Source organism: Corynebacterium sp. HMSC072A02 (genome assembly GCF_001810085.1).
Lineage (GTDB): Bacteria > Actinomycetota > Actinomycetes > Mycobacteriales > Mycobacteriaceae > Corynebacterium > Corynebacterium hesseae.
Genome location: NZ_KV799810.1, coordinates 32372 through 88913, shown reverse-complemented (window position 1 = coordinate 88913; position 56542 = coordinate 32372). Strand labels below are relative to the sequence as shown.

At 62.6% G+C, this 56542-nt stretch carries 50 protein-coding genes, 2 pseudogenes and 1 riboswitch (1 of these 53 only partly in view); of the genes and pseudogenes, 22 read left to right on the top strand and 30 right to left on the bottom strand.

Translation table 11 applies throughout. The features are described 5' to 3' along the window. A protein-coding gene (locus tag HMPREF2698_RS01230) for an ABC transporter permease (RefSeq protein WP_070561611.1) crosses the window boundary here: on the top strand, positions 1–775 show its 3' portion. Its footprint begins 521 nt before the window's first position; only the last 775 of its 1296 coding nucleotides appear in the window; its start codon lies beyond the left edge, outside the window; its stop codon occupies positions 773–775. A gap of 163 nt (positions 776–938) precedes the next feature. On the opposite strand, the gene HMPREF2698_RS01225 is transcribed toward HMPREF2698_RS01230, so the two are convergent. After that, a complete protein-coding gene (locus HMPREF2698_RS01225) occupies positions 939–1253 on the bottom strand; it encodes a DMT family transporter (RefSeq protein ID WP_070561609.1) in 315 nt (104 codons plus the stop codon). Between the two features lie 11 nt (positions 1254–1264). Then, positions 1265–1335: riboswitch (guanidine-III (ykkC-III) riboswitch) on the bottom strand. Between the two features lie 25 nt (positions 1336–1360). On the opposite strand from HMPREF2698_RS01225, the gene HMPREF2698_RS01220 reads away from it, so the two are divergent. Next, entirely contained in the window at positions 1361–2200 is an 840-nt protein-coding gene (locus HMPREF2698_RS01220; RefSeq protein ID WP_070561628.1) for an NAD(P)-dependent oxidoreductase, read from the top strand. Positions 2201–2209: 9 nt separating this feature from the next. On the opposite strand, the gene HMPREF2698_RS01215 is transcribed toward HMPREF2698_RS01220, so the two are convergent. After that, the gene (locus HMPREF2698_RS01215; RefSeq protein ID WP_070533937.1) at positions 2210–2833 is read right to left on the bottom strand and encodes a Fic/DOC family protein; all 624 of its coding nucleotides are present in this window, start codon (positions 2831–2833) and stop codon (positions 2210–2212) included. Between the two features lie 386 nt (positions 2834–3219). Here HMPREF2698_RS01215 and HMPREF2698_RS01210 point away from each other — a divergent pair, with 386 nt between their 5' ends. From HMPREF2698_RS01210 to HMPREF2698_RS01190, 5 genes are all read left to right on the top strand, one after another. Further along, positions 3220–3798, top strand: a complete 579-nt coding sequence (locus HMPREF2698_RS01210; protein WP_070561602.1) for an ABC transporter ATP-binding protein — start codon at positions 3220–3222, stop codon at positions 3796–3798. Next, positions 3798–4814 carry an ABC transporter permease gene (locus tag HMPREF2698_RS01205; protein ID WP_070561600.1) on the top strand — a complete coding sequence of 339 codons (1017 nt, stop codon included), beginning with the start codon at positions 3798–3800 and terminating at the stop codon, positions 4812–4814. Before HMPREF2698_RS01210 ends, HMPREF2698_RS01205 begins: the two co-directional genes overlap by 1 nt. Positions 4815–4898: 84 nt before the next feature. Next, positions 4899–6410, top strand: coding sequence for an ATP-binding cassette domain-containing protein (locus HMPREF2698_RS01200; RefSeq protein ID WP_070561598.1), 1512 nt, complete (start codon positions 4899–4901; stop codon positions 6408–6410). Positions 6411–6478: 68 nt separating this feature from the next. Further along, positions 6479–6736: a type II toxin-antitoxin system Phd/YefM family antitoxin gene (locus HMPREF2698_RS01195; RefSeq protein WP_070561596.1), complete on the top strand. Its 258-nt coding sequence runs from the start codon at positions 6479–6481 to the stop codon at positions 6734–6736. A 5-nt stretch (positions 6737–6741) separates the two neighbouring features. Beyond that, the gene (locus HMPREF2698_RS01190; RefSeq protein ID WP_070561594.1) at positions 6742–6996 is read left to right on the top strand and encodes a Txe/YoeB family addiction module toxin; all 255 of its coding nucleotides are present in this window, start codon (positions 6742–6744) and stop codon (positions 6994–6996) included. Between the two features lie 195 nt (positions 6997–7191). Here HMPREF2698_RS01190 and HMPREF2698_RS01185 read toward each other — a convergent pair whose 3' ends face one another. The 9 genes from HMPREF2698_RS01185 to HMPREF2698_RS01145 all read right to left on the bottom strand — a co-directional run bounded on the left by HMPREF2698_RS01185 (position 7192) and on the right by HMPREF2698_RS01145 (position 16393). Then, entirely contained in the window at positions 7192–8574 is a 1383-nt protein-coding gene (locus tag HMPREF2698_RS01185) for a protoporphyrinogen oxidase (protein ID WP_070561592.1), read from the bottom strand. After that, positions 8575–9615, bottom strand: a complete 1041-nt coding sequence (gene hemE, locus HMPREF2698_RS01180) for a uroporphyrinogen decarboxylase (protein ID WP_070561590.1) — start codon at positions 9613–9615, stop codon at positions 8575–8577. Between the two features lie 38 nt (positions 9616–9653). Then, entirely contained in the window at positions 9654–10151 is a 498-nt protein-coding gene (locus tag HMPREF2698_RS01175; RefSeq protein WP_070521085.1) for a tellurium resistance protein TerC, read from the bottom strand. After that, entirely contained in the window at positions 10148–10846 is a 699-nt protein-coding gene (locus HMPREF2698_RS01170) for a hypothetical protein (RefSeq protein ID WP_070561588.1), read from the bottom strand. The genes HMPREF2698_RS01175 and HMPREF2698_RS01170 overlap by 4 nt, the downstream gene beginning before the upstream one ends. 10 nt (positions 10847–10856) lie before the next feature. Further along, positions 10857–11834, bottom strand: coding sequence for a porphobilinogen synthase (gene hemB / locus HMPREF2698_RS01165; RefSeq protein WP_070521091.1), 978 nt, complete (start codon positions 11832–11834; stop codon positions 10857–10859). Between the two features lie 62 nt (positions 11835–11896). Beyond that, positions 11897–13603: a bifunctional uroporphyrinogen-III C-methyltransferase/uroporphyrinogen-III synthase gene (locus HMPREF2698_RS01160; protein WP_070561583.1), complete on the bottom strand. Its 1707-nt coding sequence runs from the start codon at positions 13601–13603 to the stop codon at positions 11897–11899. 178 nt (positions 13604–13781) lie between these two features. Beyond that, positions 13782–14672 (bottom strand): hydroxymethylbilane synthase, encoded by an 891-nt coding sequence (gene hemC / locus HMPREF2698_RS01155; RefSeq protein ID WP_070561581.1) that lies wholly within the window; start codon positions 14670–14672, stop codon positions 13782–13784. Next, positions 14673–16049 carry a glutamyl-tRNA reductase gene (locus HMPREF2698_RS01150; RefSeq protein WP_070521098.1) on the bottom strand — a complete coding sequence of 459 codons (1377 nt, stop codon included), beginning with the start codon at positions 16047–16049 and terminating at the stop codon, positions 14673–14675. 104 nt (positions 16050–16153) lie between these two features. Further along, entirely contained in the window at positions 16154–16393 is a 240-nt protein-coding gene (locus HMPREF2698_RS01145; protein ID WP_070533963.1) for a glutaredoxin family protein, read from the bottom strand. A gap of 66 nt (positions 16394–16459) precedes the next feature. Between HMPREF2698_RS01145 and HMPREF2698_RS01140 the strand changes: the two genes are divergently transcribed. Further along, the gene (locus HMPREF2698_RS01140) at positions 16460–17515 is read left to right on the top strand and encodes an HAD-IB family hydrolase (RefSeq protein WP_246819411.1); all 1056 of its coding nucleotides are present in this window, start codon (positions 16460–16462) and stop codon (positions 17513–17515) included. Here HMPREF2698_RS01140 and HMPREF2698_RS01135 read toward each other — a convergent pair. After that, positions 17512–18090, bottom strand: coding sequence for an LURP-one-related/scramblase family protein (locus HMPREF2698_RS01135; protein ID WP_070521105.1), 579 nt, complete (start codon positions 18088–18090; stop codon positions 17512–17514). The two genes, HMPREF2698_RS01140 and HMPREF2698_RS01135, sit on opposite strands and share 4 nt — an antisense overlap. Positions 18091–18325: 235 nt before the next feature. Between HMPREF2698_RS01135 and HMPREF2698_RS01130 the strand changes: the two genes are divergently transcribed. Continuing rightward, entirely contained in the window at positions 18326–19510 is a 1185-nt protein-coding gene (locus tag HMPREF2698_RS01130; RefSeq protein ID WP_246819410.1) for an HNH endonuclease signature motif containing protein, read from the top strand. A 138-nt stretch (positions 19511–19648) separates the two neighbouring features. On the opposite strand, the gene HMPREF2698_RS12810 is transcribed toward HMPREF2698_RS01130, so the two are convergent. From HMPREF2698_RS12810 to HMPREF2698_RS01110, 5 genes are all read right to left on the bottom strand, one after another. Then, complete coding sequence (locus tag HMPREF2698_RS12810; protein ID WP_003855542.1) at positions 19649–19750, bottom strand: 30S ribosomal protein bS22; 102 nt, start codon at positions 19748–19750, stop codon at positions 19649–19651. A gap of 244 nt (positions 19751–19994) precedes the next feature. Continuing rightward, positions 19995–20183, bottom strand: coding sequence for a helix-turn-helix domain-containing protein (locus HMPREF2698_RS01125; protein WP_010189818.1), 189 nt, complete (start codon positions 20181–20183; stop codon positions 19995–19997). 200 nt (positions 20184–20383) lie between these two features. Then, positions 20384–21175: a pyrroline-5-carboxylate reductase gene (gene proC / locus HMPREF2698_RS01120; RefSeq protein ID WP_070561575.1), complete on the bottom strand. Its 792-nt coding sequence runs from the start codon at positions 21173–21175 to the stop codon at positions 20384–20386. Between the two features lie 202 nt (positions 21176–21377). Then, on the bottom strand, positions 21378–22235 hold the full coding sequence (locus HMPREF2698_RS01115) for a hypothetical protein (protein WP_070561574.1): 858 nt from the start codon (positions 22233–22235) through the stop codon (positions 21378–21380). A gap of 9 nt (positions 22236–22244) precedes the next feature. After that, the gene (locus tag HMPREF2698_RS01110; RefSeq protein ID WP_083303757.1) at positions 22245–23174 is read right to left on the bottom strand and encodes a Ppx/GppA family phosphatase; all 930 of its coding nucleotides are present in this window, start codon (positions 23172–23174) and stop codon (positions 22245–22247) included. A 33-nt stretch (positions 23175–23207) separates the two neighbouring features. On the opposite strand from HMPREF2698_RS01110, the gene HMPREF2698_RS01105 reads away from it, so the two are divergent. Further along, positions 23208–24089 (top strand): DUF3109 family protein, encoded by an 882-nt coding sequence (locus tag HMPREF2698_RS01105; RefSeq protein WP_070561570.1) that lies wholly within the window; start codon positions 23208–23210, stop codon positions 24087–24089. Here the strand turns inward: HMPREF2698_RS01105 and HMPREF2698_RS01100 are convergent. The 4 genes from HMPREF2698_RS01100 to mshA all read right to left on the bottom strand — a co-directional run bounded on the left by HMPREF2698_RS01100 (position 24086) and on the right by mshA (position 28224). After that, positions 24086–24784, bottom strand: a complete 699-nt coding sequence (locus HMPREF2698_RS01100; protein WP_070521121.1) for a response regulator transcription factor — start codon at positions 24782–24784, stop codon at positions 24086–24088. The two genes, HMPREF2698_RS01105 and HMPREF2698_RS01100, sit on opposite strands and share 4 nt — an antisense overlap. Continuing rightward, the gene (locus HMPREF2698_RS01095) at positions 24781–26046 is read right to left on the bottom strand and encodes a sensor histidine kinase (RefSeq protein WP_070561568.1); all 1266 of its coding nucleotides are present in this window, start codon (positions 26044–26046) and stop codon (positions 24781–24783) included. Before HMPREF2698_RS01095 ends, HMPREF2698_RS01100 begins: the two co-directional genes overlap by 4 nt. 73 nt (positions 26047–26119) lie before the next feature. Next, positions 26120–26869: a phosphoglyceromutase gene (locus HMPREF2698_RS01090; protein ID WP_070521289.1), complete on the bottom strand. Its 750-nt coding sequence runs from the start codon at positions 26867–26869 to the stop codon at positions 26120–26122. Positions 26870–26958: 89 nt separating this feature from the next. Then, positions 26959–28224 carry a D-inositol-3-phosphate glycosyltransferase gene (gene mshA / locus HMPREF2698_RS01085; RefSeq protein WP_070533967.1) on the bottom strand — a complete coding sequence of 422 codons (1266 nt, stop codon included), beginning with the start codon at positions 28222–28224 and terminating at the stop codon, positions 26959–26961. A gap of 76 nt (positions 28225–28300) precedes the next feature. Here mshA and HMPREF2698_RS01080 point away from each other — a divergent pair, with 76 nt between their 5' ends. Then, positions 28301–30013: a long-chain-fatty-acid--CoA ligase gene (locus HMPREF2698_RS01080; RefSeq protein ID WP_070521131.1), complete on the top strand. Its 1713-nt coding sequence runs from the start codon at positions 28301–28303 to the stop codon at positions 30011–30013. Positions 30014–30192: 179 nt separating this feature from the next. Next, on the top strand, positions 30193–31932 hold the full coding sequence (locus HMPREF2698_RS01075) for a long-chain-fatty-acid--CoA ligase (protein WP_070561566.1): 1740 nt from the start codon (positions 30193–30195) through the stop codon (positions 31930–31932). Here the strand turns inward: HMPREF2698_RS01075 and HMPREF2698_RS01070 are convergent. Further along, positions 31929–32855: a hypothetical protein gene (locus HMPREF2698_RS01070; RefSeq protein WP_070561564.1), complete on the bottom strand. Its 927-nt coding sequence runs from the start codon at positions 32853–32855 to the stop codon at positions 31929–31931. The two genes, HMPREF2698_RS01075 and HMPREF2698_RS01070, sit on opposite strands and share 4 nt — an antisense overlap. A gap of 372 nt (positions 32856–33227) precedes the next feature. Between HMPREF2698_RS01070 and HMPREF2698_RS01065 the strand changes: the two genes are divergently transcribed. Together HMPREF2698_RS01065 and HMPREF2698_RS13365 are read left to right on the top strand one after the other, a co-directional pair. Beyond that, positions 33228–42179 (top strand): type I polyketide synthase, encoded by an 8952-nt coding sequence (locus HMPREF2698_RS01065; RefSeq protein ID WP_070561554.1) that lies wholly within the window; start codon positions 33228–33230, stop codon positions 42177–42179. 358 nt (positions 42180–42537) lie between these two features. Further along, a complete protein-coding gene (locus tag HMPREF2698_RS13365; RefSeq protein WP_070561553.1) occupies positions 42538–43815 on the top strand; it encodes a Fic family protein in 1278 nt (425 codons plus the stop codon). Between the two features lie 137 nt (positions 43816–43952). Here the strand turns inward: HMPREF2698_RS13365 and HMPREF2698_RS01055 are convergent, their stop codons facing one another. Continuing rightward, positions 43953–45113 (bottom strand): RtcB family protein, encoded by a 1161-nt coding sequence (locus HMPREF2698_RS01055; protein ID WP_070561552.1) that lies wholly within the window; start codon positions 45111–45113, stop codon positions 43953–43955. Between the two features lie 547 nt (positions 45114–45660). Between HMPREF2698_RS01055 and HMPREF2698_RS01050 the strand changes: the two are divergent. Both HMPREF2698_RS01050 and HMPREF2698_RS01045 read left to right on the top strand, forming a co-directional pair. Then, positions 45661–46263, top strand: a pseudogene (locus tag HMPREF2698_RS01050) (hypothetical protein); the annotation flags it as partial. A 164-nt stretch (positions 46264–46427) separates the two neighbouring features. Then, positions 46428–46631 carry a hypothetical protein gene (locus HMPREF2698_RS01045; protein ID WP_070521142.1) on the top strand — a complete coding sequence of 68 codons (204 nt, stop codon included), beginning with the start codon at positions 46428–46430 and terminating at the stop codon, positions 46629–46631. A 75-nt stretch (positions 46632–46706) separates the two neighbouring features. Here HMPREF2698_RS01045 and HMPREF2698_RS01040 read toward each other — a convergent pair whose 3' ends face one another. Further along, the gene (locus HMPREF2698_RS01040; protein ID WP_246819409.1) at positions 46707–47891 is read right to left on the bottom strand and encodes a YihY/virulence factor BrkB family protein; all 1185 of its coding nucleotides are present in this window, start codon (positions 47889–47891) and stop codon (positions 46707–46709) included. 84 nt (positions 47892–47975) lie between these two features. Here HMPREF2698_RS01040 and HMPREF2698_RS01035 point away from each other — a divergent pair, with 84 nt between their 5' ends. Then, positions 47976–48452 carry an S-ribosylhomocysteine lyase gene (locus HMPREF2698_RS01035; protein ID WP_070561549.1) on the top strand — a complete coding sequence of 159 codons (477 nt, stop codon included), beginning with the start codon at positions 47976–47978 and terminating at the stop codon, positions 48450–48452. A 15-nt stretch (positions 48453–48467) separates the two neighbouring features. Here the strand turns inward: HMPREF2698_RS01035 and HMPREF2698_RS01030 are convergent, their stop codons facing one another. Further along, a complete protein-coding gene (locus HMPREF2698_RS01030; protein ID WP_070561547.1) occupies positions 48468–49583 on the bottom strand; it encodes a UDP-N-acetylmuramate dehydrogenase in 1116 nt (371 codons plus the stop codon). Between the two features lie 24 nt (positions 49584–49607). Between HMPREF2698_RS01030 and HMPREF2698_RS01025 the strand changes: the two genes are divergently transcribed. From HMPREF2698_RS01025 to HMPREF2698_RS01015, 3 genes are read left to right on the top strand one after another with little or no spacing between them, the layout of a single operon-like run. Next, positions 49608–50099, top strand: coding sequence for a DUF2505 domain-containing protein (locus HMPREF2698_RS01025; protein ID WP_070521152.1), 492 nt, complete (start codon positions 49608–49610; stop codon positions 50097–50099). A gap of 27 nt (positions 50100–50126) precedes the next feature. Beyond that, on the top strand, positions 50127–50936 hold the full coding sequence (locus tag HMPREF2698_RS01020) for a class I SAM-dependent methyltransferase (RefSeq protein WP_070561545.1): 810 nt from the start codon (positions 50127–50129) through the stop codon (positions 50934–50936). A gap of 23 nt (positions 50937–50959) precedes the next feature. Next, entirely contained in the window at positions 50960–51760 is an 801-nt protein-coding gene (locus tag HMPREF2698_RS01015; RefSeq protein ID WP_070561543.1) for an LmeA family phospholipid-binding protein, read from the top strand. Positions 51761–51763: 3 nt separating this feature from the next. Here HMPREF2698_RS01015 and HMPREF2698_RS01010 read toward each other — a convergent pair whose 3' ends face one another. The 5 genes from HMPREF2698_RS01010 to HMPREF2698_RS12790 all read right to left on the bottom strand — a co-directional run bounded on the left by HMPREF2698_RS01010 (position 51764) and on the right by HMPREF2698_RS12790 (position 54639). After that, positions 51764–52225 carry a deoxyribose-phosphate aldolase gene (locus HMPREF2698_RS01010; RefSeq protein WP_070561540.1) on the bottom strand — a complete coding sequence of 154 codons (462 nt, stop codon included), beginning with the start codon at positions 52223–52225 and terminating at the stop codon, positions 51764–51766. Continuing rightward, on the bottom strand, positions 52225–52515 hold the full coding sequence (locus HMPREF2698_RS01005; protein WP_070561538.1) for a DUF2516 family protein: 291 nt from the start codon (positions 52513–52515) through the stop codon (positions 52225–52227). The genes HMPREF2698_RS01010 and HMPREF2698_RS01005 overlap by 1 nt, the downstream gene beginning before the upstream one ends. A gap of 3 nt (positions 52516–52518) precedes the next feature. Further along, the gene (locus tag HMPREF2698_RS01000) at positions 52519–52971 is read right to left on the bottom strand and encodes a CGLAU_01105 family protein (RefSeq protein ID WP_070561534.1); all 453 of its coding nucleotides are present in this window, start codon (positions 52969–52971) and stop codon (positions 52519–52521) included. 15 nt (positions 52972–52986) lie between these two features. Continuing rightward, positions 52987–54321, bottom strand: coding sequence for a DUF445 domain-containing protein (locus tag HMPREF2698_RS00995; protein ID WP_070561533.1), 1335 nt, complete (start codon positions 54319–54321; stop codon positions 52987–52989). A 159-nt stretch (positions 54322–54480) separates the two neighbouring features. Beyond that, complete coding sequence (locus HMPREF2698_RS12790) at positions 54481–54639, bottom strand: BRO family protein (protein ID WP_246816462.1); 159 nt, start codon at positions 54637–54639, stop codon at positions 54481–54483. Positions 54640–54954: 315 nt separating this feature from the next. Here HMPREF2698_RS12790 and HMPREF2698_RS00990 point away from each other — a divergent pair, with 315 nt between their 5' ends. Together HMPREF2698_RS00990 and HMPREF2698_RS13145 are read left to right on the top strand one after the other, a co-directional pair. After that, positions 54955–55872 carry an Abi family protein gene (locus HMPREF2698_RS00990; protein WP_070561531.1) on the top strand — a complete coding sequence of 306 codons (918 nt, stop codon included), beginning with the start codon at positions 54955–54957 and terminating at the stop codon, positions 55870–55872. A gap of 162 nt (positions 55873–56034) precedes the next feature. Continuing rightward, positions 56035–56542 (top strand): annotated as a pseudogene (locus HMPREF2698_RS13145) (transposase); the annotation flags it as partial.

The window sequence follows — 56542 nt, the reverse complement described above, 5'->3', positions numbered from 1 at the left end:
GCTGGATAAGGAAACCGCCACCAAGCTTTTCGGCGCTCCTGAAGACGCCATTGGCCAATACGTGAGCTTTGAAAGCCAGGAGGCCTCCCCGATCGAGCTCGCCGTCATCGGTGTTTTTGAGGAACCGCAAACCGGCCCCCTGGTGGGCGGTGGCCCCAGCCAAACCGCCTTCGTTCCTTACCCGCTGGAGGCCGAGCTTTCCGATTCCCCAGGTGCTGGCACCGCGTTCAGCGAAGTCACCGTTCGCGGCAACCCGGACTTGGACAAGGCCGCGGTGGCTAGCAACCTGCAGCGCGTCTTCGATAGCTACTACAAAGACAACCCCGACTACATGGTCAAGGTGTCTGACTTCAGCGATGACCTCGCGTCCTTGAACCAGATCTTCACCACGATGAGCCTGGTGCTCGCGGCCATCGGCGGCATCTCGCTGCTCGTCGGTGGCATCGGCGTGATGAACATTATGCTCATCACCGTCACGGAGCGCACCCGTGAGATTGGCATCCGCAAAGCGCTTGGCGCACGCCGCCGTGATATCCGCATCCAGTTCATCACGGAGGCCATCGTGGTCTGCCTCATCGGTGGTCTCATCGGCATCGCCATCGGCACCGCAGCCGGCATGGCGGGCGCGGCCGCCATCGGCTCACTCGTAGCGCCGCCGCTGTGGGCGGTCATCCTCTCGCTGCTCTTCTCACTGGCTATTGGCCTCTTCTTCGGCTACTACCCTGCCGGAAAGGCCGCGAAGCTGGACCCGATTGAGGCGCTGCGCTACGAATAGCAAAGCGTTCAGCCGAACCGGAACAAAAAGATAGCCCCAGCGATGCTGGGGCCAGAGCCTATTTGCCTTGCGGCTTGATATCCAGAAGCCTACTACGCAAGTACATAGGCATCCACTCACCGAACTATCGATTCTCCTTCGTCGTTTCAAACGACGACGCCTCCTAATGCACCACCTTCAGGCCCACGATCCCACCAATGATCATGGCCAGGAACAGCACCTTCCACACGGTTGCCGCCTCATGTCCGGCGGCGAAGGAATAGATGACGGTGACCACCGCGCCCACGCCGGCCCACACCGCGTAGGCGGTGCCCACGGGGATGGACTTCATGGCCCAGCCCAACCCGCCCATCGAAATGGCACAGGCAACAAGAAATACTACCGAAGGCCATAGGCGGCTAAAGCCCTCCGACTTATCCAGAGCCGCCGCCCACACGGCCTCGAAAGCACCAGAGAAAATCAACACGAACCACGACATGGCCAGCCCTTTCTGGCCGTCTTGTCGCGTCACCGGGTACGGCTCCCTCGTCCGGGGCTCGCATGAATCGCGGCGAGCCTGCCCACAATAATGGCACACTGGGCGGCATGAAGATTGCATTCCTAGGTACTGGCCGCATGGGCACCGAGCTCGCCCGACACCTCCTCAAGAACCATGAGCTCACCGTTTGGAACCGCACCGCCGAGCGCGCGCAGCCGCTGGTCGAGTCCGGCGCTACCCTCGCCGATTCCCCCACCGCCGCCGTAGAAGGCGCAGAGGTCATCATTACCTCGCTCTTTGGCCCCGATGACATCCGTGAGCAAGTCATTGACGCCAACCTCATCCCGGACGGCGTGACCTGGATCGATACCACGACCGTCTCCCCCGACGCCGCCCGCGAATTCGCCGCCGCGGTTGACTCTTATGTCCACGCGCCCGTCGTCGGCTCGCTGGGCCCAGCGCGCGAGGGCAAGCTCGGCATTTACGTGGGCACGCCTGACGACGACCGCCGCGAGCTCGCCATGACCATCGCCGAGCCGTGGGCCGATGAGAACAAGCTCATCGGCGTGGAGTCCGCCGCCACCGCGGCGATTGGCAAGCTCCTGGCCAACCTAGCACTTGCCGTTACCGCGGAGGGCGTGCTGGAAGCACTCCACCTCGGCGAGTCCGAGGGCCTCGATTCCGAGGTCATCCTCGAGATGCTCGACATCACCGGCCTGGCCTTCATGAAGAACATGAAGGGCCCGTTCATCACCGGCGAGCGCAACACCACTCCGGGTGACTTCACCGTGGATGCCCTGTGCAAGGACGCCAAGCTCATGGAGATGACCGCCAACAAGCCGCTGCCTGCAGTGGCCGCCGCCATCGAGCGCTTTGAGGAACAGCAGGCCATGGGCCACGGCGACCAGGACTTCTCCTCCATCTTCGTCTTCCGCAACAAGGGCTAGCCTCGAGAGCTAGGCACTGCGCTTTCCGACGAGCCCGCGCAGCACCTCCTCCAGCTGCGCGTTATCCCCCGTGTCCTGGCTGTGAAAGCGCGCGGCAATAAACTCCGCGCGTACGCGGCTATCACTCGCTAGCCGCTCCACATTAAGTTGGTATCCTGCCGCCGTAACCAGCGCATCAAAGAACACCGTCTGCGTACGGGTATTGCCTTCCCTAAAACTATGCACCACATTGAGCTCGCCCCACAGCTCCGCCAGCTTGGTCACAAACTCATCAATCTCTAGGCCACGCAGAAAATCATCCTTCGCCAGCCCCGCAAACAGCTTCTCTGCTGCCTTCGTCATTTCCGGCCCCGCCGGATAGTAGGCATGCCCAGCCTTAATCATGAACTGGTCTGTAGGGGCAGTCCGCTCTTCACCCGCCCAGTCATACACATCCTGAAAAAGATGTCGATGTATAGCCTTGAAGTGCGCGTAGTCAAAAGCACCTTCCACAGGTGCCGACTCCAACTCGGTTATCCGAAGAAATACAAGCTTTTCTTCCAAGATCCGTAGTTCTTCTGCGTCATCTAACCCCAAGCGATTCTTCAGAACCTTGGTCCCTGGAATGAAATAGCTCTCCCAGCCCCCGCTCATGTTTCTCCCCCGCGCTCTATTTCAGCGAAGCTCGCCGAACACGAGCGATAGCTTCGTCGGCAGATAATGTCCCTGCAGCCACCTCGCGGCCCAGCTGGCGCACGTACTCATCAGTCACATCGTGGCCTGCTAGACGCAACGCAGCATCACTCAACGCTAACGGATCACGGCCGCTACTACTGCTGCTTTCAATTTGAACAGGCTCCGACATTGCTATCCTCCCGAGTTTTCAACTACATTTTCTCTCATTTTAGCAGCTCATGACACCAACCCCAAGGGTGTTTCCCACCTCGAAAAGAACGTTCGGGGCGTGCATTTTGCTAAACTTCATAAATAAGTTTTAACTATTGTCTAGCCGCCCAATGTAAGGAGCTCGCCGCCCAGCAATGCTTTCCATCGACGCCGATTATGGACATTCCACGCCCCTTGGACACCTTGAGAAGGACTTCGCCCCAGGCCGCATCTATGGCCTCGCTGGGCCCAACGGTTCAGGTAAATCCACGTTGCTAGCCACGCTCGGCGGTGAGCTTGCGCCTCTCGAAGGCTCAGTGGAGTACGACGGCCATCCCGTCGGCACGAAGGAGCAGCCAAGCGCTGTGATCACGGTGGCCGAGCCGGTTTTCCTCCCCGACCTCACCGTGGGCGAGCACCTGGATTTGATAGGAAAGGCGACAGGGGTGGACGTCGCCAAGCTCTGCGAGCTCTGGGCGCTTGAGCCTCTCCTTCCACACCCTGCCTCGCGCCTGTCCTCGGGCCAGCGCCAGCGCGTCTTTCTGGCAGCACAGCTGTACCAGCCGGCGCGCGCAGTGCTTATCGACGAGCCCGAGCGCCACCTCGACGCCACCTGGACCGAGTTCCTCGCAAACGAATTGCGCTACCTAGCCGACGAGGAGAATCGCTGCATCGTCGTGGCCTCGCATTCCGACACGATCACCCAGGCCTGCGACGAGGTGGTGCAGCTGTGATGCGCACGCTATCCCGGCTAGGTGATGGCATTTGGTATCTCATCCTCGCCGGCATCGTCATCGGCTTCGGCTACACAGGCTGGCAAGAAGTCAGCGCCGTCGTGCCTATCATCCCGGCGCGCATCACGCTGACTGGTGTCGCTCCTATTGCCGGCATCGTGGGACTGCTCGCTCTCATCGTGTTCGCCGAGACTCTTTATCCCCTACGGGCGCTCTCCCGGGAACGTTGGGTGTACGTTGATCGCCCGCGCGGCAAACTCCGCGGTACCGACTGGATCACATTGGCGCAGCTGATCGGCTTCGGGGTATTGGGGCTCGGCATCTGCGTGTCCACCGGGCTATCCCCGTGGTTCGCGCTTGTGGCGCCAGCCCTGCGTTTTGTCGTGGGGTGGCGCTCGTTCACGCTGGCTTCGCTTCTCAGCGCTGGACGCACGCGCCTGGTCGGTGGATCTGGCCTTGGCCTGCTTGATTCGGAGGTCACCTCCGATGCCATTGCGAGCCAATCCGCCTGGATTCCTCGTCGCGCCCATGCGCCCTCCACGTTGACGGGTCTCTTCTTCCGTCGTCTGGGACGACGGTGGTACATCGGCGTCGGTGCGCTCGCAGCCCTCGGCTTGACGTTGGGGTTCGCCCCACAGCTCGGGGCGCTGGCTATCGTCGGATTCATGTCCGCGTGGAGCATCGTCGGCGCGGCGGTTGGGCGCGCTGCCTCCTTCGGCCGCGTCAGCGACGATGCATGGCCCGACTGGGGCCTTCCCCTTATCGCTTCAGTGGGCACGGCGCTCCTTGGTGCTGGTGTCCTCCTCTTGGTGTGGAAGCTCTCCGCCATCGCAGTGGTGCTCATCATCGCCGGTCTTAGCTGGGCGTCGTTTAAGCGTTCCCGCCCGGCACAGGTAGACAGCATGTCCATGCTGGACAGCGGCGGCTTCGGTGTCTCCTTCTCCCCCGAGGTGCTGCACTACATTGCCCGCGGCGCCCTCGGTCTTGGTGTGGCGGCCCTTGCGCTGGGGTATTAGCCGGGCTAGTCTTTCGGGCATGAAGATTTTTTCCTAATTCGACGTCACACTTTTTACGCGACTTACTCGAAGGTGGATTTCTTCATGCCTATTTCTTTTTCTCATCTCACCGTCACCTGGCCCGACGGCACCCCCTGTTTCACGGAGCTCACCGGCACGTTTTCCTCGCACTTCACGGGCTTGGTCGGTGCGAATGGTTCCGGAAAATCAACGCTAGCCAAGGTACTTGCAGGCCTCATTGCCCCGACTTCGGGAACGGTATCCGCGGGCTCAGTCCTCTATGTCGACCAGGATTTAGGCCTCCATACGTCTAGCACCATCGCCGATGTCTTTGGCGCGACCGAAGTCCTCAACGCCATTGCCCGCATTGAGGCTGGCGAATACTCGGAAGAGCTCGCCGCCACTGTTGGTGAGCAGTGGGACTTAGCAGAACGTATTGAAGCAGCTCTCGACGCTGCGGGTATCCCCTTCCCCTTAGAGCGCACTATCGGAACACTGTCGGGTGGTGAAGCGGTGACCGTGGCACTGACCGCCGCATTCTTCCGCAAGCCGGATTTCCTCATCCTCGACGAGCCCACCAACAACCTGGACTCCTCATCACGCCAGCGCCTGCTCGAGCTCATTCGCACCGCACCGATGCCGGTTCTCGTCGTCTCACACGACCGCGAGCTCCTCGCGCACGCGGATAGCATTGCGGAGCTCTACCACGGAACACTTCGCGAGTTCGAGGGAAACTACTCCTCCTACCGCGCAGCGATTGATGCCGAGCAGGATTCCGCGCAGGCCAAGGTCCGAGAGACCAAGGCCGAACACCGCAAACAAATCCGCGAGCGCGCCGCCATGCAGACCCGCATTGCGCGCGATGCCCGCCGCGGCAAGAACTTCGCCGCCTCGAAGCGCAAACCCGGCATGGCCATGGGCTTGGACAAGAACCGTTCTGAGCGCTCGGCCGCTGGGCGTTCTCAACAGGCCAACGATGCAGTGGCTGCCGCCCTGTCGGCTCATGACAAGGCACAGCGCGCGCTTCGCGACGACACCCATGTCCACATCGACCTCCCCGGCACTGAGCTGCCCGTGGGCACCCGCGTGCTGGTCAGCGATCTGCTCAGCATTACTGGCCCTGAGCGTGTTCGCCTCGCCGGGCCCAACGGCAGCGGCAAGACCACCTTCCTCAACCGCATCGCCCGCGGCGACGTCGAGTACGCGCTGCCCTGCGGATACATCCGCCAGCGCATCGTCTTGCCCGCAGAGAAATCGGTGCTCGACATCGTGCGGGAGGCCAACCCCAGCGCAGACCCGCAATTCCTGCGCGACCAGCTAGCCCAGATGCTCTTTATCAACGACAAGATCCACCAGCCCGTGGGCCAGCTTTCTGGTGGCGAGCGCTTCCGCGTCGAAATCGCCCGCGTCCTGCTCAGCGACCCGGCACCGCGCTTTCTGCTTCTCGACGAACCGACGAACAACCTCGATATCCCTACCACCGATTGGCTGGTTGAGGTGCTCACGAGCTACCGCGGGGCATTCATCCTGGTCAGCCACGATGAGCACGTGTGCGAACAGCTCAACCTGACGCGCACCGTTCACGTGGCCCCATAAACTGAAACCCCTCTAGCGCTCACCCTCTTTGCGTTGTACAGTTTCTTGTACAAGAAGGGAGATAGCTTATGAAAACCATGTCCTACTCGGAATCGCGAGCAAGATACGCCGAGGTCCTACAGTCGGTCGTTGATGACCGTGAGGAAGTCATCATCACTCGCAGTGGTCATGAGTCTGCAGTCATCGTTTCCTTAGATGACTACAACTCTCTTCGCGAAACCGCTTACCTTCTGCGTTCCCCTCGCAATGCCCAGCGCCTGCTTGACTCCATCGAGAGCCTCAACGCCGGGGAAGCAACGAAGCACGATCTCATTGAGGAAGACTAAGCTTCATGATTCTTTCGTGGACAGAGGAAGCATGGGAGGACTACCTCTGGTGGCAAGCTCACGACAAGAAGATCCTCAAGAGAGTCAATAGCCTCATTAAGGACATTGCACGAAATGGCAATGACGGGATAGGAAAACCCGAACCACTCAAGTTCGAGTTAGCCGGGTTCTGGTCTCGACGAATTACCGAAGAGCACCGACTGATCTATCGCATTAAGGGCGCGACCATCGAGATTGCTGGGTGCAGATACCACTACTAGCTAGCGTCAACTTCCCGTATCGCCTCTGCCTAAAAGGCATCTGGCAAAAGGCATCAGTCATAAGGCGTTTTCACGGCTAAAAACGCCTTTTATGCCCTTGACAAATGGCGTTTTTAGACCCAAAGATACCTTTTATCAGACGCCTTTTGCGGGGCGCCCTTTGTGAGGTGCCAAAAGGCAGGCGCCGACAGCGAGCTAGCTGACGAGTACCTGCGCGGCAGCGCGGGCGCCGGCGATGACGGCCGGCACGCCGACTCCATCGGCCCAGGCGCCGGCGGTGGCGATACCGGGGACGTCGGCAAGCGCGGCACGCACGGCGGCAACGGTAGCCAGGTGCTTTTCGTCATAGCGGGGGATGCCGCCGAACCAGCGCTGCGTGTAGATCTCCTCCACGCCGGCGGCGCGGCCGTCGAAGCCGGTGATCTTCTGCAGGTCATCAAGGGCATAGTCCACCAGGTCATCCTCCTCCGCGCGCACGAGGGCGTCATCGCCGAAGCGGCCGAAGGAGGCGCGCACGAGGAAGCCTTCGCGCTCGTTCAGGTGCGGCCACTTATTGGATGAGAGCGTGAAAGCCTTGGCGCGCACGCCGGGCTCGTCAGAGGCGACGAGAATGCCGGTGGCCTCCGGAAGGGAGTTGCCCTCCGGGTCCGTGGCGGAGGCGAAGTTGAAGCCGACGACTACAGAGGAGGCCAGCTGGACAGAAGACAACTCCTGGGCGGCCTCCGGAGCCACGGACTTGAGCAGGCGCGCGGTCGTCGGAGCCGGGGTGGCAAAGAGCACGCGGTCGAAGGGACCGATATCCCCCGGCGCGCCCTTGACCTCAAAGGCATCACCCTTGCGTGTAACACCCGAGACGAAGGTGTCCAGGTGGATCTGCGCGCCGGACTTCTCAGCCAGGGCCTCATAAAGCTCGGCGTAGCCGCCCTTGAAGGTGCCGAAGACGGAGCCTTCGGCCGGGCTGCGGCCGGACTCGATCTGTTTGATTGCCGCCGACAGGGTTACCGGTCCCTCTTTCGCCAGCGAGTCCAGCGTGGCCGCTAGGTGCGGAACCGTGGCGCGCAGGCCCAGATCATCGGCCGTACAGGAGTACACACCGCCGAGCAGCGCGGAGACCACGTGATCCACCACGTCATCGCCGTATTGCTGGCGCACGAGCTTGCCCACGGAGACGTCCCCGCCGACTTCCCATTCGAAGGGCTGCTCGTTGGTGATGCGCTCATTGGTGGCAGCGGAGAAGAAGTCCTGCGGCGCGGAAGGAATGCCCATGACCCCACCCTGCGGCAGGAAGTGCAGCTCGCCGCCTGTATACACGCGCGGGCGCAGCTGACTGTTGGGTTCCACGAAGGAATCCTCCAAGCCCAGCTCCGTGAAGAAATCCACGGCATCCTGGCGGCGGCGGATGAAGGCCTCCGCGCCCATGTCCGTGGGGCCGCCGTTGAAAGCCACGGTGTGCAGCTTGCCGCCGATGCGATCGGCCGCCTCGAAAACGTAGACCTCGTGGGAGCCCTCGGTGTTGTGCTTGAGTTCCCACGCGGCGGTGAGTCCCGCCAGTCCAGCACCAATGATCGCGATTTTCATTTAGCCCTCCTCGTGGATGATGGCGACGGCGCGGGTGATGGCGTCGGCGTCGGTAGTCGGCAGAACCCCGTGGCCGAGGTTCCAGATGTGTCCCTTCACGTCGCCGCGCTCCCTTGCACGGGCGACCTCTGCCTTGATGGTGCGCACGCCCTGTCGCACCGCGTCCTCGCCGGCAAAGAGCAAAGCTGGATCAAGGTTGCCCTGCAGAATGTCTGCATCGACGCGTGCCGCGGCGGCATCCATGCTCACGCGGTAATCCACGCCCATGACCTCCGAACCGGCCTCCGACATCGCGCCGAGCAACTCGCCGGTTCCCACGCCGAAGTGAATGCGCGGCACGCGGCCCTCCGCGGCCTTAAGGATCTGCGTTGAATAGGGCAGAACAAACTCGCGGTAGTCGCGCTCATTGAGGTAGCCCGCCCAGGAATCAAAGAGCTGCATCGCATCGATGCCCGCTTCCAGCTGAAGCTGGAGGAAAGAGATGATCGTCGGGGTCAGGCGCTCCATGAGCTGGTGCCAGGTATCTGGCTCGGAATGCATCAGGGCCTTGGTGCGCTCATGATTCTTCGAGGGGCCACCCTCAATGAGGTAGCTGGCCAAAGTGAAAGGCGCACCGACAAAACCGATGAGTGCCTGCTTGTCGGTGAGCTCGTTCAGAATGATCTCGATGCCCTGACGCACCTCGGGCACGTCGACGTCGAGGATAGGCAGGTTCGCCACATCCTCCTTGCTGCGCACGGGCGCATCCATGACTGGGCCGCGCCCAGGGACGATTTCCACGCCGACGCCCGCGGCCTTGAGCGGGACGACGATATCGCTGAACAGGATGGCGCCATCAACGTCGTGGCGGCGCACCGGCTGCAGGGTAATCTCCGCCAGCAGCTCCGGCATGAAGCAGGAATCCAGCATGCTGATTCCCTCACGGACCTTGCGGTACTCCGGCAAAGAACGCCCCGCCTGGCGCATGAACCAGACGGGCGGACGGGACGGGGTGCGGCCGGAAGCGGCCTCAATAAGCGGCGCGGCAGACAGACGAGACATACCGTCCATTATGAATCAAAAGTTGGAGTGGGCGCCAATCAGGAATTCTGCGCCCGACGGGCCTTAATGAACGCCGTCGAGTCTGGATGAAAGAGGAAGAAGATTCCCACCATGAGCGCCATCGGAATGAGCAACAAGAGCAGCCCGCCCACGCCGGCAATCAGCGCCGCTATGCTGACGAACATGGCATAGGCGGAAACCGCGGTAATGATGCGGCGCGCCCACACCGAACCGTTTGCTAACTGCGCGGAGCACGCCGCAATGATGACAGCGCTCACCACATGAGAAATGGCAGCAAAGCGCGTATTGAAACGGATATAGCCCACCTGCTCTGGGCTGAGTTCGGGGTTGGTCACCGAGCCATAGGAGCCAAAGAGTCCCACCATTCCGGCGGTCAACATCACAACGGCGGCAACCACAAAGACCCAATAGGAGATGCGCAGCTGGGAAGGCCAGGTGGAAAGATCCTGCTCGCCCTGCTTCTTAGGGCGGCGCGGACGGCGATTATAGTCCGCGGGGCCGGGGCGGTCATTCATCGCTTGCCGTCCTTGTCTCTTTCTTTCTCCTTGTCCTTGTTTTTCTTCTCGCGCTCCTCCAGGTTTTCCTGACGGCGCTGCTCTTCCATCTCCTTGCGCATCTGGCGCATCTGTTCCATCTCGCCGGTGTACTCAAGAACTTCTTCCTTGGAGGAGAAGATCAAGCCCATGACGGCGGCCACGCCGACGAGGATCTGCACGCCGCCATCGAGGACGAACAGCCAGTCCGGAACGCTCGCCCCAGCGGGGCTGCTCATGAAGACGATGAGCACGCGGAAGGCGAAGTAGAGGGAGAAGGCGAACCACAGGCGCCGGCCGGTGCCGGCCGCCGAGGAGTTCTTGTGGATCAAGCCCAGCATGATGCCCAGCAGGACGACGATGGCGAGCGATATCAGCGAGCTGAACGCCACCGAGCCATAGCCCACGAGTTGCACGAGGGCATCGCTGGCGTCCTGCCCAGACTTTTCCGCTGCGGACTCCGCGGTGGTGCGGGCCTGGGCAAAGAGCTCGTCCCGGTTCAGAAGGGTCAGCACGATGCTCAGGACTAGGTGCACCACCTCAAGCACCAAGGCAACGGCCCACACCTTGAGCATGAGGGAAACGGCTTCGGTGCGAGTGGCCTTCTCCTTATCCGGCTCCTTGTCCTGCTTCGCCGGCTTCTGCGCCGACGAAGCCGTGTTCGGGCTGAACGTCACGATTCTCCTTTTACTTGAGCAAGCGGGCGGCGTCCGTGGCGAAGTACGTCAGGATCTGGTCCGCGCCCGCGCGCTTGAACGCAGTCAAGGACTCCAGCATAACGGCCTCACCATCGATCCACCCGTTCTGGGCGGCTGCCTGAATCATCGCATACTCGCCGGACACCTGGTACACGGCTACCGGCACGGAGGAGCGCTCCACGGCACCGGCCAGCACATCGAGGTACGGCAGGCCAGGCTTAACCATGACGATGTCCGCGCCTTCCTCGATGTCCAGGTCCACCTCCAGCATGGACTCGCGGAAGTTGCGCGGATCCTGCTGGTAGGTGCGGCGGTCGCCCTCCAGGGAGGAGCCCACCGCATCGCGGAAGGGACCGAAGAAGGCGGAGGCGTACTTGGCGGAATAGGCCATGATGGCCACGTCCTCGTGGCCGGCCTCGTCGAGGGCCTCGCGGATGGCGGCAATCTGGCCGTCCATCATGCCGGAGGGGCTGACCATGTGCGCACCAGCGCGGGCCTGAGAGCGGGCCATGTCCTGGTAGAGCTCCACGGTTTCATCGTTGAGCACGCGGCCCTTGTCATCGATCACACCGCAGTGACCGTGCGAGGTGAACTCATCGAGGCAGGTATCCGCCATCACGATGAGGTCATCGCCGAACTCTTTGCGCAGCTCGGCAATCGCAACGTTGAGGATGCCCTGCGGGTCCCAAGCCACGGAGCCGGTTGCATCCTTGTCTTCCTCACGCGGCACACCGAAAAGGTCAACGCAGGTCACGCCGGCGTCAAGTGCCTCGTGGGCGGCGCGCTTGAGGGAATCCAAGCTGTGCTGCGCCACTCCCGGCATGGAGGGGATCTCGCGGGCTTCATCCAGACCATCGACGACGAACATCGGGAGGATGAGGTCGGAGGGGCGCAGCGACGTTTCCGCAACCAAGTCCCTAAAAGCCGGGTTCTGACGCAGGCGGCGGGGGCGGCGAGCAATGCTCATGAGTAAAAACTCTCCTTTGAGCTACGAGAAAATCAAAAGTACTTTCTCGACTCTAGTCGCCCCTAATCTGCCTTCCCAGCAGTGGTCGACGCCGACTTCTTGCGCGAGCGGCGCTTCTTGCGCGGAGCAGGCAGGTTGCCGGCGGCGCGGAGGGCGGCGACGTGGTCAGCGAGGGCGTCGACAAGCGTCGGCACATCCGCAACCTCCGGGACCACGTCCACGCGCAGCCCCACCTCCTCGGCCGCCGCCTTGGTGGAGGGGCCGATGCACGCGATGATGGTCCGGGCATGGGGCTTGCCGGCGATGCCGACGAGGTTGCGCACCGTCGACGGCGAGGTAAAGGCCACCGCATCGAAGCCACCGGACTTGATCATGTCGCGGATCTCCGCCGCCGGCGGGGCCGCGCGCACGGTACGGTAGGCCACCACGTCATCGACTTCCCAGCCCAAGTCCAACAGGCCGTTCACCAGAGTCTCGCCGGCGATATCAGCGCGCGGCAGCAACACACGTCCCACGGCGTCGATGTCCTCAACGTAGTTGGGGAAGACCTCCACGAGGCCCTCGGCATTCTGCTTCCTCGCCGGCGGCAGAAGCTCCGGGACCATGCCCTTGGCGCGAATCGCATCGGCAGTCTTCTGCCCCACCGCCGCCAGGTGCACACCGGCGAAGTCGCGGGCATCGAGGCCGAGTTCCGCAATCTTCTTCCACACCGCGCTCACCGCATTGACGGAGGTGAACACGACCCACTTGTAGCGGCCTTCGACGATGCCCTTGATGGCGCGGTCCATCTGCGCCGGGTTGCGCGGCGGTTCCACGGAGATAGTGGGCACCGACTGCGGAATGGCACCGTGACCAGCCAGGCGGGCGCTCATCGCCGCGGCCTGCTCCTTCGTGCGCGGCACGAGCACGCGCCAGCCATAGAGCGAACGGTTCTCCCACCAGGAGTACTTCGAGCGATCATCAAAACTGCGGCCCAGGGTGACCACGAGCTCGCCCGGCAGCTCAGCGTCGAGCTTGCCCAGCGTTCCCAGAGTGGTCTCGTGGGTGCGCTGCAGACGGGTGGTGCCGTGGACGGTGACGTAGGCTTCCGTCTCCGCGGGCATCCCGCGCTCCACCAGCTCGGCGGAAATGACCGGCAGGTCATCTGCCGTGGCCTGCAAAACCAGCGGCTGCGTCGCAGAGGCCAGCGCGTCCCAATCCGCACCTTCGGTGATGTCGGCCTCGGTATAGGTCGCACCGAGAGCAATACCTGCAAAAGACGGAACCGTCGAAGGCAGGGACATGCCCGGGACCACCTGGAATTCCATACCCGCATTGGCCACGGCGGTGATTTCCGCCTTGATGGACTCGCGGTTGAGCGGGTTTCCGGTGACCAGGCGGATCACGTCGTGGCCCTCGGCGCGCTCGAGCGCCTCACGCAGTTGCTTGACAACGTCCCCCGCGGCCTCCTCAAACACCGCTGCCGTCGGCGGAGCCGGGCGCGGCGGCTTGCGGCGCGCACCCGCCTCCTTCGCGGCGGCGCAGATGCGCTCGTACTCCTCCTCGGCGGCATCGAGAAGCTCCTGCGGAACCGGCACCTGCTGCGCCACCATGTCGCGCACGCCTTGGGAAACGGCGGCGTCGGTAACAACGTTGGCTGTCGTCTCCAGAACCTCGCGGGCGCGAACGGTCAGCAGGTCGGGGTTGCCTGGGCCGGCACCGACGAAGACGACTTTGCCCAGATCAGACTTACCCAGCTCAGGCTGGGTATCCGGCACGGCTTTGCTCATAAGGTTCTTTTCTAGTTTGTGGATTCCGAGTGCCCCGGCGCCACGCGTGGCAGGCGCGGGAAATGGAGACAAGAAAGCCCCTCACTCGCGAGTTAAGGGGGCCTAAATCATTGCTCTCAATGATTGTGTGCTAGATACACACTAAAGGAAAAGGCCCCAAAGCAAAAATTACGTGCGATTACTCCGCTGCCAGGAGGTCTGCAGCTCCCTGTGCGAAGAGCTCCTCGGAGACCGCGCGCCCCAATTCTTCTGCCTCGCTGGCCTCGCCCTGGGCCTGAGCGATGAGCTGACGAGAACCATCGAGGGCGAAGACTCCGCCGCGCACGACCAGTTGCTCGCCTTCCCAGTGAGAGACCGCGGCAACCGGCGCGGTGCAGCCGGCTTCTAGCCGGGAGAGCACGGTGCGCTCGGCGCGGGTGGCGGCGGTGGCGGGGGCGTCGACAAGCAGGGCAATGGCCTGTGCAGCCTCCGTTCCCTTCACTGCCTCGATGGCCAGCGCGCCCTGTGCCGGGGCGGGCATGAAAACCTCCGGGTCGAAGACCTCGGTGGCGCGATCGGCATAGCCCGCGCGCACGAGGCCGGCGTAGGCCAGGAGGACGGCGTCGAGCTCGCCACCGGTGACCTTGCCCATGCGGGTATCGATATTGCCTCGAAGTGGGCGAATGTCAAGGTCCGGGCGCAGCGCCCGCAACTGGCTGATGCGGCGCGGCGCGGAGGTACCTACGCGTGCGCCCTCCGGCAGCTCCTTGAGGGTCAGGCCATCGCGGGCGATAAGCGCTTCGCGGATGTCCTGGCGCTGCGGAACCACAAGGTCGAAGCGTTCGTCGGCAGCCGTGGGCAGATCCTTGAAGGAGTGCACCGCGATCTCGCACTCGCCGCGGGCAACGGCCTCACGCAGGGCCTGCGTAAATACGCCCACGCCGATGCGCTCCACGGGCGCCATGTTGACATCCCCCTGCGTGGTGACGATGTGCAGCTCTGCCTCATAGCCTGCCTGCTGCAGCCACTCCTGCACGTGCCCCGACTGCGTGGTGGCCAGGAGGGATCCTCGGGTGCCGATCGTCAACATCTATGCGTCCTTTTCTTCCTTAGTGCTTTCCGCGGCTTCCATCTGCGCGGCATCCGGCAGCTCCGCCACGTCAATGGCCACACCGCTGCCCTCTAGCTGGAGCCCAAAGAGTTCCTGCAGCGCGGTCTCGTGGCTCACCGTTCCGGAGTTGGCTGCGAGCTTCTTCGCACGAACCGTGGGCTCATGGAGCAGCTTATCTGCAACGCGCTTGAGAGCACGGTTGATGTCTCCCATCTGGCGCTCATCCAGCTCTGGGTGCTTCTGCTCCAGCCGCGCTACCTCGCACTGAACCAGGTTCGCTGCCCGCTTGCGCAGCGCCGATACCGCCGGGACGACGTCGCGGACGCGCTGCTCGGAAGCATAGGCTTCCAGCTCTTCATTGACGATGCGCCGCGCCTGCGCGTGGGGGCTGGTGCCGGCGGCAAGGTCAGTATCGGCCGCCTGCAAAGAATTACTCAGCCTCTCGATGTTAACGAGGTCGACCCCCTCGACATCTGCTACCGCATCATCGATATCGCGCGGCAAGGAGAGATCCACGAGCATGAGCTCGCGGTCGGCCACGTGGTAACGCTCGACGTCGGCCGCTGAAATGGTGAAATCCTGGGCGCCCGTGGCAGAAATCGCCATGTCCACATCGTGCAAAGCCTGGGCGCGGTGCGCGAACTCAACGACGTCCGCATAGACGCCCGCTTCATGGGCATGTTCCGCCACGCGCTGGGCGCGAGCCAGGGTGCGGTTCGCAATAACCAGGTGTGCTCCCAAGCGCCCCGCGTGGGTTGCCGCTAGCGATGCCATTGCACCCGCCCCCAAGATCAGCACGCGCTTGCCGTCGAGATCCTCCGTGCCCATGCGGCTCAGGGCCTGATCGAAAGCGAAAGAGACCATGGAGGATCCCGCCTCATCGATCTCGGTTTCGGAATGCACCCGCTTGCCGGTGCGCAGCGCGGACTGGGCCAGCGCGTGGATACGCGGCCCGACGGTTCCCTGCTCGACAGCGAACTGATAGGCGGTACGGACTTGACCGATGATTTGCTGCTCACCTACCACCATCGAGTCCAAGCCCGAGGCCACCATCATGAGGTGCTCAGCGGCGGCGTCGGCATAGCGAACATAAAGGTAGGAGCGCAGTTCCTCCTCCCCCACGCCGGAGACTTCAGCGAGGTTGCGCACGACATCCTGCACGCCGGTGTGGAAGGAATTGGTAACGGTGTAGACCTCCAGGCGGTTGCACGTGGAGATAATCATCGCCTCGCTCAGCGAGCCTGCCGACACCATGGCCCGGCACGTATGGTTCTGCACGGTCTCGTCCATGCTCAGCTTTTCCAGCAGCGCCACCGGCGCCGACTGATGCGACATGCCCACGACGAGCACACTCATGCACTACCCTCCAGTTGTTTATCATCCCTTTGGATGACATAGATCATCCAAAAGACTACTAGCCTTCTGCTTGTTTCCGAAACTCGCGGGAACGCCGAAGAAAACTACTGCGCCAGCGCCTGCGCTAGCTCCTCGTTGTCCACTTCCCAACAGGAGAATTCCTCCCCATCAATCACTACAACGGGGACGCGATCACCATATTCCATGGCCAGCTCCGCATCCTCATCCACCGTGCGCACGTTAAGCTCCGCACCAGCCTGCTGGACCACCGGAGTAATCTGCTCGAGCACTCGCGCGCAGGAGCCACACGTAGTACGCACCATCAGCTCGACGACGTGGGACATAGAAACTCCTCGATAGGACGTAGAACGGTTTGCGGTTTACTATGGACACGTTAGTCTGCCCGCCCTATGAAAGCTGAACGCGTGCCCCTCCCCCTGCCTCCCGGTATGCCCGATTCTCCCCGCGAGTTCCTTGCCAACTGGACCGCAAGCAGGGGAAACCTACGTAACTTCTTGGAGCAACAGGCCTTTGCCCCGCTGGGTGAAGAGCACCAGCGGGCGGCAGGTGAGGCGTCGGCAGCTGCGGCGGTGGAACATCTCTTTGGCATTGACCTGGATGCGTTTTCCTCTGGCGTGGATTCCGTCCGGGGCTCCTTCGAATCGGCGGGTTCGCGCTCCATCACTGAGCCCGACCCGGACATCCCCCAGGACGTTGGCGCCGCCGCCTTCTTCGACGTGGATAACACGTTGATCCAAGGCTCCTCGCTCGTAGCCTTCGCGCTGGGGCTTGCGCGCCGCCGCTACTTCAAGCTTTCTGAGATCCTTCCCATCGCATGGAAGCAGCTCAAATTCCGCGTCTCCGGCTCAGAGAATGCCGCGGACGTAGCCGCCGGGCGCGTGCAGGCGCTCGAGTTCGTCAAGGGCCGCTCGGTGGATGAGATGGTGGCCCTGTGCGAGAGCATCGTGGACCAATCCATGGCACGCAAGGCCTACCCGGGCACAAAACAGCTAGCCCAGATGCACCTCGATGCCGGCCAGCAGGTATGGCTGGTTACCGCGACCCCCGTGCAGCTGGCGCAGATTCTGGCGCAGCGTTTCGGTTTCACGGGCGCACTCGGCACCGTGGCGGAAGTAAAAGATGGCCGCTTCACCGGCCGCCTCGTGGGCGATATCCTCCACGGCTCGGGCAAAAAGCACGCCGTGGCAGCACTGGCCACCTTGGAGAACCTCGACCTTGAGCGCTGCACCGCCTACTCCGACAGCTCCAACGACGTCCCGATGCTCTCCATGGTGGGAACCCCCGTGGCCATTAACCCGGATTCCAAGCTGCGCGATATCGCGGAGGAAAAAGGCTGGCTCATCCGCGACTACCGCTCCGTGCGCAAGGCCGTGCGCACCTATGGCCTCCCAGCGCTGGCCACCGCGCTCTTTTCCTATGGAGGCTGGCGCATGGTGCGCCGCTAGCTGCTGTTCTGCTGCTTGGTGCGCAGCATATCCATGCACATGACCGCACCGATGAGCCCCGCATGCTGCTGCGGGTCGAGCCCCGGCGCGATGCTGAGTTTGTAGGTATTCTTCCCGGCTAGGAACCGTCCCACGCCTGACCATTCGTTGCGGACCTCCGCCAGCGGCTGACCCTGGCTGGTAATCGTGATATTCCAATCCCAGACATCGCCTTCAATTTCAATCTCTGGGAAGCCTTCCATCTCCAAGGTCAGGCGCGTCTTTAGCAGGGAGAACTTCTTGGTCACCACTGCCATGGGCTTCTCGACGCCCGGCAAATACACCTCATATGTATCCCGCACGAAGTTCGGCGGATCCTTGATCACCATGAGCGGTTGCTGCGGATTGCCCTGCTCATCCGTGAAGGCAACCTCGAGGCTGCGGGAGGCATTGAAGAACATGTCCTTCATGCTCGACGACTGCACGATGGTGCCCACGGGCACGCCTTGTTCATCGGCGATCAGGAACTGATCCTGCATGAAGGACTTTGTTTGTGAGATAACCAGGTTGTCAAGGGTCAAGAGTCTAGGCAACATAGTTCGCCATCATACGTACGCAGCGGGCTCCTGTGGGGCCGGAAGATATGAGACTTTCCACCTAATACCAAGAGGGCGCTTGTATGTCTCATATTCCTCGACGAAATGCCTACATATCCCCAGGTCATAGTAGATGTCCAGGGCGTGTTTTATAGTGCGCATAGAACATACAAGCGACACCATAAACCTGGGGGACACCGTGAACACCGCCACTCAAACCGCCTACTTTTCCCATATGAACCCTGATTGCGCCCTCGCCGTGGAGCGCAGCGCCGCCCGCCGCGCGGACTATCGCTCATGGGTAGCTGCCATGCCAGATCTCGATGAGGATTTTGATGTTGCGTGCCAGAGGCTCGTCGCCAAGCTTGGCGTCGGTGACTACACCGTGAGCGAATGCTGCCTGGCCGTGCACCGCCTCACGGAGCTACCGCAGGTCAAGGCCCTGCAGGACAGTCAGTTTCTGCTGGATATGAAGGCGCTCATCACCATCGACCGCACCCTGACGAAGCTGGGCAAGCTACCTCCGGAAACGCTCGCGCTTATCGACGATGCCCTGGTTGATTACTTCACCCCTACCTCCCCGAATCAAGTCTTCCCTACACCGGCGCAGATTGGGCGCAAGGTGCGCGATATTTGCAAGAGCATCAATAAAGCTTTTACCTTCCGCGATTCGCCGAAGAAGGACTCTTATACTTTTACCGATACTGGCGAGCGCGGCATCCTCGAGCTCAACACGGACAGTGCCACGGGAATGATTCTGGATGGCTACATCAAACAGGCAGCGAAGGAGAACGGGCTCTCGCAGGCTGATGCCCTAAAGAAGCTCATCGCCGGCAGCATCTCTCCGCCCACGACCATCATTCTGCACACCTACCAAGCTAGTGATATCGACAACGCTCCCACCTTCGTCCAAGGGTATGGATGGACATCGCAGGACATGCCCGCCACACGCACGCGCGACCTGTCCTCGCAGCCGCCGGAATCAGCCAGCTACATAGCTTCAGAGCTCATCCGCAAATATGTGGAAGGCCGCGATGGCACCTGCCGCGCTCCGGGCTGCAACCGGCCGGCATACCTGTGCCAGATGGACCACCGCATCAACTATGCCGACGGCGGCGCCACGCACCCGCGCAACCTGGCCAGCCTGTGCCAACACCATCACAATATGAAGACTGATGGGCGCGCGCACTACATCATGGACCCACACACCGGGGAAATGGTGTGGCTCTACGAGGATGGGACGTGGGCCACGACGGAGCCGACCGGCCCGCTGGCAAAGAAAGCGAAGCGTTGGGCGCAGACGGTAGCCCAGAAGATCACGGCCACCCGCGAGCGCGCCCAGCAGGAAGCTAAGGAAGCGCACGCCGCTGCCAAGGAACCCCACACTCCGAGCGCACCGCAGGAAGACATTCCGTTCTAGGCGGCTCCGTCGTCTGAAACGACGTCGTGTGAAACGACGGAGAGGTCGTCTGAAATGACGGATAGAAAGGAGAATAGATAGCAGAAACTCCCCGCCACGATCCTAAAAAGGACCATGCGGGGAGTTGCAGGCGAAGCTTTACTTGCCCAGCTTACGACGCTGAACGCGGGTGCGGCGCAGCATCTTGCGGTGCTTCTTCTTGGACATGCGCTTGCGGCGCTTCTTGATGACAGAACCCATAGCAGGTTTCCTCACTTTCGGTATCAGTACGTACGTAACCCGGCCGGCAACGCCTGGAACAAAACCACCCACGGTGCACTCGAGGCGGTCCCCGCAAAACAGGGAGACGCAGGCATGCCAGTGCCGAAACGAATGCTCACTATCTTACCTAGCGGCCTGCCCAGCACCAAAACTAAGGGCAGCGCCCACCGCCGTGGACCGCGAGGGGTCCGCAGTGGTGGGCGCTGCCAGAAAGAAGTGAACGCTAGGCTCCGTATACGGAAGCCTCAAGGTATTCCTTGACGGCGGATTCGTGAACGCGGAACGAGCGTCCCACGCGCACGGCCGGCATGTCACCTGCATGAACCAACCTGTAGACCGTCATCTTGGAGACGCGCATGATCTCCGCAACTTCGGCGATGGTCAGGAAAGTTCCCTTATCTTCATTCGTCATAGTTTATTTAACCCTTCAGCACGTGACGCGCTGTAGGCTTCCCCTCCCACAGGACTATCACGCACGCGCTCCTGCCAGCTTAGCGTGAAACCTGTGACTAATGCGACCCAAGAGCTAATTTTTTCCTCTTTCGCACCGCTGCTGCCCTTCAAGCCCGTGTGGCAACACGTGTCACAGGGCTCCCAGGGCGACGGGACGTTTTAGGCAAGTTCCTGCGCACGCTGGGTGCAGGCTTCAGCGGCTCGGAAGAACGCACCCCGCAGGCCAGACTCCTCGAGCTCGCGAAGAGCGGCGGCAGTGGTTCCCCCCGGGGAGGTCACCCCTGCGCGCAAAGCAACCGGATCCTTGCCGGATTCAGCCAGCATCGTTCCGGCGCCTTGGGCGGTACGGGTAGCTAGCTTCTCAGCAACATCGCGGGTGAGGCCGAGCTGGACACCGGCGTCGATCAGCGCCTCCGTGACTAGGAAGTAGTAGGCGGGTGCGGAGCCGGCCAGAGCGGTAGCAGCATCAATGTGTTTTTCCTCAATGACGGCAACCTCGCCGACAGCCTCCAGGAGCTTGACCACGCCTTCGAGCTGCTCCTCCGCCACGTGGGTGCCGCCCGCGCAGGTGCACATGCCCTTGCCCACCAACATGGGGGTGTTCGGCATGACGCGGACGACCGGCACACCCTCCCCAGCGGCCTTCTCCAGGGTCTCGAGAGTTAGGCCGGCTGCCATGGACACGACCACGGCCGTCTGTGGGATGTCGAGGCCCTCAAGAAGCTCCACGATGGCATAAGGCTTCACGCAGGCGAAGATGTAGTCGGCGCCGTCGATAGCCGCGGCGTTATCGCTCGTGACACTGACGCCGTAGGCGCTCTTCAGCTCCTCACCGCGCTCAGTGCGGCGGTTGGTCACCACGATGTCCGCGGCATCATAGCCCGCATGCACCAGCCCAGAAACGAGGGCTTCGCCGATTTGTCCTCCACCAAGTACTGCAATTTTTGTCATGCTTTCCAGGGTGCCAGAAAGGCTAAGACGCGGCCACCAATCAACAGGGCTGCTCGCACGCTACCCTCACACATGCAAAAGACATCTGACAGAAGGCGTTTTCTGCCCTGAATATGCCATTTACAGCAGGATAGATGGCGTTTTCAGGGGCAAAGATACCTTCTGGCAGATGCCTTTGAGAAGATGCCCTTTGGGCCGGTGCCTACATCACCACGAGCAGCGGGCCAAAGGTCAGCACGAGACCAGCCACGGCTGCGAGGAACATGGACAAACCGTCGCGGCTCGTACGGAGTGCGTGGACGATTCCGACGATGACGCCGGTGACAACAACGCCGAGTACCACGACGACCAAGCGGTCAAAGCGGTCCCAGAGAATCTCAAAGCCCTTGAACACGATGGCGCCGAGCACGATGCCCACGAGGGCGAGCAGGACGACGGCGAAGGGGTTGAGCTTGCCCTCGTCCTCCTCGTCATAGTCCTCGTCGTACTCTTCAACATCATGGTCGACTGCCTCGAGTTCACCCGTGGTAAAGGTGTCATCCTCGGCCTTGTCATCGACTTTGTCGTTGGCCTTTGGCTCAACCTTTTCCTCGGTCTTCAGCTCAGCCTTTGACTCGACCTTTGACTGGGCCTTGTCTTCAGCCTTCTTGGGCTCGTCCTTGACCTTCTGGATTACGCGCGTGTCCTCGTCAGAGGGCTGGGAAGGCTTGGACTCAGATTCGGTTGGCTTCTCCTCAGGGGCGGCGGAGTGAGACTTATCAGCGCCCTTCTGCGGGGCCTCCTGCTGAGGTGCCTCTTGCTGAGGCTTCTCCTTCTTCTCCTTCTTCTCCTTCTTCGGCGCAGGAATAACCGGGGCCGGCTCATCGATGGAGACACTCGAGTGCTTAGCCTCCGCCGGAGTTGCCTTGACCTTTTCGAGATTGCCGGTCAGCTCCGCAACCGAGATGCCGCCTTCGTCAAGGCTCCGGCGATGGCGGCGCGAGCTCTTCTCCTCGCCGGATCGGTCCTTCGCGTTACGGGCCAGCAGCTCCGCAACTGTCAACTGTTTCTTGTCAGCCACGTTTCTTTCCTATTCCAGTCCCTTATCGGTACGGCGCAAAATGACACCTTCTCGGAGAGCCCAGGGGCAGATCTCCAACTTTTCGATTCCCAGGGCACGCATGCTCGCCTCCGCCACTAAAGCGCCGGCGACGATCTGATGCGATCGGGTAGAACTTACACCCTCAAGGTCCGCCCTGTCAGCTGCAGTCATGCGGGAGATAAAGGAAATCAGCTGACGCAGGCCCGGAGCTGTGAGCGTGCGCTTCACATAAGGGCCCGCCGAGGACGGCGCAGCACCGGTCAATCGGGCCAGCGTGCGGAAGGTTTTGGAGGTACCCACGGCCAACCCCGCAGGGCCCAGCGCGCGCATCTTATCGGCGACGCCGGCCAGCTCCGCATCGATGTAATCCCGCAGCAGGTTCACCTTGGATTTCTGCGGAGGATCGGTATCGAACCAGTTGTGAGTCAGACGGCCCGCTCCCAAATCGAGGGAGAAAGCCATTTCCGGATGCTCGTCGGTACCGGTGGACAGCTCCAGCGAGCCACCACCGATGTCGAGGTTGGTAATGCGGCCAGCGGACCATCCATACCAACGGCGGGCAGCCAGGAAGGTCAACCGAGCTTCCTCCTCGCCCGACAAGATCTCTAGGCGGACGCCGGTTTGTTTCTCAACTTCGTCGAGAACCTTGGCCGAGTTGGTGGCCGAGCGCACGGCAGAAGTAGCAAAGGCAATGAACTCGTCACAGCCCAGCTTGTTGCCCAACTCAGCGGCTTCACCCACGGCGGAGATGAGCTTCTTCATGCCCTTCTCATGGATGTTGCCGTCTTTGTCTAGCTGTTCCACCAGACGCAGCGGGGTTTTCCAATCGCTCATCGGCGAAGGCCGCCCACCGGTTGCGGCATCGACCGCAACGAGGTGGACGGTATTACTTCCGACGTCTAATACACCTAATCGCACGCCTCTACAGTAGTAGGTCTACCGTGGGTAGGTGTGAATCGCCCGAAATCAAAAGAAGTTTACCTGGGTTTTCCGGCCTCCTCCCCCGCGGCGGCTTCCATTATCGCCGGCCGCGAAAAGGCCCCCGACTTCCCCAGAGAGTGGTTCGAATTTACGGATCCGCACGATCCACTCCACGTCTTTTCCATCGACCTGACCTGGCTCGAATCGCACTATGCCTGCCAGTTTGGGACGGAGAAGTGCCACGGCATCGATAAGCAACAGCCCGACGTCGGCTGCTGCGTGCACGGCGCCTACATGGCCGATGAAACGGATCGGGAGCAGCTTCGCGACGCCGTCGCCCGCATGCCCGCACGTTTCTGGCAGCACCGCCCAGAGGGGGTAGATGGGTTCCTGAAGCACGGTGAACCCGAGGAACTGGAACCGTGGCTGGAGTGGGATGAGCTCGACGGCGATGATGGCGAGCCGGAACCGGCGCTGAAAACGCCGCTTGTCGACGGCGCCTGTATCTTCGCCAACCGTGCCGGCTGGCCCACGGGCGCGGGCTGCGCTATCCATCAGTGGGCGCTCGAGGCGGGGGAAGAGCTCACCGTGGTCAAGCCCGAAGTGTGCTGGCAGCTGCCAATTCGCAGGCACGAAGACTATGAGGAGCGCCCCGACGGTGAAGAAATCCTGCGCACCACCATCGGTGAGTACGACCGCCGTGGATGGGGCAACGGCGGCGAGGACTTCGATTGGTATTGCTCGGCCGATCCCTCCTGCCACACCGCGGAAGAACCGCTGTGGAAGTCGCAGAAGACCGAGCTGATCGCGCTACTCGGCGAGGAATGCTACGAAATCCTGGCCAAGCACTGCGAGGCCCGGGCGCGCTCCGGAGTCGAGTTCCCGCGGCACCCAGCGGACTCTAGCGCTTAAGCCTCGAACTTGTATCCCAGGCCGCGCACCGTCACGAGCTGCTGCGGGTGGGAAGGCTCGGCCTCGATCTTGGAGCGGAGGCGCTTGACGTGGACGTCAAGAGTCTTTGTGTCACCCACGTAGTCCGCGCCCCAAATACGGTCGATGAGCTGACCGCGGGTCAGCACGCGCCCAGAATTGCGCAGCAGGTACTCAAGGAGATCAAACTCCTTGAGCGGCATGGAAACCGGCTCACCGGCGACAAGCACGGTGTGGCGCTCCACGTCCATGCGCACGCGGCCGCCTTCCAGAATCTGCTCGTCGGGCTCCTCCTCACCGTGATCGGAAGAGGCATCGTTACCGCGGCGCAGCACCGCGCGGATGCGGGCGATGAGTTCGCGAGAGGAATAGGGCTTGGTCACGTAATCATCTGCGCCCAGCTCTAGCCCCACGACCTTGTCAATTTCAGAGTCGCGCGCGGTCACCATGATCACCGGCACAGAGGATGTCGCGCGCAGTTGCTTGCACACGTCCGTTCCGGACATGCCTGGCAGCATGAGGTCCAGCAAGACGATGTCCACGTGGTTCGCTGCGAACTGTTCTAGCGCGCTGGGCCCGTCCGGGGCGAGGAGAACGTCGAATCCCTCCTTTCGGAGGAGGAAGGCGAGGGGATCGGCCAGCGACTCTTCATCTTCAACGATGAGGATGGTGGTCATTGCGCTTTATCCTTTCGACGAGCGGCTACGCGCGCCACGGCGCGCTGTAAACCAGGGGCGGCGGAGCTGACGGCCCCGTCTTCTATATTATCCCGATGAATAAGATTATCTGCTGGCTTTTCTTCCGCGTAGATAGGGAGCTCGATTGTGAACGTCGAGCCAGTTCCGGGGCGTGACCACAATTTGATATTGCCGCCGTGATTAGCCACGACATGCTTCACAATGGCCAGACCAAGGCCGGTTCCACCGGTCTGCCGGGACCGCGCCTTATCCACGCGGAAGAAGCGCTCAAAGACCCGCTTCTGGTCTTCCGGGGCAATGCCGATGCCACGGTCGGTGACGCGGATGTGGACGACCTTTCCTCCCACGACCTTCTGCGTGACCGACACCGGCATCTCATCCGGCGAATAGTGGATGGCATTTGAGATGAGGTTGGAGATCGCCGTGGCCAAGAGGGACTTGTCCCCCATGACCTGGACCCCCTCGGAATCACCGCGGGTGAGCTGATTGTGGTGGGAATCGGCGGCAAGCTGGTTGCGGGTAATGGCCTCATCGATGATCTCATCGAGATCGAGCGGCTCCATTTCCGGGAGCGCCTCCGCGCCCTGCAGTTTAGACAAGGAGATGAGCTCGCTGACCATGTCGGCCATGCGCGCCGCTTCCTTCTGCACCTTGCTGCCGAAATACTCGACGTGCTCGGGATTCCCGGTGTCCTCAAGGAGGGCCTCAGCCAGCAGCGCGATGCCACCCACCGGGGTTTTCAGCTCGTGGGACACGTTGGCCACGAAGTCACGGCGAGCGGATTCCATGCGCACCGACTCGGACTCGTCGGTGCCGTAGACGATGACGAAGCGATCGTCGTTCAGCGTCAGCGGCTGGACCACCGCACGCACCTGAATCACGCGATTTCCGGTGCGCCGCTTCGGGATAGAAAGGTCCAGCGTTCGGGTCTCTTTATCCTCGAAAACCTCTTGCGCAACCTTCCACAGATCGGGGTTCACCGCCCGGTCGTGCACCATCGACATCTCATGGGAGGCAGGGTTAGAAAAAATGATCTCTTTGGAGCGCGAGAGCACGGCCATCCCGGCTGGAGAGCCGGACACGGCGAGGTGCAAGACCTGGCTAACGCTGGTGACCTGGTTCGCATCCGCATCACGGACGCGGCGGCGCACCAGGCGCTCGCGGACCCGGGTGATCACCGGTATGGCCAGGCCGCAGGCCACCACGCCGGCCAGGAAAGCTAGTACCAGTTCCACAATCATTCACGCCCCTACAAAGAATCCCCAAGGAGTATAGGCTCCTTGGGGATCGTGCGCAGCACGTAGCGGTTTTCGGCTACTTCTTGCCACCCTGCGCGGCCACGGCGGCGGCACCGGCAGCGGCAGCCTCCGGATCCAGGTAGGTGCCACCCGGGTTCACCACGGAACCGTCTTCAGCGATCTCGTAGACCAGCGGGATGCCCGTCGGGATATTGAGGCCGGCGATCTCCTCATCGGAGATCTGATCCAGGTGCTTGACCAGCGCGCGCAGGGAGTTACCGTGTGCGGCGATGAGAACGGTCTCACCCTTCTTGGCGCGCGGGAGGATCTCCTCCTCGAAGTAAGGAACGAAGCGCTCGACGACATCCTTCAGGCACTCCGTACGCGGAACCTGATCCAGGTTGGCGTAGCGCGGGTCACCGGCCTGGGAGTACTCGGCGCCGTCCTCCAGCTCCGGCGGCGGGGTGCCGTAGGAGCGGCGCCATGCCATGAACTGTTCCTCGCCGTACTTGTCCTTGGTCTCGGCCTTGTTGAGGCCCTGCAGTGCGCCGTAGTGGCGCTCGTTCAGGCGCCAATCGCGCACGACCGGAATCCAGTGGCGGTCTGCGGCATTAAGCGCAATGTTGGCCGTGCGGATGGCGCGGCGCAGGAGGGAGGTGTACACGACGGTCGGCAGAATGCCCTGTTCCTTGAGCAGCTCGCCGCCACGCTTGGCCTCACCCTCACCCTTGGCGGTGAGGTTGACATCAACCCAACCGGTGAACTGGTTGGACTCGTTCCATTCGGACTGTCCGTGTCGAAGTAGAATCAGCTTTCCGTTACTCATAAACACCAGCATGCCACGTTTTTCGGCGGCCCGCCTGTGAACCCGAGCACATCACCCCTAACTGTGGGTTTATGCCCGCTTATGTGGGATTAGTATCCGATTGCCCGGCGCGCGTGGCAGTCCGGAATCTCAATACTCATCGCGTCGGCGTAGATGTTCTCCAACTGGGCGGCGGCCGCCGCCCAACTGAACTGCTGGGCGTGATCGACGGCGGCTTCGCCCATGGCGATGCGGCGGGGGTCGTCGTCAAGCAACTGCTCCAGCGCATCCGCCCAGTCTTGCGCCGAATGGGAGTGGACGAGCAAGCCCGTGTCACCATCCGCGACGGCGATGGGCAAGCCACCGACGGCCGCCGCCACCACGGGCGTTCCGGAGGCCTGCGCTTCCATGGCCACCAGCCCGAAGGACTCGTTATAGCTGGGCACCGCAACAATATCCGCGGCCTGATAGATGGCTACGAGTTCCTGCGGCGGGCGCGGGCTCAGGAAGCGCACGACGCGCTCCACCCCCAGCTCGCGAGCCAGATTGTGGTAAGTATCCGGCGAGGAATTCGCCCCCGAGGCGCCACCACAGACGACCACACGCAGGCGGCGATCCGGATCGCGCTCCATCAGCTCCGCCGTTGCGCGAATAAGCACATCAGGGCCCTTGAACTTTTGCAGGCGGCCCACAAACGCCACCACCTTGGTGTGCAGCGGGATACCCAGCTGGCGGCGCGCACGCTCCGTCATGCGGTCGGTGCCCGGGGTGTAGAGATCCGTGTCCGCACCCGGGGAGACCACAACGATATTGTCTGGCGATGCATCGTAGTGCTCGATCAGATCGCGGGTCTCCTGGGCTGTATTAACCACCAGGATGTCAGCGTTATCCACCAGCTGCTGTTCGCAAATGCGGCGCGCCTCAGTCTCTGGGGTGTCATCGAGCGTGCGGTGCACGTTCTTCACCGCGGCCAGCGTGTGCGCGGTGTGGACGAGGGGGATGTCCCACAGATCGCGCAATAACCAGCCCACCTGACCGGAGAGCCAATAGTGAGAGTGGATGACGTCATAGTCCACCTCAAAACAGCGCGCGAAGTTATAGATCCCGCCCGTAAACGCAGCCAACTGGGTGGGCAGCTCTTCCTTGCTCAAGCCCTCATAGGGCCCCGCCACAATGTTGATGACGCGCAGGCGCTCCTCGACGCCCACCACCTCACCCTGGCTGGGGCGCGTGGCGCGGGTAAAAATATCGACCTCCACGCCGCGGCGTGCGAGCTGGCGAGCAGTATTGAGAACGTAGACGTTCATGCCGCCCGCATCCCCGGAACCGGGCTGCTCAAGGGGCGAGGTATGCATGGAAATCATCGCGATGCGCATAATTTCCCAGTGTATCCCGAAACGACCCGCGTTATACTGGCCCGTACCTTAACCTACGCGACCGAAAGGTGAATCGATGTCGGCATACGAGTCCAAGGCGTGGCTCCAGTACTACCCAGAGTGGACACCACACAGCCTGGAATACGGGGACACCACGCTTCTCGACGTTTACGACAACAACCTCGCGCTCCACCCCGACAAGCCGGCAACCTACTTCTTCGGCCGCACACAAACCTACGCCGAGCTGGACAAGCAGGTCCGCCGCGCCGCCGCCGGCCTGCGCGCCTTCGGAGTGCGCCCGGGGGACCGCGTAGCCATCGTCGCCCCCAACTGCCCGCAGTTCATCGCCTCCTTCTGGGCCGTGCTCAAGCTGGGCGCCATCGCGGTTTTACACAACCCTCTCTACACTGCCCACGAGCTGGAGGGCCTGTTTCAGAACCACGGCGCGCGCATCGCCATTTCCTGGGATAAGACGGCCTCCACCCTGGAGAAGCTGCGCCCAACGACCTCCCTGGAGACCGTCGTCTCCATCAACATGATCAACGCGATGCCGACTCCGCAGCGCTTGGCCCTGCGCCTGCCTATCCCGCCACTGAAGTCCAAGCGCGATCAGCTCACCGCCCCGGCACCGAACACGGTGCCGTGGGAGTCCCTCGTTGGCAACGCCATTGGCGGCGATGGTTCTGACGTCCTCACCCCGGAGGACGTCACCAAGGACACCACCGCGCTCATCCTGTACACCTCCGGCACCACCGGCAGCCCCAAGGGCGCGGAGCTGACCCACGGCAACCTTTTCTCCAACCTGCTCATGGGCAAGCACTGGGTCCCAGGCCTGGGCGATTCCCCGGAGCGCATGCTCGCTGCGCTCCCTTTCTTCCACGCCTACGGCCTGACCATGAACGCCACCTTGGCGCCGCTCATCGCCAGCGAATTGGTTCTGCTGCCGAGCCCGCAGATGCCGCTCATCATGGATCTCATGAAGAAGCACACCCCGACCTGGGTGCCGGGCGTGCCAACCCTGTACGAGCGCATCGTGGCGAAGGCGGAAGAAGATGACGTCTCCCTGGACGGCGTGCGCGCGGCCTTCTCCGGAGCGTCGACCCTGCCGGTCAATACCGTGGAGAAGTGGGAGAAGTACACCGGCGGCATGCTCGTGGAGGGCTATGGCCTGACGGAGTGTTCGCCCATCATCGTGGGTAACCCGATGAGTGACGCCCGCCGCCCCGGCTACGTGGGCATCCCCTTCCCGGATACCGAGATTCGCATTGCCAACCCGGACAACCTTGATGAGACCATGCCGGATGGCGAAGAAGGTGAGGTGCTGGCCCGTGGCCCGCAGATCTTTAAGGGCTACTTCGGCGATGAGGAAGCCACAGAGAATGCCTTCCACAATGGCTGGTTCCGTACGGGTGATATGGGCGTGATGGAGGAAGATGGATTCATCCGCTTGGTCAGCCGCATCAAGGAAATCATCATCACCGGCGGATTCAACGTCTACCCCGGTGAGGTTGAGGAAACACTGCTGGATCACCCAGACGTGGCGGAGGCAGCCGTGGTGGGCCGCCCGCGTTCGGACGGTTCGGAAGACGTCGTGGCCTGCATCGTGCTTAACGACGGCGCCGCGCTCGACCCCGAAGGCCTCAAGGACTACTGCCGTGAGCGCCTGACCCGCTACAAGGTTCCGCGCACCTTCTACCACTTCGAAAAGCTGGCCACCGACCAGCTGGGCAAGATTCGCCGCCGCGAGGTTCAGGCAGATCTGCTCGAGCGCCTCAAAGCGGAGAAGTAACACGCCATAGCCCCGGAACCGATCCCTGCGTGATAAACGCACATCACCGGGGCTATTAATTTATCCCGAAAAGATTTCGTTACTGCAAGCAACTTTGCAAAGATTTGCGAGACTTCTGTCACAAATTAGTTATACTGTTTCACACATAACAAGTTTGACCACCTAAGGAGTTCGCGAACATGACCGAAGCCCCTGCTCAGGCCTCTTCCGCCTTTGAGACGAAAGCCTGGCTCCAGTACTACCCTGAGTGGACTAAACCTAATCTGGACTACGGCACCGAAACGCTTTTGGACTCCTACCGAGAGACCGTGGAGGAATTCGGCGACAGGCCGGCGACGTGGTTCTTCGGTCACCAGATGACCTACCGCGAACTCGATACCCACGTGCGCGCCGCCGCGGCGGGCCTCAAGGCCTTTGGCATCCGTCCTGGTGATCGCGTCGCCGTAGCACTGCCCAACTGCCCCCAACACGTGGCGGTGTTCTACGCCATCCTGAAACTGGGGGCGACCGTCGTGGAGCACAACCCGCTCTACACCGCGGCTGAGCTCGAGCCCCTCTTCCAGGATCACGCCGCCCGCGTGGCCGTGGTCTGGGATAAGGCGAGCCCCACCTTTGAGAAGCTTCGCGATTCTACGCCACTCGAAACGATTGTTACGGTCAACATGATCGAGGCCATGCCGCGCCGCAAGCAGCTGCTGTTACGCTTGCCGCTTCCCTTCATCAAGGACAAGCGCGCGGAGCTCTCAGTTGCCGCTCCCAATACCGTGCCGTGGAACGTGCTCACGGGGCGCGCCATCGGCGGGCAGGGCTACAAGCTGGAGGATGCGAAGGTCGATCTCAATGACACCGCACTCATTCTCTACACATCCGGAACCACCGGCAGGCCCAAAGGCGCGGAGCTGACCCACTCCAACCTGTATTGCAACATGAAGATGGCGGAAGCATGGGTGCCCGAATTGGGCAAGAAGCCCGAGCGCATGCTCGCCGCCCTCCCCCTCTTCCACGTCTATGGACTCACCCTCATCGCCGCCCTCGGCGTGCACATCGGCGGCGAGCTCGTCCTCACCCCAGCTCCCAAGGTGCCGCTTCTCCTCGAGATCATGAAGAAGCGCCTCCCCACCTGGATGCCGGGCGTGCCCACGATCTACGCCAAGGTCATGGAGGCGGCTCAGGAACAGGGCATCGATCTGCACGGTATCGAGCACAGCCTGTCGGGCGCAGCAGCGCTACCGGCGGAGATCGTTGAGGAATGGGAAACGGTCACCGGCGGCCTGCTCGTAGAAGGCTACGGGCTCACGGAAACCTCGCCGATCGTGGCCGCGAACCCACTCAACAAGAATCGCCGCCCCGGCTATATCGGCATCCCCTTCCCGGATACTGAGGTGCGCATCGGCAACCCGGACAACCTCGATGAAACCCAGCCGGATGGCACCGCGGGCGAGCTCCTCGTGCGCGGACCGCAGGTATTCAAGGGCTACTTCAACATGCCGGAAGCCACCGAGCAGGCTTTCCACGACGGCTGGTACCGCACGGGTGACATGGCAGTTATGGAGTCCGATGGCTTCATCAAGATCGTCTCCCGCATCAAGGAAATGATCATTACCGGCGGCTTCAACATTTACCCGGCCGAGGTGGAAGACGTGATCCGCCAGCACCCAGACGTCACCAACGTGGCCGTCGTCGGCCGTCCGCGCGCGGATGGATCCGAGGACGTCGTAGCCTGCATCATCCTGGAGGACGGCGCGGTGCTCGACCCGGAGGGACTCAAGGACTACTGCCGCGAGCGCCTGACCCGCTACAAGGTGCCGCGCACCTTCTACCACTTCGAGCACCTGGCCTCCGACCAGCTGGGGAAGGTCCGCCGCCGCGAAGTACAGAAGGACCTTTTGAAGCTGCTCGGAGAACAAGCACCGGCCTAGGCAGCCCGGTCGATATAGCGCATCACGCGCGTGGGATTGAAGGTTCGGTAGAACGCTTCACCCACCCGGACAAGCTGGCTCACCAACGCACTGAGCTGCCAGTCCAGCTGCTCATCGGTATAGCCCCACTTCGTGGGAATACGGGCCGTGGTCACCAGCACGAGGTCCTGCTCATCGCCGCCATCGAGGTTTACCACCTCGATGCGCGCGGAGTAGACATATTGATCATCATTCATGAACTCGGCCCAGCGCACGAGCGCATCAAGGTCGCACGCACAGCGGCCGGAGGGCGTGACGAGGCGGAGTTCAATATCCCCGGAGCCATCACGAGCGGATTCAATAGTGATCGCGTGTTCATTGATAAGGATGCTCACGACCCCATTCCGGTGGTCCACCACGTGAACGGGCGTGCCGATCATTGCCAGGCGCGTGGCGCGCTCGTACACTCGCCACATCCCCACCGCTGAAACCCCATAGGCCTCGCTGAAATAGTGGGGCGATACCGGCTTAAGCCCAGACCCCTTCCGTGGCTTGGAGGGCTCTTCCGGAAACTGCTCATCCAGGCGCGCGAAGACCGCCGACATTTCGGCCGCATAGCCCGCGATAATGCTCTTGAGCTGGGCATTCGTGGCCGTCGACGGCAGATAAGGCGGCGCGAGGACCAGCAGGTGGGTATGCATAGTGGAGCTTCCGCAGGGCTCGGCAACGAGGTTGCCAGAGAGTCCACCGCCGTTGAGATCATTGACCTCCATGCGCAAAGGCTGCCGGTCCGGGTTGAACCGCACTGCACCGCCCCAATACCCGAAGACACAGAGGCCGCCCTTGTCCTCGTTGACGTCGATGCTTAAGAGCCCGCCGGCAATTCTGATGGTGGGCAAGCCGGTGGAGGAATCTTCCTCCAGCTTTCCGGCCAGCTTGGTCATAGTTTTGATTACTCGGCTTTTGCTGAGCCGAGCTGGTGTCTTGTTTGTTTTCTCGGTTGCTGATTGAGACATAGTCCCCCCTTGTTTTTCTTTTCTTTCATGCTGCGCGAACCGATGCTGAGCCACCCCTGCTCCTCCCCGAGCCGCTGCAGTGAGGCCAAGAATACAAAAGGTTGCGCAACTTCGCGCGGCGGAGACGCGGCGAGTACCCCCACAACCCAAACGTGAGAAAAACCTCACATTTTCCGCGCGGGAGACACCTATGCGCAAGGGCTTCGACTACGGTGGCTCATCATGATTGTTCTGTAGGGCTAACTAAGTCTGCCCGCAGCTCTTCATCACACCGTTCCCCATCAGCTCAAAAGAGGAAAGATGCCTGTAACTATGCTGCATTCCATGCCCCGCCCGGCCGTGCTTTTCGCCGGACAAGGCTCCGATTGGCAAGGTTTCATCGCCACCGCCGCGCAGACTGCCGCCACTGCCGAATCCCTACGTGAGGCCCTCGCCCAAGCCCGCAGCCTCACCGGCCCCGCCGCACGCACCATCGCCTCCACCTGCCCCGGCGCGCTGGAGCGCCTCGAGCAGCTCATCGCTGGTTCCACCGAGTCCACTACCCTCGACTCGCTGCCTGCGGTATCCATCCCGGGCATCGTCCTGGGCCAGATTGCCGCCATCGAGCAGCTGCGTGACCTAGGCGTCGACATCGATGAGCGCGCTGGGCATTCGCAGGGAAGCTTGGGCGCGTTGGCCGTCGACAAGCCGGCGCACGCCCTCGCCCTGGCCATCCTGATGGGGACCGCTGCCAGTGCGGTCAATGGCTCCGATCCGCGCTCCCAGATGCTGTCTGTCCGTGGCCTGGAGCGCGGCTTCGTCACTGAGCATCTGCACGGCACCGCCGCCATCGCCGTGGTCAACGGCCGCCGCCACTTCGCACTTTCCGGCAGCCCGGAGGACCTGGCCGCCACCCGCACCGCCATCGAGGAGGCCGTCAAGGGCTTCAACGCCGAGCTGGAGAAGCGCACCATCGGCGGCGATGAGCTCAGCCCTCGTTTCGATGAGCTGCCCGTGGCCCTTCCCTTCCACAACCCGGTGCTGGCCATGGCGGCCGAGCGCACCGTGGCGCTGGCTCAGAAGTGCGGCCTCGACGTGGATGAGGCCCGCGCGCAGGCCGAGGCCATCCTGGTCAACGAACATGATTGGCCGGCCACGCTGGCCGCACTCAACTCCGAGCACCTCATTGTCCTGGACCGCGCGCTGACCACCCTCACCCGCCGCGTCGTGGAGGGAACGGGGGTCACGGTGATCTCGGCCGCCACCCCGCAGGAGGTCAATGCGCTGGCCACACCAGGCACTGAACTGCCCAAGGCTCTGAACTACGCCGACTTCGCCCCGCGCACCATCGAGCTCCCGAACGGGCGCACCTATACCCAGACCCGCTTCTCCGACCTCACGGGCCTCTCCCCCATCATGCTGGGCGGCATGACGCCGACGTCTGCTGATGGAGAGATCGTGGCCGCGGCGGCCAACGCCGGACACTGGACGGAGATGGCCGGCGGCGGCATGTACTCCGATGAGGTCTTCCGCTCGCACCTGGCCACCATGGAAAAGCACCTGCGCCCCGGACGCACGGCACAGTTCAACACCATGTTCTTCGACCGCTTCCTGTGGAACCTGCACTTCGGCCAGGCGCGCATCGTGCCCAAGGCCCGCGCGGCCGGTGCGGCTTTCAACGGCGTGTGCATCTCCGCCGGTATTCCGGAGGTAGAGGAAGCCGGCGAGCTGCTGGACCGCCTCCACGCCGACGGTTTCCCTTTCATCTCCTTCAAGCCCGGTACCGCAAAGCAGATCCGGGATGTGCTGGCCATCGCCACGGCCTACCCGGAGGACCGCATCATCATGCAGGTCGAGGACGGCCACGCCGGCGGCCACCACTCCTGGGTCAACCTGGATGACATGCTGCTGGATACCTACGCCGAAATCCGCCAGCACCCCAACGTCTACCTGGCAGTCGGCGGCGGCATCGCCTCTCCGGACCGCGCCACCTCCTACCTCACCGGCGAGTGGGCGATAAAGCACGGCCTGCCCGCTATGCCTGTCGACGCCGTCTTCATCGGCACCGTCGCCATGGCCACCAAGGAAGCTAAGGCCACCGATTCGGTGAAGGACCTGCTGGTCAATACCACCGGCATTTCCCCAGAGGACAATGATGGCTGGGTCGGCCGCGGAACCGGAGCGCATGGCGTGGCGTCCTCCCAGTCCCACCTGCTGGCGGACATCCACGACCTGGATAATTCCTTCGCAGCGGCCTCGCGCCTGATTACTTCCCTGAGCATCGAGGACTACCCGGCGCACCGCCAGGAGATCATCGATGCCCTGGCCAAGACCTGCAAACCCTACTTCGGCGATGTGGAATCCATGACCTACGCCGAGTGGCTGGAGCGTTTCGTGGAGCTGGCCCACCCGTTCGTGGATCCCAGTTGGGATGACCGCTTCCTCGATCTCCTCCACCGCGTCGAAGCCCGCCTCAACCCGGCGGACCACGGCCAGATTGAAACCCTCTTCACCAGCGTTGAGGACGTCCACGATGCCCCGCGGGCCGTCGCCAAGCTGCTGGCCGAATACCCCGCCGCGCGCAGCACCGAGGTCTCCGCGCGCGATGCCGCCTGGTGGATTTCGCTGCACTATAAGCACGTCAAGCCCATGCCGTGGGTACCGGCCCTGGACGGTGACCTGAAGTCCTGGTTCGGCAAGGACACCCTCTGGCAGGCCCAGGATGAGCGCTATTCCGCCGACCAGGTGCGCATCATCCCGGGCCCCGTAGCCGTGGCCGGCATTACCAAGAAGAACGAGCCGGTGGCAGAGTTGCTCGCCCGCTTCGAGCAGGCCACCACGGATGCGCTGCTGGAGCAGGGCTCGACCCCGCAGAAGGCCTTCTCCCGCCTGAATTCCGCCGCCGATGAGGCCGAGTTCCTGCGTACTTCTCCTACCCTGCTGTGGCACGGCCACCTCATGGCCAACCCGGCTTATGAGATGGATGAGAACGCCTTCGACCTGCGTCAGGATGCCGAGGGCAACTGGGAGATCGTCATCACCGCGGACTCCTACTGGGATGACCTGCCGGAGGAGCAGCGCCCCTTCTACGTTCGCGAGGTCACCGTCCCAGTGGACTTGCCGGAGGATGTAGCCACGGGTGGCTCCCCGGTGGTCTCCGAGGAGCGCCTACCCAACTCCGTCTTCACCCTCTTGGAGGGGCTGGCCGGTGTCGGCTCCACCGCGGAGCAGGGCGATGAGATTACGGAGATGCCCACCGTCGAGTCCGGCTACTCCTTCCACTTCCCTGCTTCGCTGCTCTCCGCACACAGCGCGGTGACCTGCGGCGATGCCGCAGCCGAGAAGGCCGGCACCCCGGATGTTCTGGTCGGCCCCTGCTGGCCGGCCATCTATGCCGCACTCGGCTCCGGCCGCCTGAAGGACGGCTACCCGGTCATCGAGGGCCTTCTCAACGCGGTGCACCTGGACCACGTCATCGACGTGCGCGTGCCGCTGGAGCAGCTTGCCGACGGCCGCCAGCTCGACGTCACCTCCTCCTACACCGCCATCGAGGAATCCGTCTCCGGACGCATCGTCACGGTCGAGCTCGAGCTCAAGGACCACGCTTCCGGTGGCATCGTGGCCACGCAGATGCACCGCTTTGCCATCCGCGGCCGCGCCAGCGGCACCGCCGCACCGAGCCAGGCACCGGAGTGGGGCGGCGGTAAGTCCGCCACCAAGGTGGTGCCGACCCCGCGCTCCTTCGTCGACCGCGCCACCGTCACCGCCCCGCAGGACATGACTCCCTTCGCGCTGGTCTCCGGTGACTATAACCCGATTCACACCTCCTATAACGCAGCTCAGCTGGTCAACCTGCAGGCACCGCTGGTGCACGGCATGTGGCTCTCGGCCGCCGCACAGCAGGTGGCCGGACGCCACGGCCGCGTGGTGGGCTGGACCTACTCCATGTACGGCATGGTGCAGTTGGGTGATGACATCGAGGTCACCGTCGAATGCGTCGGCCGCAAGGGCATCCACCAGGCCCTCGAGGTCACCTGCCGCATCGAGGGCGAGGTGGTCTCCCGCGGACAGGCCCTGCTTGCCGCACCGACCACGGCGTATGTCTACCCCGGCCAGGGCATCCAGGCCGAAGGCATGGGCAAGGGCGACCGCCAGGCCTCCCCGGCCGCGCGCGAAGCCTGGCGCCGCGCGGATGCGCATACCCGCGAGAACCTGGGCTTTAGCATCCAGAAGGTCATCGATGAGAACCCGACGCAGCTTTCCGTTCGCGGCACCACCTTCCGCCACCCGCAGGGCGTGCTGCACCTGACCCAGTTCACGCAGGTGGCCCTGGCCGTGGTGGCCTATGCCCAGACCGAGCGCCTGCGCGCCGAGGATGCCCTGGCCCCGACCTCCTACTTCGCCGGCCACTCCTTGGGCGAGTACACAGCGCTGGCCTCGCTGGCGAATATCTTCGACCTCGAGGGTGTCATCGACATCGTCTACTCCCGCGGCTCCGCCATGGGCAACCTGGTCCCGCGCGATGCGGAGGGCAACTCCGAGTACGCCATGGCGGCACTGCGCCCGAACATGGCCGGCATTGATGCCGACAACGTCGACGCCTGGGTGGCTGAGGTCGCCGCAGCCACCGGCGAGTTCCTGGAGATTGTTAACTACAACATCCGCGGCCAGCAGTACTCCGTCGCCGGCACCAAGAAGGGGCTCAAGGCCCTGGTGGACAAGGCCAATGCCATCGCCCCGCGCGCAGCCGTCATGGTCCCGGGCATCGACGTTCCTTTCCACTCCCGCGTGCTGCGCGAGGGTGTTCCGGCCTTCGCCGAAAAACTCGACGAGCTCCTGCCGCAGGAGCTGGACCTCGATGCCCTGGTGGGACGCTATATCCCGAACCTGGTGGCCCGCCCCTTCGAGCTCACCCAGGACTTCGTCGACGCCGTGGCCCCGCTGGCACCCTCCGGCAAGCTGGATGGGCTGGAGGTGGAGGACCTCTCCGAGCACGAGCTCGCCCGCCTGCTGCTCATTGAGCTGCTGTCCTGGCAGTTCGCCTCACCTGTGCGCTGGATTGAGACCCAGGAGCTCCTCTTTGGCAAGGTCGATCAGATCATCGAGGTCGGCCTGGCTTCTTCCCCGACGCTGACCAACCTGGCCACCCGCTCGCTAGCCGTCGCCGGAATCCCGGAAGGCACCATCCGCGTGCTCAACGTGGAGCGCGACCAAGAGCAGGTCATGCTTGCCGACGTCTCCGAAGCCCCCGCCGCCGCACCGGCTGCGGAATCCGACGCCGAAGAGGCACCGCAGGCGAGCGAAGCACCAACCGAGACTCCGGCTGAGGCAGCGCCGACTGCACCGACTCCTGCACCTACCGCCGCAACTGCGAGCGACGCCCCCGAGCTGCGCTTTGGCGCGGCTGAGGCAATCATGGTGCTCTTCGCCTTCCAGAACAAGATTCGCGTGGACCAGATCGCGGACTCCGACACCGTGGAGGAGCTGACCAACGGCGTATCCTCGCGCCGCAACCAGCTGCTCATGGACATGTCCGCGGAAATCGGCGTGCCGGCCATCGATGGCGCCGCCGATGCCGACGTGGCTACGCTGCGCGAGAAGGTCGCCACCGCCGCCCCGGGCTACTCCGCGTTCGGCCCGGTGCTGGGTGAGGCCGTCGGCGCGCGCCTGCGCCAGCTCTTCGGAGCTGCGGGCCTCAAGCCCACCGCCGTGGCGGACTACGTCACCGGCACCTGGGGACTGCCCGAATCCTGGGTTTCCCACGTCGAGGCGGAGATCCTGCTCGGCTCCCGCGAGGAGGACTCGGTGCGCGGCGGCTCGCTGAGCACCGTGCCGGCGAGTGCCACCTCGAAGTCCGCGGCGCATGAGCTTATCGACGCCGCCGTCCAGGCCGTCGCCGCTACCCACGGCGCGTCCGTCTCCAAGGGCGCAGCCGCCGGTGGCGCCGGTGGCGGTGCCGTGGTTGACTCTGCTGTTTTGGATGCCTTCGCCGAGACCGTCACCGGTGAGAACGGCGTGCTGGCGACTGTCGCCCGCCAGGTTCTTTCCCAGCTGGGCTTGGGCCCCGAGCCGGAGCTCATCGAGGCACCTGATACGACCGTCATCGATGCCGTTGAGGCAGAGCTCGGCTCCGGCTGGCTCAAGTCCGTCACGCCGTCCTTCGACGCCAACAAGGCCGTGCTTTTCGACGACTCCTGGGCCATCGCCCGCGAGCGCCTCGCCCGCGTGGCGCTGGGTCAGGCCGAGTACCCGGTGGACAGCTTCCGCGGTGCCGGCGAGGATCTAGCTCGCCAGGCCCACTGGTGGAAGCGCGAAGACATCGCGCAGGCCGCCGTGGACACCACCCCCGGCGCGTTCGCCGGTGAGGTTGCCCTGGTCACGGGCGCTGCGCCGGGTTCGATCGCCACCGCGCTGGTGGAGCGCCTGCTGGAGGGCGGCGCGACGGTCATCATGACCGCATCCCGCGTGAGCCAGGCCCGCAAGGAATTCGCGCGCACGCTCTACGCTGAGCACGGCGCTGCCGGTTCCGCCCTGTGGCTGGTCCCGGCGAACCTGTCGAGCTTCCGCGATATTGACGCGCTCATCGACTGGATCGGCACCGAACAGCGCGAGTCCGTGGGCAACGAGGTCAAGATTCTCAAGCCTGCGCTGACCCCGACGCTGGCCTTCCCCTTCGCCGCGCCGAGTGTCTCCGGCTCGCTGGCGGATGCCTCCGGAACGACCGAGACGCAGGCCCGCCTGCTGCTCTGGTCCGTCGAGCGCACCATCGCGGGGCTGGCAAGGTTGAGCCAGGGGGACGTCGACAAGCGCTGCCATGTCGTCCTGCCGGGCTCGCCCAACCGCGGCACCTTCGGTGGCGACGGCGCCTACGGCGAGGTCAAGGCAGCACTCGATGCCATCCTCAACAAGTGGAAGGTCGAAGCCGGCTGGCCGCAGGGTGTCACTCTGGCACAGGCCAAGATCGGCTGGGTGGCTGGCACGCACCTCATGGGCGGCAACGATGGGCTGGTGCCCGCCGCCGAGAAGGCCGGCATCAAGGTGTGGAGCCCGGAGGAGATTTCCGCCGAACTCATGGACCTAGCCAGCGCCGACTCGCGCGAACAGGCAGCGCATGCCCCGGTGGAGAAGGACCTCACCGGCGGCTTAGAGGGCTTCTCCCTCACCGAGCTTGCTGCCGGTGCGGAAACCGCTAACGCAGTTCCGCACGAAGATATGGAAGCCCCCGCGACCATCACCGCGCTGCCCAACCAGGTGCAGGCGGTTCAGCCTGGCTTGGAGGAAGAAGTTGGCCAGGTCACCACGGACCTGGAGGATATGGTGGTCATCGCTGGTATCGGCGAGGTCTCCTCATGGGGTTCCGGCCGCACGCGCTTCGAGGCCGAGTTTGGTCTGCAGCGTGATGGTTCCGCGGAGCTGACCGCCGCCGGTGTGCTGGAGCTGGCGTGGATGACCGGGCTGGTGGAATGGCGCGAGGATCCACACCCGGGCTGGTTCGTGGTGGAGAGCGATGAAGAGATCGCCGAGGAGGACATCTTCGAGCGCTTCCGCGATGAGGTCGTCGCACGCTCCGGCGTGCGCACGCTGACCGATAAGTACCACCTCACCGACCGCGGTTCCATCGACCTGACCACCGTCTTCCTGGACCGCGACGTCACCTTCACCGTGGATTCGGAGGCCACCGCCCGCGATATCCAGGCGGCGGACCCGGAGTTCGTCAGCATCGCCGAAGTGGACGGCGAATGGCAGGTCACCCGCTGCCAAGGCGCGACCGTCAAGGTGCCGCGCAAGGCCACGCTGACCCGCACCGTCGCCGCGCAGATGCCGGATGACTTCGACGCCGCCAAGTGGGGAATCCCGGAGCACATGCTGGATTCCTTGGACCGCATGGCGGTGTGGAACCTGGTCAGCGCGGTGGATGCCTTCACCCAGGCCGGCTTCTCCCCGGCGGAGCTGCTGCGCTCCATTCACCCGGGTCAGGTGGCCACTACGCAGGGCACCGGTATCGGCGGCATGGAGTCCCTGCACAAGGTCTTCGTCACCCGCTTCCTCGGCGAGGAGCGCCCGTCCGACATCCTGCAGGAAGCCCTGCCGAACGTCATCGCGGCGCACACCATGCAGTCCCTGGTGGGCGGCTACGGTTCCATGATTCACCCCATCGGCGCCTGCGCTACCGCGGCGGTGTCGATTGAGGAGGCCGTGGACAAGATTGCCCTGGGCAAGGCCGACGTGGTCGTGGCCGGTGGCATCGACGATGTCCAGGTGGAATCCCTCCAGGGCTTCGGTGACATGAACGCCACCGCGGAGACCGCGAAGATGACAGCCAAGGGAATCGATGATCGCTTCATCTCCCGCGCCAACGACCGCCGCCGCGGCGGCTTCCTCGAAGGCGAGGGCGGCGGCACGGTCCTGCTAGTTCGCGCCTCACTAGCAGCCGACTTAGGACTGCCGGTGCTCGCGGTGGTCGCGCACGCTGCCTCCTATGGCGACGGCGCCCACACCTCCATCCCGGCCCCGGGCCTGGGTGCGCTGGGCGCTGGCCGCGGCCGGGAGAACTCCCGCCTGGCGCGCTCGCTGCGCGGTCTGGGCCTGACGCCAAACGACGTCAGCGTCCTGTCCAAGCACGACACCTCCACCAACGCCAACGACCCCAACGAGTCGGAGCTGCACTCCCTGCTGTGGCCAGCGATTGGCCGCGATGAGGACCAGCCGATGTTCGTCATCTCCCAGAAGACGCTCACCGGCCACTCCAAGGCGGGTGCCGCGCTCTTCCAGACCGGCGGCATCATCGACGTCTTCCGCACGCACCGCATCCCGGCGAACGTGTCCCTGGACTGCGTCGATCCGCTCATCGCCCCGAAGGCGCCGAACCTGGTGTGGCTGCGCTCCCCGCTGGACCTCGCCGCGGCGGGCCACAGCGTGAAGGCCGCGGCACTGACCTCGCTTGGCTTCGGCCATGTCAGCGCGCTCATCGTCTACGCCCACCCAGGCGTGTTCGAGCAGGCCGTGTCTCAACAGCGCGGGGCGGATGCCGCCGCCTCGTGGCGTGAGCGCGCCGAGCAGCGCCTGCGCGCCGGCCGCGCACACTTCGAGGCCGGAATGCTGGGCCGCGCCCCGCTCTTCGAGGTCATCGAGGGCCGCCGCCTACCGCACGCCGACGCCAAGGTGATGATTGACGGCTACGGTCTCGTCGACGCCGACAAGGCCGCGGAAATCTCCATGCTCCTCGACGCCGATGCGCGCCTAGGCAGCAACGGTGAATTCTCGAGTGTGTAGCCGTTAGCTAACTGGCTGGCCAGACCAGCCAGTAGTAGATAGAGCTCAGGCCCGCTTCTTGAAAAGGGGAAGCGGGCCTGAGCTTTTTGTAGCCGCCATCGAATCGGCCACTACGTTTCAGCTAACGCTCGACCAACTTTTGCTTCTCAACTCCGTTAATCTTTTCCACGCATCCACTGGCATACGAAGCATAGAACCGTATCAAGCGTCTTTAACAAAGCAGTGACTCACGATAAGAGTTATCCGGCGCATTGCGCTCGCAGTCCACCGGGATAACTACTATCCCGGTAAACTAAGATATCGATCTACCGGGATAAGTCATATCCCCAGTGCGTCGAGCGCATGAGAGGAGTCAGCTGTGGCAAAGACAGTCGAATTGGAATGGATCCCTGCTGATGGCAGCGGTCTTTCTCGACGCGCCAAGCAAGGCGGGAAGTATTATGCTTTTGTTCCCGATCCCCTCGCAGGTATGTCGTTGAAGCTTCCGTCCGAGCTCTCGCGACGTATCGTTCGCATCGAGCGGGAGATTCACAATCTTGGGATGAGAGACAATACCCACTCGCTTGAAGGAGTTGCGCGACTCCTGCTCCGTTCTGAGGCCGTCGCTTCCTCCCGGATCGAGGGAATCGCTCCCAACTCCGACAAAGTAGCCATGGCGATCCTCGCGCGTGAATCAGATTCCGGAATTCGGGGTTTCAAAGAATCCGCAACAGCTGTCGCCCGCAATGTCGCCATCCTCGACACCATCAATGCAGACTTGGCTTACAAAGACGAGCTGGTCCTGGATGACATTGTTGCAATGCAGACTGCACTCGTTGCAGAAAAGCCTTTACAAGGAGTACGTACTACTCAAAACTGGATTGGCGGGTCTGACTATCACCCCATCGGTGCGGCTTTTGTCCCCCCGCCTCCTGTAGAAGTCCCAAGACTCCTCGACGATCTCATTGAATACTTCAACGGGGCAGACCACGCCGCGCTCGTTCAAGCAGCGCTCGTTCATGCCCAGTTCGAGACCATCCACCCATTCCCGGATGGGAACGGGCGCGTGGGACGAGCCATGATTCACGCGCTTTTGCAGCGCAGAGGGCTCACCGATGCTGCGGTTCTCCCCGTCAGTATGGTTCTGGCAACGCTCGGTGACCGTTACGTCGACGGACTCACGAAATTCCGCGAGGGTGACGTGCTGGCATGGATCTCTTTCTTCGTCGAGGCTGCACAAGTCGCCACCACCAAAGCAGCTGAACTTGCGGATAGCGTCGCCGCCCTAGAAGCAGAATGGATGGACAAGGTCAATCACCACCGCACTGCGCAAGGAAGCAAGCGCGCATTGAAATCGAATTCGACGGAGTTCCAACTGCTCAAGAAGCTTCCTGCCATGCCTTTGGTCACGGTGCCCATTGTGAAGTCCGAGCTGGGGATTTCATCGACAAGCACGGCCCGAGACGCGCTCGATTCACTCACCGAGGCTGGCATTCTGCGTAAGAAAGTCATCGGTGCGGGCGGGCTTCTCGGTTACTTCGCTGACGATGTTTTCATGTTGGTCGACGATGCTGAACGCCAACTCGCTTCGACGCAGTTTAATACTCGGCTTTCACCTCCGACCAACCGAGCAGTTCCAGCCCTTCGCAATAAATAAGCAGTAATCAATAGTGGTCACCTACTTCGTTTCCTTACATAAGGCAAAGCGTCGTGCTGATGCGACGCTGCAGGAGGGGGCATCGGAAAGCTCAAAAGAGACCGTCACTAAAAGTGACGGTCTCATCATGACGCAGGTTAGGTGCCCTTGACGTTGAGGATCTGGCGCAGGGTGTGCTTGACCTCAACGAGCTGGGCGGCATCAGCCATCACGCGGTCGATGTCCTTGTAGGCGTCCGGAATCTCATCGACGAACTCGGCGCCGGGACGATAGACGATGCCTTCCATGCGTGCGGCAAGATCCGCCTCGGTGAAGCGGGCCTTGGCCTGGGTGCGCGACATGACGCGACCCGCGCCGTGCGGCGCAGACTTGAGGCCCGGCGGGTAGCCCTTGCCTTCCACGACGTAGCTAGTGGTGCCCATCGAGCCGGGGATGAGGCCGCGGTCGCCTTCGTCCGCCTTGATGGCGCCCTTACGCGTGAGCCACACATTTTTGCCGTAGTGGCTCTCACGTTGGGTGTAGTTGTGGTGGCAGTTGATGCGCTCGAGCTCGAGGGTCTCCCGGTCTGCGCCGGCCCAGGTGGCGACGCAGTCGAGGAAACGGTCCATCATCTCATCGCGGTTGAGCAGCGCAAAGTGCTGTGCCCAGTGGAGATCCGCAATGTAGGAGTCGAACTCTTCCGTGCCCTCGACGAGGTAGGCCAGGTCCTTGTCCGCGAGCTGGATCCAGTGCTTCTCGCAGTGACGCTGCGCGGCCTTGATGTGCTTCTGTGCGATCTTGTTGCCCACGCCGCGCGAGCCAGAATGCAGGAACAGCCAGACGCGGTCCTCTTCGTCGAGGCAGAGCTCAATGAAGTGGTTACCGCCGCCCAAGCTGCCCAGCTGCTGACGCCAGTTTTTGGAGTGGCCGAGATCCACGCCAGTGTCCTGGGCCAGCTGCGAGAGCTCGCGCGTGCGGGCCTCGGTGCGCGGGTCCATGATCCAACCGTTGTAGTTTCCGGGCGAGAGCGGAATGGAGTCTTCGACCGCGGTGCGCAGGTCCTCGAGAGCGAAGTCCTGGATGTCCGCGTGGGTGAGCCCCGTGCGCACGGCAATCATGCCGCAGCCGATATCCACGCCGACGGCCGCCGGGATGACGGCGCGCAGCGTGCCGAAGACAGTGCCGACCGAGGAGCCCTTGCCAAAGTGGGCATCAGGCATGAGCGCCACATGTGGGTAGACGAAGGGCAGGTCAGCGACGAGTTGTGCCTGCGCCACCGTCTTGTCTTCAACAATGGAGGCGAAGTTGTGCAGGCGCATAAGAGAGCCTTTCTCTGCGTTTGCGTAACGCAGTTCGTGAGAAAGGGCCTGCTTGGGCGGCTGACTTATAAGTTGTGCGCGCGGGTCGCGCGGCTGGCACCAACGTCCGGGATAAGCAGGGCCGCTTTCCCGGGAAACGGTCAAGTCAGCCTGTTAGAAGAGTTGCTTAAAGAGGCGTCCTAGCGGCTGATTGTTATGGGTCATCATCGCGGTTCGCCTCCTTTATGCTTTCTTGTTCTTCTTCTTTCGGGCTGTTAGTGCTGCGTGTGAGCCTACACGATCTACGCGATTTCTACATGCGATTGATGATGCAAGGAAATTCACCCAACCACGAAAACTTGACACCGTCCATTCAACCGCATTCACTGCCTGCTCATTTGTTCGTCCGTCTGGCGGGGTGTCGTGCGCCGTGACAAGCTTCGTTTAATCGTTCAGCCCGCCTCGCCCTAGTCGAGAGTGGGCTGGATCTTTATCTGGGTTATGCAGCAAGAGTGCACTGGGCAAGGCCGACGTCGTGGTCGCCGGCGGCATCGACGAGCGCTTCATCTCCCGCGCCAACGACCCGAACGAGTCCGAGCTGCACTCCCTGCTGTGGCCAGCGATTGGCCGCGATGAGGACCAGCCGATGTTCGTCATCTCCCAGAAGACGCTCACCGGCCACTCCAAGGCGGGTGCCGCGCTCTTCCAGACCGGCGGCATCATCGACGTCTTCCGCACGCACCGCATCCCGGCGAACGTGTCCCTGGACTGCGTCGATCCGCTCATCGCCCCGAAGGCGCCGAACCTGGTGTGGCTGCGCTCCCCGCTGGACCTCGCCGCGGCGGGCCACAGCGTGAAGGCCGCGGCACTGACCTCGCTTGGCTTCGGCCATGTCAGCGCGCTCATCGTCTACGCCCACCCAGGCGTGTTCGAGCAGGCCGTGTCCCAGCAGCGCGGGGCGGATGCCGCTGCCCAGTGGCGTGAGCGCGCCGAGCAGCGCCTGCGCGCCGGCCGCGCCCACTTCGAGGCTGGCATGCTGGGCCGTGCCCCGCTCTTCGAGGTCATCGAAGGCCGCCGCCTGCCGGCGCAGGACGCCAAGGCCGCCGAGATTGCCATGCTTCTCGACGACTCCGCGCGCCTCACCGAAGACGGCACCTACCCCTCCGCCTAAGGCCCTAGCCCCTAACAGCAAGCCCTAAGAACAAGCCGAGGACGTCCGCAAAGAAACGGGCCTCCTCGGCTTCTTTTTCTGCCTGCGCCCCTCGCCTCGTGATAGTTTTCGCATAAGGCACCGTTTACTTGATTGCGAGACTTCCACGAACCAGAGGACGAAGCATGGATATTGAAAAATTCCTCATGACAGCTGTCGGCTCACTCAGCGTCATTTCCCTTGCTGGTTGGCTCATCGCTGATTACGAGTGGTCAACCAGGGCCACAACGGTTATGGGGTTTGGGTTCCTTATCTCGGCACTGATTGACAAGCGCAGGCAAGAAAAGGCCGCGGGCCAACGCCGGGTTCCAGAAGAATCTGCGCAGTAACCGCCCGACTTCACAACTGCCCTATCTGCCAAACTTATCGCCGATCCATGCAACGCGGGGGCAAGGTTTTGGCATCTAGGCGCGTTCTTCCTCTGGCTCTTCTGCTGCCTCATCCTGTACCTGCCGCGCATTATCTGAAATCTCACGCGCCCTCTGCTCCAAGCTCTCCTGGGCGCGGGCCTGGGCTTGGGATGAGTTCTCGGCGCGCGGCGGGGCTTGGATGAAACGCTCGGAGTGCAATCCCAGCTGCAGCTCCTTGGCGCGCAGTACCTCCGCATCAATCTTGATGCCGACGATCAGCACCGTGTTCATCAACCACGTGGCCACGAAGACCGCCATGACGGTACTCAGTGCACCATAAGCGCTGGCCGCAGCAAGATACTTCAGGTAGAGGCCTACCAATCCCCAGGACACGACCGTGCCCACGAGCGCCACCACGGAGCCATAGGTAATCCACCTAAAACGCCCGGGCCGCACGTTGGGGCTGAAGTGATAGAGCACCGCGATAAGCGTGAGAACCACAACCACGGTAACTGGGAAGCGCAGCCAGTTCCACACCGGGAGGAAGATTCGCACCAGGTACGTGGCGGCATCTTCTAGTCCTACGTTGCGTGCAAGCGGAATCAGCCCCTCATTAAGAACTGCATCACGCAGCAAGTTGGCAAAAAGCACGATGACCGCGCCGACCACGATGACTGCTGTCAACCCCCACATCAGCGCCCACGTGCGGATGATGCCGCGGCCCTCCACCCGGCCGTACACGGTATTGGCTGTCCGCGAGAAGGCCCGCACATACGCCGAGGCAGAAAACAGCGAAATGGCCAGGGAGATGATCAGCGCCAACGTGCCCTGCGCGCTGGAGCCGATAATCGTGCCGACAATCATGTGGGCTTGCTCAGAAAGCGAACCGGGGACGTACTGCTCAATGAACTCAGAAGTCAGCTGCTCCACTTCCGCTTGGCGGGAGGAGAAGATGAGCGTGACAATGGAGTAGGCGGCCAGCACCGTTGGCGCAAAAGCCATGAGCGTGAAGTAGGTCATCCCGGCGGCGCGGTCCATGAAGGCATCGTGGAAGAAGTCATTCCACGTGCGGCGGATGACCAGCCCCCAGCTCTCCTTGCGCAGGCGATTACCTTTGGCGAGGGGATTGCGCTCGTCATCATGGCCTTGAACCTCCAGGATGGTCGGGCCCTTAAACGGCACGATTGTTTCTGGCTCCTCGGCCGACATAGCGTTGCCGTCAATCTCCTCTTCGCTCATATCTGACCAGCGTATGCGGCACAGCCCGCATTCAGGGGAAGGACACTCAGGCCACAGGCCAAGCCGTGGTTACACTGGGGAGGCATGACTGAGAAGAACACCGAGAACAAGATCAACGTAAAGTCCTTCGAGCTCGATCACCGGCTTGTCGACGCCCCCTATATCCGCGTCGCCGACCGCACCGACCTGGGCGGCGGGGTCGAGATTATCAAGTATGACCTGCGCTTCTGCCAGCCCAACAAAGAGCACCTCGGTACCGAGGCACTGCACTCGGTTGAGCACATGATGGCCAACTTCATGCGCAACTACACCGACAAGCTCATTGGTTTTGCCCCGATGGGCTGCCGTACCGGCTTCTACGCCATCACCAACGGCATGGAGCAGGATGAGCTGCTCCGCGCTGTCGAGGGCGCGCTCAATGACATCCTCAATGCCACTGAGGTTCCCGCCGCCAACGAGGTGCAGTGCGGCTGGGGCGCCCACCACTCACTTGAGGGCGCGCAGGAGGCCGCACGCAACTTCCTCGCGGCCAAGGAAGAGTGGCTCAACGTCATGGCCTAGCCACCCAAGTCCTTCTTAAATACTCACACCCAGCCAGATGGGCTCCGGCTCCAGCGTCACGCCGAAGGCCTTCTGAACCCCGGCGCGGATGTCGCGGGCCAGCGCAACGATATCGTCCGCAGTGGCCTCACCGCGGTTGGTCAGCGCCAGGGTGTGCTTGGTGGACAAGGTTGCCTTCGCGCCTGACTCTTCACCCGGGTAGCCCTTGGCAAAGCCGGCGCGCTCGATGAGCCAGGCGGCGGAGAGCTTTTCCTTTTCTTCTCCAGATGCGGTGGACGGCACCGCATGGCGGGGCATGCGGTCGGCATCCTCGTCGCCACGGGCGGCGCGGACGGCTTCCTGGATGGAATCGGCAAGCTCGGGCTCGACGATGGGGTTGGTGAAGAAGGAACCGGCCGACCATGTGTCGTGGTCTTCTGGGTCAAGCACCATGCCCTTGCCGCGGCGCAGCTTCAGTACGTCCTCGCGGACCTCGGCCACGGGGCGGCGCTCACCGGGGTTCTGGGTGAGCTGGCCAAAGCGCAGGGGCCTCGACAGGCCGTCAGTAGTTAGCTGCAGCTCGACGGCCAGCACCACGCCGCGCCCGGTGAACTTCAGGTTGGAGTAGCGATAGGCCAGCTCCAGGTCCGCGGCCGGCACCCACGACGCGGTGCGGGTAGCGCGCTCGTAGAGGTAGACCTGCGTGAGGACGTCGGAGGTCTCCGCACCATAGGCGCCGACATTCTGCACCGGCACGGCACCCGCATTGCCCGGAATCCCGGAAAGGCACTCAATACCGCCCAGGCCGCAGTCCACGGACATGGCCACGACGTCATCCCACACCGCGCCCGCATCAGCACGCACGAGGCCACTGGCCACGGAGACGTCAATGTCCTCGAAGTCGAGGATGACCACCACGACATCCAGCTGACCTTCCGCCACCACGAGGTTGGAGCCACCGCCGACGACGAGGTAGTCCTGGGAGGCGTCGTCAAGCGCTGCCAGCGCAGCGATGGCGGCCTCAGCGCTGGCGCAGCGCACCGTCACCAGCGGGGCACCGCCGATGCGCAGCGTCGTGAGATCGGCGAAGGTGGTCTCGGAATCAAGCGTGACTCCGTTAATATCAGCGAGGGTCAGGAATTTATCTAGCACGTCTACCAAGGTAGTCTGTAACTCATGTCAACCCGTAGCGAAAACACCGTGATCATCAACCAGCCCATCGATAAGGTGCACAAGGCACTGTCCACCCAGGAGTACTGGGACTTCATCGTGGCCAAGCTCTCCCCGGAACCGGGCACCGTGCACGAGTTCACCGGCAACACCGCCGTGCTCTACGAGATTCTTCCGACCTCCCTCTTGCCGGAGGCTGTCCGCGCTATGGTCTCCCAGGACCTCAAGGAGAAGCGCACCGTGACCATCGGCGAGGTTGTCGATGATCAGATGTCCGTCTCCTTCACCGCTGACGTCAAGGGCACCCCGGTCGACTTCAAGGGCGACATCACCTACAAGGGCCAGGGCGAGTCCACCGCTCTGGATTACGTCTCTGAGGTTTCCGTCAACATCCCGATGATGGGCGCTGCCATCGAACCGAAGGTTGCTGAGGCTCTGCAGGAGCTCTACACCAACGAGGGCAAGCTCACCGAAGAGTGGATCTCCAACAACCTCTAAACAGCTCTCTACAACGCAGTTGTTGCCATGGCCGATCACGCGCATAACCTGAAGGCTCAGGAAAGCGCTGGTCGGCCTTTTGGCGTTATTACCCGCGGCACCACTAATCCCAACCGCCTGCGCCGCTGCGATCGCTGGATGGTGGCGCACCCGGAAATCTCCTCGCTGCTGCGTTCCACTAAGGAACCGCTGGCTCTCGACGTCGGCTACGGCGCCTCCCACACCACCACGGTGGAGTGGGCCGGGTGGCTGCGCAGCGTTAATCCTCATACCCGGGTGACGGGTTTGGAGATTTCCCCCGAGCGCGTGCTGCCGCCGCGCGATGGCGTGGCCTTTGAGCTCGGAGGCTTCGAGCTGGCCGGCTACCACCCGCAGCTGGTGCGGGCCTTCAACGTGCTGCGCCAGTATGACGTGGACCAGGTAGAGAAGGCCTGGGAGACGGTGACCTCGCGCTTGGCACCGGGCGGCTTCTTCGTGGAGGGAACCTGCGACGAGCTGGGGCGCAGGGCTGCCTGGGTGCTTCTCGACGCCTCCGGCCCACGCACCCTAACCCTCGCCTGGGATCCCTTCGACGTTGCCCGCCCCAGCGATATCGCGGAGCGCCTGCCCAAGATCCTCATCCACCGCAACGTGCCGGGCGAGCCGATCCACGAGCTCTTGCAGGCGGCCGACGCCGCCTGGGACCGCGCCGCCGGCTGGTCTCCTTATGGCCCGCGGGTGCGCTGGCGCATGGCGCGCGAAGAACTCCGGCAGACAGTTCCCATCCATCCGGTACACCGCCGCCTGCGGGATAACGTGCTCACAGTGGATTGGAACCTGGTAGTTGGCCATCTTTAAGCCGGTGCGCCACACTAGTAGTCATGGCTTCTTCTAAATCTTCCGCCTCGACGGCCTGGAAAATCTTCATTGGCGTACTCGTGGTACTCCTGCTCATCATCTTGGTAGCTGAGCTCGGCCTGCGCTGGTTCTTGGGTTCACAGATGAAGAGCCAATTCACCGAGTCCGCCAAGGAACAGGGCGTGGAGACCTCCGAGGAACCGGAGGTGAGCTTCGGTGCTAGCCCCATGGTCTTTGGCATGCTCAACGGCAAGATTCCGCAGATGGATATGAAGACCCCGTCCACGCTGAAGATTGATGGCACCAACATCGCTGGCCAACCGGCTGCGGATGTCCACGTCGAAGACATGACGCTGTCCCAGGAGCCGGTCGCGGGCACTCTGCGGGCCTCGACGACGGTCCCGGATCAGTTCCTGCTTGCCAGCTTCCAAAAGGCCATTGCTGAGCAGTCCGGCTATGACGCCTTGGGCAACCTCGTGGTGACCGCAATTACCGCCAACGATGCTGAGGATGACCTCGAGGTGGAATTCGCCGGTGGCTTGGCCACGCTCTCGCTCAAGCCGGAGGCTCGCGACGGCAAGCTCGCCATCGATGCGAAGGAAGCATCGCTCTTCGGCTTCGACCTGCCGGAGCAGGCGACCTCCGCGATTTCGAATGCCTTGGCCGAAGGCATGGAGGAACAGCTCGCGGGGCAAAAGCTCACCTTTGAGTCCGTGGACGTCGGCGCCGGCGAGCTCACGCTGACCCTCATTGGCCACGACGTCCCGATGAGCGAGCTCGATTCCGCCACGGCGCCAGCACCGGAATCGGCACCGGCCAACTAAGGCTTAAGAATTAGGGCGCAGGCTCTCTACGGTGAGCTGCGTGTCTAGGTCTTCGTCGTCTGAAACGACGGACCCCGGATCAACAAGGGATTGATAGCCCGCCTGCTCCGCCAGGCGGGCTATTTCTTTAAGCGGCAAGCGCGAGTCTTCGGGAAGAATGAGCCCTAAACGCACGGGCAGCGGGCAGGCCTCGCGGAGGGTGACGAGCTCGGAGAGGAGCGAGGTGGCGTCGCCAAGCAGTGCATCCACCGCAACCCACACCTCTGCGGCGCCTGATTGCACGGCCAGCCGCGCCTCCGCCGCCTTCACCAAAGAGTGGTGGCGCCCAGTGGGATAGCCGGCGACGGCAATGATGTGCTCGGCGCCCTCGGCTGCAAGCACATGGTGCGGGGAGACAAGCACTCGCTGCTGCCCCGCGGATTGGGTCCGCACCTCCTCCAGGGAGGCCTCAAGCAGGTTCAGCATTAGTAGGAATAATCGCCGTTGATGATGGCCTTGAGCTGCGGGCGCACATCAAACCAGTACACGCCGGTGATGATGGCGCCAATCCAGCTGACAAAATACAGCGGCAGGTTCATCACCAGGGCGGAACCGACGAGCAGCCCGACCCATACCCATTTGTTCTGGCGGTCACCGGCGCGGAAGGCATCCTCCCGCGTCATCGCCGCTAGGACGGCACCGATGAGGGCAAAAAGGGATACCGCCATAAAAATGTACTGCGGTATCGACGAAATAATATTTAGAAAAGTGTGCATTAATTAGTTCTCGTCAACGACTTCGCCGTCGATGACATCGTCGTTCGGCTTTGCTGCATAGGGGTTGCGCGGGCTCTGCGGCTCCTGCGGCTGCTGGCCCGCCGCGCGCTGCTCCTTGGCGTTGTTGATGGCGCCCTGAACTCCCTCACGGGTCTCGGTGAAGGCGGTGTTGAAATCCTCACGAGCCTTCACGAAGGACTCCGAGTTGCGGGTCTCGCGTGCAGCGGAGGACACAGACTCCCCAATGTTCTTGGCCGTGGAAGTTACGCGGTCAAAGAAGGACTCCTCCTTCGCGGTGCCATCACCCATGCCCGCCGCATCAGCGGCGCGGGCAATGCGTTCCGCCTGCGCGTTCTGGGCCTGGTTCTGGCGCTCTTCCTTGAAACGGCCACCAAAATCCTTAGCCACATCAAAAGCAGAGGAACCGGCATTCTTGATTGAGTCAAATACGGACATGGTCGTCACTCCTTGTTAGACGCCAAAAAGCAGATGATTAACAGTGTAGATAACCAACCCAGCCAGTGCACCCACGACCGTGCCGTTGAGGCGAATGAACTGCAGGTCCTTGCCCACCATGAGCTCGATATTCTCGGAGGCCTCCTGGGCATCCCAGCGCTTAATGGTCTCCGGGATAATCGCGATGATCTCCGGTGCGAACTTCTCCACCGCGTAGCGCGCGGCCTTGTCCACGAACGCATTGGCCTGGGCCAGGAACTCCGAATCTTCCAGCAGGCGGTGCGCCAATTCCTTCACCTTGGCGGTCATCTTCTGGCGCAGGAAGGACTCCGGGTCGGTGAGCTGTTCAATGAGCGTGGAGGAGACCGTCGCCCACATTGCCGCCGGGGCCTTCTGTGCTTGATCGGAAGCCAGCATCTCCTGTTTGATTCCTTCGATGCGCCCGCGCATATCTTCATCCCACTGCAGGTCCGAGGCCAACTTGGACAGGTTGCGGCGAATGGCTAGGCGGGCCTCGTGGTTGCCGTTGCGGCGAACCTCATCGGCGAACTCCACGAGCTCGGCGTAGACTTTCTCCCCCACCATCTCGCGGGCAAAGCGCGGCGCCCAGCCAGGCATGCGCTCATCGATGGCGGTGACCACCGTGGATTCCATCCCGAGGATCTTTCCGTGCGCCCAGTCAATGAGGTCATCCTCCAGCGGTCGCGCCTTGCCTTCCGCGATATAGCCCTCCAACAGGCGGCCCAGCGGCGGGCCCCACTCGGGTTCTGCCAGACGGTCCATGACTTGGGTGCGGATGAACTGCTCTGCCTCCGCCGGGTCTAGGTCCGCGACTACGCTGGCGGCGCGCTCACCAATCCACGCGGAGACCTCCTCCGCCCGCCCAGGCTCTACGCCCTGGCGCGCCAGCCACAGCGGCAGCTCCGCCTCACGCACCTTGGCGCTGAGTGCATCCGCGGTGAGGAAGTTCTCCTCCACGAAGTCCTTGAGCGCATCACCCACGCGGTCCTTGTTGTTGGGGATGAGCGCGGTGTGCGGGATGGGCAGCCCCATCGGCCGGCGGAACAGCGCGGTCACGGCGAACCAGTCCGCCAGTCCACCGACCATTCCTGCCTCCGCCGCCGCGCGCACGTAGCCCACCCAGACGGGAGCCCCGCTTGCCGACGCCTGCCACCACGAGCACCCCAAAAAGATCACCGCCGCACCAATCAGGAAGGACAGCGCAATCGCCTTCCAGCGGCGCAGGTCCGCCCGGCGCGCCTCCTGGTTTCCTGGCTGCGGCACAAACGACGTCTGCGACGCCGACATTTCCCGAGCCGGCTCAAGCCCTGCGTCCGCGCGGTGCGTCATGGGTTGGTTCTCCTTGGGTCTGCGTAATGATGGGGAATAGTGAATCCATTAATCAACATTAGTGGGCGTACCGGACACATTCGATAGCCACCAACACTAAGATCGACTCCTAGCTTTATGAACGCCGGCCTGCCGAGGGCCCGTTTGTGGTTCCGTGATTCACGCCCCCTTGCAGTGACGCACCAGGGCATCTTTCGTGTTGGCGTAGCCGAGGACGGTTGCCACGTCCTTGCCGTAGAACAGGACCTGCCCGCCCGAGGTGATGGTTCGGATCGTACCGAACTCGTGGTTGGTGAACGCATGTAGCGCGGTAGCCATGACCAACGTCTTTTCCGAGAACCGGGTAGACAATCGCGGGCGCGGGATGCGCCAGGCTCTCACCTGTCAGGCACGGCAGGCACCGAAACCGGACACGGTGTGAGGAAGGCTCTCGCCCATACGCCCCCGAGCACCGACAAATCCGGACGGGTCAGAGGGCACACTGGTGTGTGAACGTACCGATGGCTCCAAGTTTCGTGCTCTTGCCTCGGCGTCATCAACCAGGTAGCCTCGTAGTCAACATGACCGGTTCCGCTGCCCGCCTCAATGGGAGTCCAGGGCCGGTCTTCGTTTTTGTTTCAAACAGGGGTGCGCGTGGAGCAGGTGAAGCAGTTCAAGACCTACGGTGAACAGGTCGAATTGCTTCGTCAGCGTGGGATGCGAGTGGATGATCCCCAACATGCTGAGACGCTGCTGGCTCAATTGAACTACTACCGCTTGTCCGGATACTGGTACCCGATGCGCCGTTTCTCCCAAGGCGACGGCACTGCCCGAGATGAATTCGTTGAGGGAGCATCGTTTGATCTGGTGGTAGCTCTCTATGGGTTTGACGAACAATTGCGCCACAGCGTGTTCATCGAGCTTGATCGCGTGGAGTTGGCTATTCGAACCAAGCTCGGTCACGAACTGGGTCGCCTTGACCCGCTGATCTATTTGGATCCCCAGCGTTTGAGCGCCCGGGCACGGCAGCGAAACAAAGACGGGCGTAGCGTGCACGAGGTGTGGCTGAGAAAGTACCAGTCGGCATTGAAAGCGTCGAGGGAGGACTTCGTCGCCCACCACAAATCCAAATATGACGGGACTCTACCCATCTGGGCGGCTGTCGAAATCATGGATTGGGGGATGCTGTCGTACCTGTACGGCATGTCGCCCAATATCGTGCGCAAACGGATTGCCGAGCCCTGCGGCCTAACTGGCCCTCAGCTTGAATCATGGCTGAAATCCTTGAATATTCTGCGTAATTACGCAGCTCATCATGCAAGGATGTTCAACCGTGTTTACGACATCAAACCGAAACTGAACAATGACGTCAGGCTGGCTCCCGTAGCTGAAAGAATGAATCGCGTGTTTGGGCAGCTCTCCCTTATCCAATACTTGCAGCGCCAACTGGACTTGTCTCCAGCCGACCGGCTACCGAAGCTGTTCCACACCTACCCGCATAATCCCATCGTGCCGTTTTCTCGCACAGGAGCACCTGACAACTGGCGCGAGTTGCCTCTCTGGCGCGTCTAATCTTTGCGGTAGTAGTCGCATTCGTACCCGTCTGCGTCGAGTGTCATGGCGTGGACGAGGAGGTCACGAGCGACTGCTTGGACGATGTTCTCGACGAGTTTCTCGCCGTAGTTCTTCAGCCGCCCCCACACTTGCGTCCGGTTGTGACATCGCTGTAGGACCCACTTCCAGTTCTCCCATGATCGGGCTAGACGCAGCCTGCGCGGAATCAAAGAGCAAGTCGCAAAAGCCAAACGTGCTGTTGACGGCGATATCGCAATCAAGCGCAACCGCTATATTGATCTTTCCGCCCCGAATAAGAAGGTTAACTACGCTCTTGCTGCCAAGCACCGAGCCCTGGCCGGAATTAAAGGCTATGAAACCGACCTGACTACTCTTCCCGCTAGTGAGGTTATCGGGCATTACCGCAGGCTGTTCAACATTGAGAAATCATTTCGGATGTCGAAATCAGACCTGAAAGCACGCCCAATCTACGCCAGGAAACAAGACTCCATCACTGCACATCTCCATATTGTGATGGCCGCGCTAGCCGTCGCCCACCTAATGGAAACCCGCAGTGGTCAATCCATCAAACGCCTCGTGAGAACACTCAAGAAATACCGCAGCTTCCAACTCGTCGTTGGTGGCGAAACCATCCACGCCGCCGTACCACTCCCTCCCGACCTCACCG

What these genes read in the sequence shown, in the direction of transcription:
- HMPREF2698_RS01015 (WP_070561543.1), top strand. Translation starts at nt 50,960, where the DNA reads ATGGCTTCTTCTAAATCTTCCGCCTCGACGGCCTGGAAAATCTTCATT.
- mshA (WP_070533967.1), bottom strand. Translation starts at nt 28,224, where the DNA reads ATGCGCATCGCGATGATTTCCATGCATACCTCGCCCCTTGAGCAGCCC.
- HMPREF2698_RS01210 (WP_070561602.1), top strand. Translation starts at nt 3,220, where the DNA reads ATGCTTTCCATCGACGCCGATTATGGACATTCCACGCCCCTTGGACAC.
- proC (WP_070561575.1), bottom strand. Translation starts at nt 21,175, where the DNA reads ATGACAAAAATTGCAGTACTTGGTGGAGGACAAATCGGCGAAGCCCTC.
- HMPREF2698_RS01225 (WP_070561609.1), bottom strand. Translation starts at nt 1,253, where the DNA reads ATGTCGTGGTTCGTGTTGATTTTCTCTGGTGCTTTCGAGGCCGTGTGG.
- HMPREF2698_RS01075 (WP_070561566.1), top strand. Translation starts at nt 30,193, where the DNA reads ATGACCGAAGCCCCTGCTCAGGCCTCTTCCGCCTTTGAGACGAAAGCC.
- hemE (WP_070561590.1), bottom strand. Translation starts at nt 9,615, where the DNA reads ATGTCTCGTCTGTCTGCCGCGCCGCTTATTGAGGCCGCTTCCGGCCGC.
- HMPREF2698_RS01065 (WP_070561554.1), top strand. Translation starts at nt 33,228, where the DNA reads ATGCCTGTAACTATGCTGCATTCCATGCCCCGCCCGGCCGTGCTTTTC.
- hemC (WP_070561581.1), bottom strand. Translation starts at nt 14,672, where the DNA reads ATGTTGACGATCGGCACCCGAGGATCCCTCCTGGCCACCACGCAGTCG.
- HMPREF2698_RS01160 (WP_070561583.1), bottom strand. Translation starts at nt 13,603, where the DNA reads ATGAGCAAAGCCGTGCCGGATACCCAGCCTGAGCTGGGTAAGTCTGAT.
- HMPREF2698_RS00995 (WP_070561533.1), bottom strand. Translation starts at nt 54,321, where the DNA reads ATGACGCACCGCGCGGACGCAGGGCTTGAGCCGGCTCGGGAAATGTCG.
- HMPREF2698_RS01200 (WP_070561598.1), top strand. Translation starts at nt 4,899, where the DNA reads ATGCCTATTTCTTTTTCTCATCTCACCGTCACCTGGCCCGACGGCACC.
- HMPREF2698_RS01080 (WP_070521131.1), top strand. Translation starts at nt 28,301, where the DNA reads ATGTCGGCATACGAGTCCAAGGCGTGGCTCCAGTACTACCCAGAGTGG.
- HMPREF2698_RS01070 (WP_070561564.1), bottom strand. Translation starts at nt 32,855, where the DNA reads ATGACCAAGCTGGCCGGAAAGCTGGAGGAAGATTCCTCCACCGGCTTG.
- HMPREF2698_RS01220 (WP_070561628.1), top strand. Translation starts at nt 1,361, where the DNA reads ATGAAGATTGCATTCCTAGGTACTGGCCGCATGGGCACCGAGCTCGCC.
- HMPREF2698_RS01205 (WP_070561600.1), top strand. Translation starts at nt 3,798, where the DNA reads ATGCGCACGCTATCCCGGCTAGGTGATGGCATTTGGTATCTCATCCTC.
- HMPREF2698_RS01020 (WP_070561545.1), top strand. Translation starts at nt 50,127, where the DNA reads ATGGCCGATCACGCGCATAACCTGAAGGCTCAGGAAAGCGCTGGTCGG.
- HMPREF2698_RS01040 (WP_246819409.1), bottom strand. Translation starts at nt 47,891, where the DNA reads ATGAGCGAAGAGGAGATTGACGGCAACGCTATGTCGGCCGAGGAGCCA.
- HMPREF2698_RS01000 (WP_070561534.1), bottom strand. Translation starts at nt 52,971, where the DNA reads ATGTCCGTATTTGACTCAATCAAGAATGCCGGTTCCTCTGCTTTTGAT.
- HMPREF2698_RS01195 (WP_070561596.1), top strand. Translation starts at nt 6,479, where the DNA reads ATGAAAACCATGTCCTACTCGGAATCGCGAGCAAGATACGCCGAGGTC.
- HMPREF2698_RS01045 (WP_070521142.1), top strand. Translation starts at nt 46,428, where the DNA reads ATGGATATTGAAAAATTCCTCATGACAGCTGTCGGCTCACTCAGCGTC.
- HMPREF2698_RS01005 (WP_070561538.1), bottom strand. Translation starts at nt 52,515, where the DNA reads ATGCACACTTTTCTAAATATTATTTCGTCGATACCGCAGTACATTTTT.
- HMPREF2698_RS01125 (WP_010189818.1), bottom strand. Translation starts at nt 20,183, where the DNA reads ATGACGAATGAAGATAAGGGAACTTTCCTGACCATCGCCGAAGTTGCG.
- HMPREF2698_RS01100 (WP_070521121.1), bottom strand. Translation starts at nt 24,784, where the DNA reads ATGACCACCATCCTCATCGTTGAAGATGAAGAGTCGCTGGCCGATCCC.
- HMPREF2698_RS01055 (WP_070561552.1), bottom strand. Translation starts at nt 45,113, where the DNA reads ATGCGCCTGCACAACTTCGCCTCCATTGTTGAAGACAAGACGGTGGCG.
- HMPREF2698_RS01175 (WP_070521085.1), bottom strand. Translation starts at nt 10,151, where the DNA reads ATGAATGACCGCCCCGGCCCCGCGGACTATAATCGCCGTCCGCGCCGC.
- HMPREF2698_RS01185 (WP_070561592.1), bottom strand. Translation starts at nt 8,574, where the DNA reads ATGAAAATCGCGATCATTGGTGCTGGACTGGCGGGACTCACCGCCGCG.
- HMPREF2698_RS12790 (WP_246816462.1), bottom strand. Translation starts at nt 54,639, where the DNA reads ATGGCTACCGCGCTACATGCGTTCACCAACCACGAGTTCGGTACGATC.
- HMPREF2698_RS01035 (WP_070561549.1), top strand. Translation starts at nt 47,976, where the DNA reads ATGACTGAGAAGAACACCGAGAACAAGATCAACGTAAAGTCCTTCGAG.
- HMPREF2698_RS01140 (WP_246819411.1), top strand. Translation starts at nt 16,460, where the DNA reads ATGAAAGCTGAACGCGTGCCCCTCCCCCTGCCTCCCGGTATGCCCGAT.
- HMPREF2698_RS01130 (WP_246819410.1), top strand. Translation starts at nt 18,326, where the DNA reads ATGAACCCTGATTGCGCCCTCGCCGTGGAGCGCAGCGCCGCCCGCCGC.
- HMPREF2698_RS01150 (WP_070521098.1), bottom strand. Translation starts at nt 16,049, where the DNA reads ATGAGTGTGCTCGTCGTGGGCATGTCGCATCAGTCGGCGCCGGTGGCG.
- HMPREF2698_RS01215 (WP_070533937.1), bottom strand. Translation starts at nt 2,833, where the DNA reads ATGAGCGGGGGCTGGGAGAGCTATTTCATTCCAGGGACCAAGGTTCTG.
- HMPREF2698_RS01090 (WP_070521289.1), bottom strand. Translation starts at nt 26,869, where the DNA reads ATGAGTAACGGAAAGCTGATTCTACTTCGACACGGACAGTCCGAATGG.
- HMPREF2698_RS01095 (WP_070561568.1), bottom strand. Translation starts at nt 26,046, where the DNA reads ATGATTGTGGAACTGGTACTAGCTTTCCTGGCCGGCGTGGTGGCCTGC.
- HMPREF2698_RS01145 (WP_070533963.1), bottom strand. Translation starts at nt 16,393, where the DNA reads ATGTCCCACGTCGTCGAGCTGATGGTGCGTACTACGTGTGGCTCCTGC.
- HMPREF2698_RS01010 (WP_070561540.1), bottom strand. Translation starts at nt 52,225, where the DNA reads ATGCTGAACCTGCTTGAGGCCTCCCTGGAGGAGGTGCGGACCCAATCC.
- HMPREF2698_RS01190 (WP_070561594.1), top strand. Translation starts at nt 6,742, where the DNA reads ATGATTCTTTCGTGGACAGAGGAAGCATGGGAGGACTACCTCTGGTGG.
- HMPREF2698_RS12810 (WP_003855542.1), bottom strand. Translation starts at nt 19,750, where the DNA reads ATGGGTTCTGTCATCAAGAAGCGCCGCAAGCGCATGTCCAAGAAGAAG.
- HMPREF2698_RS01025 (WP_070521152.1), top strand. Translation starts at nt 49,608, where the DNA reads ATGTCAACCCGTAGCGAAAACACCGTGATCATCAACCAGCCCATCGAT.
- hemB (WP_070521091.1), bottom strand. Translation starts at nt 11,834, where the DNA reads ATGAGCATTGCTCGCCGCCCCCGCCGCCTGCGTCAGAACCCGGCTTTT.
- HMPREF2698_RS01135 (WP_070521105.1), bottom strand. Translation starts at nt 18,090, where the DNA reads ATGTTGCCTAGACTCTTGACCCTTGACAACCTGGTTATCTCACAAACA.